Annotated in this window: 42 protein-coding genes and 3 tRNA genes; 22 read left to right on the forward strand and 23 right to left on the reverse strand. The window is 63.4% G+C overall.

The features are described from left to right. A partial coding sequence (locus ACX80B_RS17675) for a hypothetical protein (protein WP_459298607.1) occupies window positions 1-377 on the forward strand: 377 nt, incomplete at its 5' end. Between the two features lie 26 nt (window positions 378-403). On the opposite strand, the gene glgB is transcribed toward ACX80B_RS17675, so the two are convergent. From glgB to ACX80B_RS17695, 4 genes are read right to left on the reverse strand one after another with little or no spacing between them, the layout of a single operon-like run. Next, window positions 404-2,758, reverse strand: coding sequence for a 1,4-alpha-glucan branching protein GlgB (gene glgB / locus ACX80B_RS17680; protein WP_459298609.1), 2,355 nt, complete (start codon window positions 2,756-2,758; stop codon window positions 404-406). Next, a complete protein-coding gene (locus tag ACX80B_RS17685; protein ID WP_459298611.1) occupies window positions 2,755-4,326 on the reverse strand; it encodes a maltokinase N-terminal cap-like domain-containing protein in 1,572 nt (523 codons plus the stop codon). Before ACX80B_RS17685 ends, glgB begins: the two co-directional genes overlap by 4 nt. Further along, window positions 4,323-6,098 carry a maltose alpha-D-glucosyltransferase gene (treS, locus tag ACX80B_RS17690; RefSeq protein ID WP_459298613.1) on the reverse strand — a complete coding sequence of 592 codons (1,776 nt, stop codon included), beginning with the start codon at window positions 6,096-6,098 and terminating at the stop codon, window positions 4,323-4,325. The genes ACX80B_RS17685 and treS overlap by 4 nt, the downstream gene beginning before the upstream one ends. Further along, the gene (locus tag ACX80B_RS17695) at window positions 6,095-8,131 is read right to left on the reverse strand and encodes an alpha-1,4-glucan--maltose-1-phosphate maltosyltransferase (RefSeq protein ID WP_459298683.1); all 2,037 of its coding nucleotides are present in this window, start codon (window positions 8,129-8,131) and stop codon (window positions 6,095-6,097) included. Before ACX80B_RS17695 ends, treS begins: the two co-directional genes overlap by 4 nt. A gap of 148 nt (window positions 8,132-8,279) precedes the next feature. Between ACX80B_RS17695 and glgP the strand changes: the two genes are divergently transcribed. Continuing rightward, window positions 8,280-10,880, forward strand: coding sequence for an alpha-glucan family phosphorylase (gene glgP / locus ACX80B_RS17700; protein ID WP_459298615.1), 2,601 nt, complete (start codon window positions 8,280-8,282; stop codon window positions 10,878-10,880). Here the strand turns inward: glgP and ACX80B_RS17705 are convergent. The 8 genes from ACX80B_RS17705 to ACX80B_RS17740 form a co-directional block, all read right to left on the reverse strand. Then, a complete protein-coding gene (locus tag ACX80B_RS17705) occupies window positions 10,805-11,266 on the reverse strand; it encodes a hypothetical protein (RefSeq protein ID WP_459298617.1) in 462 nt (153 codons plus the stop codon). The two genes, glgP and ACX80B_RS17705, sit on opposite strands and share 76 nt — an antisense overlap. Before the next feature lie 12 nt (window positions 11,267-11,278). Continuing rightward, window positions 11,279-11,938, reverse strand: a complete 660-nt coding sequence (locus ACX80B_RS17710) for a hypothetical protein (RefSeq protein WP_459298619.1) — start codon at window positions 11,936-11,938, stop codon at window positions 11,279-11,281. Window positions 11,939-12,046: 108 nt separating this feature from the next. Then, window positions 12,047-14,161, reverse strand: a complete 2,115-nt coding sequence (glgX, locus tag ACX80B_RS17715; protein WP_459298621.1) for a glycogen debranching protein GlgX — start codon at window positions 14,159-14,161, stop codon at window positions 12,047-12,049. Between the two features lie 53 nt (window positions 14,162-14,214). Continuing rightward, window positions 14,215-15,219: a 23S rRNA (guanosine(2251)-2'-O)-methyltransferase RlmB gene (rlmB, locus tag ACX80B_RS17720; RefSeq protein WP_459298623.1), complete on the reverse strand. Its 1,005-nt coding sequence runs from the start codon at window positions 15,217-15,219 to the stop codon at window positions 14,215-14,217. Then, window positions 15,209-16,711 (reverse strand): cysteine--tRNA ligase, encoded by a 1,503-nt coding sequence (gene cysS, locus ACX80B_RS17725; RefSeq protein WP_459298625.1) that lies wholly within the window; start codon window positions 16,709-16,711, stop codon window positions 15,209-15,211. Before cysS ends, rlmB begins: the two co-directional genes overlap by 11 nt. Window positions 16,712-16,859: 148 nt before the next feature. Continuing rightward, window positions 16,860-17,369 carry a 2-C-methyl-D-erythritol 2,4-cyclodiphosphate synthase gene (gene ispF / locus ACX80B_RS17730; protein WP_459298627.1) on the reverse strand — a complete coding sequence of 170 codons (510 nt, stop codon included), beginning with the start codon at window positions 17,367-17,369 and terminating at the stop codon, window positions 16,860-16,862. A 79-nt stretch (window positions 17,370-17,448) separates the two neighbouring features. Next, on the reverse strand, window positions 17,449-18,201 hold the full coding sequence (gene ispD / locus ACX80B_RS17735) for a 2-C-methyl-D-erythritol 4-phosphate cytidylyltransferase (RefSeq protein ID WP_459298629.1): 753 nt from the start codon (window positions 18,199-18,201) through the stop codon (window positions 17,449-17,451). Continuing rightward, window positions 18,202-18,684, reverse strand: a complete 483-nt coding sequence (locus ACX80B_RS17740) for a CarD family transcriptional regulator (RefSeq protein WP_459298631.1) — start codon at window positions 18,682-18,684, stop codon at window positions 18,202-18,204. Between the two features lie 244 nt (window positions 18,685-18,928). On the opposite strand from ACX80B_RS17740, the gene ACX80B_RS17745 reads away from it, so the two are divergent. Both ACX80B_RS17745 and ACX80B_RS17750 read left to right on the forward strand, forming a co-directional pair. Then, window positions 18,929-19,414, forward strand: a complete 486-nt coding sequence (locus ACX80B_RS17745) for a hypothetical protein (protein WP_459298633.1) — start codon at window positions 18,929-18,931, stop codon at window positions 19,412-19,414. Between the two features lie 89 nt (window positions 19,415-19,503). Next, on the forward strand, window positions 19,504-20,358 hold the full coding sequence (locus ACX80B_RS17750; protein ID WP_459298635.1) for a DUF427 domain-containing protein: 855 nt from the start codon (window positions 19,504-19,506) through the stop codon (window positions 20,356-20,358). Between the two features lie 61 nt (window positions 20,359-20,419). Here ACX80B_RS17750 and ACX80B_RS17755 read toward each other — a convergent pair whose 3' ends face one another. Next, window positions 20,420-21,100 carry a response regulator transcription factor gene (locus ACX80B_RS17755; protein ID WP_026535480.1) on the reverse strand — a complete coding sequence of 227 codons (681 nt, stop codon included), beginning with the start codon at window positions 21,098-21,100 and terminating at the stop codon, window positions 20,420-20,422. After that, the gene (locus ACX80B_RS17760) at window positions 21,097-22,236 is read right to left on the reverse strand and encodes a sensor histidine kinase (RefSeq protein WP_459298685.1); all 1,140 of its coding nucleotides are present in this window, start codon (window positions 22,234-22,236) and stop codon (window positions 21,097-21,099) included. Before ACX80B_RS17760 ends, ACX80B_RS17755 begins: the two co-directional genes overlap by 4 nt. 237 nt (window positions 22,237-22,473) lie before the next feature. On the opposite strand from ACX80B_RS17760, the gene phoU reads away from it, so the two are divergent. The 7 genes from phoU to ACX80B_RS17795 all read left to right on the forward strand — a co-directional run bounded on the left by phoU (window position 22,474) and on the right by ACX80B_RS17795 (window position 27,480). Continuing rightward, window positions 22,474-23,136, forward strand: coding sequence for a phosphate signaling complex protein PhoU (gene phoU, locus ACX80B_RS17765; RefSeq protein ID WP_459298638.1), 663 nt, complete (start codon window positions 22,474-22,476; stop codon window positions 23,134-23,136). A 21-nt stretch (window positions 23,137-23,157) separates the two neighbouring features. Further along, on the forward strand, window positions 23,158-24,039 hold the full coding sequence (locus ACX80B_RS17770; RefSeq protein ID WP_459298640.1) for a DUF72 domain-containing protein: 882 nt from the start codon (window positions 23,158-23,160) through the stop codon (window positions 24,037-24,039). Window positions 24,040-24,120: 81 nt separating this feature from the next. Next, entirely contained in the window at window positions 24,121-24,762 is a 642-nt protein-coding gene (locus ACX80B_RS17775; protein ID WP_459298642.1) for a hypothetical protein, read from the forward strand. After that, window positions 24,759-25,076 carry a transcriptional regulator gene (locus ACX80B_RS17780; protein WP_459298644.1) on the forward strand — a complete coding sequence of 106 codons (318 nt, stop codon included), beginning with the start codon at window positions 24,759-24,761 and terminating at the stop codon, window positions 25,074-25,076. The genes ACX80B_RS17775 and ACX80B_RS17780 overlap by 4 nt, the downstream gene beginning before the upstream one ends. Next, the gene (locus ACX80B_RS17785) at window positions 25,073-26,038 is read left to right on the forward strand and encodes an ABC transporter ATP-binding protein (protein WP_459298646.1); all 966 of its coding nucleotides are present in this window, start codon (window positions 25,073-25,075) and stop codon (window positions 26,036-26,038) included. The genes ACX80B_RS17780 and ACX80B_RS17785 overlap by 4 nt, the downstream gene beginning before the upstream one ends. Beyond that, window positions 26,035-26,868, forward strand: coding sequence for an ABC transporter permease (locus ACX80B_RS17790; RefSeq protein WP_459298647.1), 834 nt, complete (start codon window positions 26,035-26,037; stop codon window positions 26,866-26,868). The genes ACX80B_RS17785 and ACX80B_RS17790 overlap by 4 nt, the downstream gene beginning before the upstream one ends. 48 nt (window positions 26,869-26,916) lie before the next feature. Continuing rightward, a complete protein-coding gene (locus ACX80B_RS17795; RefSeq protein ID WP_459298649.1) occupies window positions 26,917-27,480 on the forward strand; it encodes a hypothetical protein in 564 nt (187 codons plus the stop codon). A 33-nt stretch (window positions 27,481-27,513) separates the two neighbouring features. Here ACX80B_RS17795 and ACX80B_RS17800 read toward each other — a convergent pair whose 3' ends face one another. From ACX80B_RS17800 to ACX80B_RS17810, 3 genes are all read right to left on the reverse strand, one after another. Next, window positions 27,514-28,275: a phosphoglyceromutase gene (locus tag ACX80B_RS17800; protein WP_459298651.1), complete on the reverse strand. Its 762-nt coding sequence runs from the start codon at window positions 28,273-28,275 to the stop codon at window positions 27,514-27,516. A gap of 201 nt (window positions 28,276-28,476) precedes the next feature. Next, complete coding sequence (locus ACX80B_RS17805) at window positions 28,477-28,815, reverse strand: DUF2516 family protein (RefSeq protein WP_459298653.1); 339 nt, start codon at window positions 28,813-28,815, stop codon at window positions 28,477-28,479. A gap of 36 nt (window positions 28,816-28,851) precedes the next feature. Continuing rightward, window positions 28,852-30,030, reverse strand: coding sequence for a trans-sulfuration enzyme family protein (locus ACX80B_RS17810; protein WP_459298655.1), 1,179 nt, complete (start codon window positions 30,028-30,030; stop codon window positions 28,852-28,854). Between the two features lie 68 nt (window positions 30,031-30,098). Between ACX80B_RS17810 and tmk the strand changes: the two genes are divergently transcribed. The 4 genes from tmk to ACX80B_RS17830 all read left to right on the forward strand — a co-directional run bounded on the left by tmk (window position 30,099) and on the right by ACX80B_RS17830 (window position 33,662). Next, on the forward strand, window positions 30,099-30,791 hold the full coding sequence (gene tmk, locus ACX80B_RS17815) for a dTMP kinase (protein ID WP_459298657.1): 693 nt from the start codon (window positions 30,099-30,101) through the stop codon (window positions 30,789-30,791). Next, window positions 30,788-31,930 (forward strand): DNA polymerase III subunit delta', encoded by a 1,143-nt coding sequence (locus ACX80B_RS17820; RefSeq protein ID WP_459298659.1) that lies wholly within the window; start codon window positions 30,788-30,790, stop codon window positions 31,928-31,930. Before tmk ends, ACX80B_RS17820 begins: the two co-directional genes overlap by 4 nt. Window positions 31,931-31,952: 22 nt before the next feature. Continuing rightward, window positions 31,953-33,500, forward strand: coding sequence for an alpha/beta hydrolase (locus tag ACX80B_RS17825; protein WP_459298661.1), 1,548 nt, complete (start codon window positions 31,953-31,955; stop codon window positions 33,498-33,500). Between the two features lie 89 nt (window positions 33,501-33,589). Further along, window positions 33,590-33,662: transfer RNA gene (locus ACX80B_RS17830), tRNA-Thr, on the forward strand. A gap of 37 nt (window positions 33,663-33,699) precedes the next feature. On the opposite strand, the gene ACX80B_RS17835 is transcribed toward ACX80B_RS17830, so the two are convergent. Together ACX80B_RS17835 and ACX80B_RS17840 are read right to left on the reverse strand one after the other, a co-directional pair. Next, a complete protein-coding gene (locus ACX80B_RS17835) occupies window positions 33,700-34,083 on the reverse strand; it encodes a hypothetical protein (RefSeq protein ID WP_459298663.1) in 384 nt (127 codons plus the stop codon). A 66-nt stretch (window positions 34,084-34,149) separates the two neighbouring features. After that, complete coding sequence (locus ACX80B_RS17840; RefSeq protein ID WP_459298665.1) at window positions 34,150-35,160, reverse strand: sigma-70 family RNA polymerase sigma factor; 1,011 nt, start codon at window positions 35,158-35,160, stop codon at window positions 34,150-34,152. 144 nt (window positions 35,161-35,304) lie between these two features. Between ACX80B_RS17840 and ACX80B_RS17845 the strand changes: the two genes are divergently transcribed. Continuing rightward, on the forward strand, window positions 35,305-35,751 hold the full coding sequence (locus tag ACX80B_RS17845) for a VOC family protein (RefSeq protein ID WP_459298667.1): 447 nt from the start codon (window positions 35,305-35,307) through the stop codon (window positions 35,749-35,751). Here ACX80B_RS17845 and ACX80B_RS17850 read toward each other — a convergent pair. From ACX80B_RS17850 to ACX80B_RS17860, 3 genes are all read right to left on the reverse strand, one after another. Beyond that, entirely contained in the window at window positions 35,748-36,209 is a 462-nt protein-coding gene (locus ACX80B_RS17850; protein WP_459298669.1) for a hypothetical protein, read from the reverse strand. The two genes, ACX80B_RS17845 and ACX80B_RS17850, sit on opposite strands and share 4 nt — an antisense overlap. Before the next feature lie 39 nt (window positions 36,210-36,248). Beyond that, window positions 36,249-36,926, reverse strand: a complete 678-nt coding sequence (locus tag ACX80B_RS17855; protein ID WP_459298671.1) for a bacterial proteasome activator family protein — start codon at window positions 36,924-36,926, stop codon at window positions 36,249-36,251. A gap of 67 nt (window positions 36,927-36,993) precedes the next feature. Then, window positions 36,994-37,974, reverse strand: a complete 981-nt coding sequence (locus ACX80B_RS17860; protein ID WP_459298672.1) for an NAD(P)H-quinone oxidoreductase — start codon at window positions 37,972-37,974, stop codon at window positions 36,994-36,996. A gap of 124 nt (window positions 37,975-38,098) precedes the next feature. Between ACX80B_RS17860 and ACX80B_RS17865 the strand changes: the two genes are divergently transcribed. From ACX80B_RS17865 to ACX80B_RS17880, 4 genes are all read left to right on the forward strand, one after another. Further along, a tRNA-Ser gene (locus ACX80B_RS17865) sits at window positions 38,099-38,186 on the forward strand. A gap of 137 nt (window positions 38,187-38,323) precedes the next feature. Continuing rightward, entirely contained in the window at window positions 38,324-39,091 is a 768-nt protein-coding gene (locus ACX80B_RS17870) for a VOC family protein (protein ID WP_459298674.1), read from the forward strand. Window positions 39,092-39,103: 12 nt separating this feature from the next. Further along, window positions 39,104-39,922, forward strand: a complete 819-nt coding sequence (locus tag ACX80B_RS17875; RefSeq protein ID WP_459298676.1) for a maleylpyruvate isomerase N-terminal domain-containing protein — start codon at window positions 39,104-39,106, stop codon at window positions 39,920-39,922. Window positions 39,923-40,126: 204 nt separating this feature from the next. Further along, entirely contained in the window at window positions 40,127-44,782 is a 4,656-nt protein-coding gene (locus ACX80B_RS17880; protein WP_459298678.1) for an ExeM/NucH family extracellular endonuclease, read from the forward strand. A 70-nt stretch (window positions 44,783-44,852) separates the two neighbouring features. On the opposite strand, the gene ACX80B_RS17885 is transcribed toward ACX80B_RS17880, so the two are convergent. Continuing rightward, window positions 44,853-46,868 (reverse strand): FAD/NAD(P)-binding protein, encoded by a 2,016-nt coding sequence (locus ACX80B_RS17885; RefSeq protein ID WP_459298680.1) that lies wholly within the window; start codon window positions 46,866-46,868, stop codon window positions 44,853-44,855. A 77-nt stretch (window positions 46,869-46,945) separates the two neighbouring features. Here ACX80B_RS17885 and ACX80B_RS17890 point away from each other — a divergent pair, with 77 nt between their 5' ends. Both ACX80B_RS17890 and ACX80B_RS17895 read left to right on the forward strand, forming a co-directional pair. Next, window positions 46,946-49,084 (forward strand): prolyl oligopeptidase family serine peptidase, encoded by a 2,139-nt coding sequence (locus ACX80B_RS17890; RefSeq protein WP_459298681.1) that lies wholly within the window; start codon window positions 46,946-46,948, stop codon window positions 49,082-49,084. A gap of 64 nt (window positions 49,085-49,148) precedes the next feature. Then, window positions 49,149-49,233 (forward strand) — tRNA-Ser (locus tag ACX80B_RS17895). Window positions 49,234-49,348: the final 115 nt, after the last annotated feature.

Raw genomic sequence — 49,348 nt, forward strand, 5'->3', positions numbered from 1 at the left:
TAATATCGGTATCGACAAAACTTGGCACACTATTGAGTTCTCAAACAACAGACGCATCCAGCCAAAACAAGGAAAACAACTCCCCTGCTCCGCACCGAAGCAACTTTACTAACTTACTCGCCCTGATCTTCACTGTCAAACCGGCCGATTCTCAGCGTCTTTTTGGTCTAAAACCTGACTTCCGAGCCGAAGCTCAACCTGAGGCCGTCCGGCTGACTTCATCGATCAGCGCGGAAATAAACATTACCACCATGATTGAGCAGAAACAAAACCCGGTTTTCCGGGTGCCTCCAGAGACACCCTCAGCCTATAAACTTCCGCGGAAATCCGGGGTTTTTCGAGGGTTCAGGACGACCGTCCGGGCCGTCTCCGGCTGATTCACCATTGTCCTGCTCCGGGTGAGCTATCGCACACTCTCTTCGGGGGCCAAATACAGCACAGCCAATGGTGGAACGGTCAATACCGCGGAGGCCGGTTGGCCGCCAAAGGCACCTTCCTGCGCGACAACTTTTTCGCCGTTGCCAACACCGGAGCCGCCATACTCGTGAGCATCGGTATTAAGTACCTCCCGCCAGTTCCCTGCCCACGGAAGTGCGAGGCGGAAATCGTGATGCGGATTGCCAGCGAAGTTCGCCAGGCATACCAATGGATTCCCCTGCGTATCCCAGCGGGTGAAGGAAAGAATGTTGCGGCTGCCGTCGCTTGCATCGATCCATTCAAAACCGGCCGGATCATTATCGCGGGCATAGAGCGCCGGCGTGCGGCGATAGACGTCGTTGAGGGAGCGGACCAGCAACTGCACGCCACGGTGCTGAGGACTGTCAGTGAGCCACCAGTCGAGTCCGTGCTGCTCCGACCACTCTGCTTCCTGGCCGAACTCCGTGCCCATGAAAATCAGTTGTTTGCCCGGATGCGCCCACTGATAGGCCAGGTAGGCGCGGACATTGGCCAACTGCTGCCACCGGTCGCCCGGCATCTTGCGCAGCAACGATCCCTTCCCGTGCACGACCTCGTCATGGCTGATGGGCAGCAGGAAGTTTTCCGTGAACGCATAGACCAGCGAGAAGGTCACCTGGTTATGGTGATACTGCCGGTTCATCGGATCTTCAGCCATGTAATTCAGCGAGTCATGCATCCAGCCCATGTTCCACTTCAGGCCGAAACCAAGTCCGCCGGAGGAAGTGGGGCGGGTAACGCCGTCGAACGCTGTCGATTCTTCCGCGATCATGGCGATCCCGGGCGCACGCCGGTACGCAGTGGCGTTGACTTCCTGGAGGAAGGCGATGGCTTCCAGATTCTGGTTGCCGCCGTGCCGGTTTGGCCGCCACTGATCGCCTTCCCGCGAATAGTCGAGGTACAGCATGGAAGCGACCGCGTCCACGCGCAACCCGTCGATGTGGTACTCCTCGAGCCAGTAGAGCGCGTTCGCGACGAGGAAATTGCGGACCTCGGAACGGCCATAATCGAAGATCAGTGTGCCCCAGTCGGGATGCTCGCCGAGCAAAGGATCGGAGTGCTCGTAGAGCGGTTCGCCATCAAATTTCGCCAGCGCAAACTCGTCCTTGGGGAAGTGAGCGGGAACCCAGTCAAGGATGACGCCAATACCGGCCCGATGCAGTTCATCCACCAGGTGTCTGAACTCATCCGGATGACCAAAGCGTGATGTCGGCGCGAAGTAGGAGGTGACTTGGTACCCCCAGGAACCACCGAACGGATGCTCTGCGACCGGCATGAACTCAACGTGGGTGAAGCCTTGCCATTGAACGTATTCGACCAGTTGTTCAGCAAGCTCCCGGTAGCCAAGACCGAGCCGCCAGGATCCGAGGTGGACTTCGTAGGCGCTCATCGCTGAATTATGCGGGTCCCGCTGGGCGCGCTGCTCCATCCACTCCTGATCGGTGAACTCGTACGTGGATTCGATCACCTTCGACCCGGTCAGTGGAGGCACTTCGGTCCCATAGGCCATCGGATCGGCCTTCTCGCGCCAGTGACCGTCCTTGCCCAGAACCTCAAATTTGTAGCAGTCCCCCGCAGCGGCGCCCGGTATGAAGAGTTCCCAGATCCCGGAGGTTCCCAGCGAGCGCATCGCATGCGTCAGGCCGTCCCAGTTGTTGAAGTCGCCCTTGAGCCGGACGGCCTGGGCATTCGGTGCCCAGACCGAGAATCCGACGCCGTTGATTTCGCCCAACGCCGATGGATAGCGCAGGATTTGTGCGCCCAGGGCGGTCCATAGAGTTTCGTGGCGGCCTTCGTTAAAGAGATGGATATCCATCTCCCCCAAGGTCGGCAGGAAACGGTAGGGGTCGTCGACCGTGGCCGGGGCGCCGTCGTCGTAGGTTACTTCCAGCCGGTAGTCGGGGATATGGCCGGGCTCTTCCGGCTCCATGGCGCCGACCCAGATCCCGCCTATTTCATGGGTAAGCGGCAACCGGGTGGACGCCGTAACCACGGTGACCTCTCTGGCCAGCCGTCGGAGTGTGCGGAAGGTGACGGTCTCGCTGCCGGCAGAACCGGAGGCGGTGCCGGCAGCGGCAGAATCCGCGGCGGTGGAACCGGCGGCCGTGCCCAGGATGGCGGAATCCACGGCGGCAGAACCGGGGGCAACGTCTGCATCGGAGCCGGCGTCGGGAGTCTGGTGCAGGTGGGCGCCGAGGACTGTGTGCGGATCGTAGTACCGGCCCTCCGCGACCGCGGACAGCACCTCCGGCGGGACGGCAATCGGGGCAGTCTCCCGCGTGCTGGATTTCTTCTCAGTCACTGGTTCACCTCTTCAGTTCCATGGCCATCCGGTTTCCCGTGGTCTGCGGCGGCCATATTATCGACGACGGCGCCGCGGTCCCCGAGTGCCTCCCGCACCCCGGAAACCGGGACGCTGAGCCAGTCCGGTCTATTGCGTAATTCGTAGACGACTTCATAAAGCGCCTTGTCCAGCCACAACGCCACGAAAAGAGGCGAAGTCGTATCCAGCGGTTCGCCGGTTTCCTGTTGGTAGCCGGCGATAAAGGCGCGGCTGCAGTCGATCGACCACTGCCGGGCCCCGGCCGCCCGCTCCTGTCTGCCGTCGTCGCGTCCGTCGCCGGCTCCGCTGTCACCATGCATCACGACGCCCGCAACATATTCGAAGGAACGCAGCATGCCGACCACATCCCGAAGTGGCACATCCGCCAGCGAACGTTCTGCGGCCGTCCGGAGAGGTTCACCTTCAAAGTCGAGAATGACCCAGCCACGGCGTTCGGAATGCAGGACCTGGCCCAAATGGTAGTCACCGTGGATGCGTTGCAGCGGTGGAAGTGATTCCAAGGCGCGGAGTGCGCTGATCTGCCGGTTCAGTTGCTCGTCGTATGGTCCGACGGCGGAACCGGCTTCGCGCCAGGCCCAGCTGATCCGGCCGATAATTCCTTCGACGAATTGGCTGCGTTCGTCAGGACTGGCATTCCGGGTGCCAAAAGCTCTGGCCAGGCTGAGGTGCACTTGGGCGGTGGCCCGGCCCAGGCCTTCGGCCTGTCCGGTGTAGTCCTCGCCATTCAAGGCCGCGCGGCAGGCCAGCCGCCAAGCGTCCTGGCTGCCGCCGATGAACTCACGGAGCACACTCAGCTGCCCCTCAACGAGTGCCCCGGACGGTTCGCCATTGACAAACTCACCGACCGGATCATGCCACCGGCCGGTCACCCAGCCGTAGGTGGCCGGGACTTCCCCGCAACCGGCCGCGGTCAGTCCCGCACCGACTTCCACGTCTGGGTTGACTCCGGCGGAGAGTACACGGAAGAACTTGACGATGGACGGCATTGTGTCGTCCTGGATGATGGCGGAGGTGTTGGACTGCTCACCGGTCAGCACCTTTGACTTCGCCGGCCCGGTCCGCGGAGCGTGGTTCGTGAACTGCGGCACGCCGTCGCCACTGGCCCTGCCATCACCGGTGGTGGACCGGGTACGCATAAGTTCCAGCCAGGCGGCGATGAAGACCGGATCGTGGGCTCCGTCGTAGATCCAGCGCCTGCCGGATCCGCCGCCCGGCTCGGAAGCGGAGCCGTAGGAACCGCCGTCGCCGTCGTCCCCGCGGCTGTGCACGGCCTCTCCGACCAGTCCGTTCTCCGCGCCCTCGAGCGGCGCGGTGCGGTAGCTCAGGGGAACATTGATGACGTCCACACGTTCACCGCTGTCTACGGCAATCAGGTGAACCTCCAGCCCGACCTCGCCCGCCGGGTCCTGCAGCCGGACGCCTCCGACCCTGCGCAGACTCACCGGCACTCCTTTGGCCGGATACCAGCGCTGGCCGGGCAGCCAGGAACGCAGTAGTTCGGGAAGCGGCGGCTGGAGTTGGTTCACGAAGCGGTGCCTCCCGGTTGTTGGATGATCGGCATCGCCGTCGTCTCCGGAGTCGCGGGATTGGCATGGTCAGCCCTGATCCGGAGCCAGAAAAAGTCGTGACTGCCCATGGTGAACGTGATTCTGCCATCGTCACCGATTGGCGGAAAGGGAGTGCCGCCAAACAAGTCGCGCAGTCCCCGGCCGGCATAGCCGGAAAGGTCCAGAGTGGACGACACCGGATTCTGCGAAAGGTTGAACACGCACAGAATGGTCTCGGCCGGTTCGCTGGCGACGTTGTGGTCCGGCATATCGCGCAGGAACGCAAGCACCGATTCTGCGTCCGTTTCCACATTGTGGTAGGAGCCCAGCCCAAAGGCGGGATGCGCCTTACGGATACTGAGCATTTGGCGGACCCAGTGCAGCAGCGAGCCCGAGTGCGCGAGCTGGGCTTCGACGTTGCTGTGGTTGTAGTGATAAACCAGCGACTGCACGACCGGCAGGTACAGTTTGCCCGGATCTGCCTGGGAGAAACCCGCGTTGCGGTCGGGGTTCCACTGCATTGGGGTACGGACGGCGTCCCTGTCCTCGAGCCAGATATTGTCGCCCATGCCGATTTCGTCGCCGTAATACAGGAAGGGACTCCCGGGCATGGACAGCAACAGCGAATGGATCAGTTCCAATTCCGCACGCGAGTTATCCAGCAGCGGCGCGAGCCGGCGCCGGATTCCGATGTTGGCACGCATCCGCGAGTCGGGGGCGTACCAGCCGAGCATTGCCTCGCGCTCTTCGGTGGTGACCATTTCCAGGGTCAGCTCGTCGTGGTTGCGCAGGAAGGTTCCCCACTGGGCACCCTCCGGAATGGCGGGCGTATCCTTCATCGCCTGGACGATCGGGCCGGCCATCTGGTCGCGGAGCGCGTAGAAGATCCGCGGCATGATCGGGAAGTGGAAGCACATGTGGCATTCGGGACCATCTTCGTCCCCGAAATATTCGACCACCTCGTGCGGCATCTGGTTTGCCTCGGCGATGATTACCCTGCCGGGATAGTCCTGATCCACCATCGCGCGCAGTTTCTTCAGGAAGTCGTGCGTGGCGGGGAGGTTCTCGCAGTTCGTACCTTCCTCTTCGAAGAGGTACGGGATGGCGTCCGCACGGAAGCCGTCGATGCCTTGATCCAGCCAGAAGCGGGCGACGTCGAACACTGCCTTCTGCACGGCCGGGTTCTCGAAGTTCAGGTCCGGCTGGTGGCTGAAGAAACGGTGCCAGTAAAACTGCCGGCGGACCGGGTCGAAAGCCCAGTTGGATTCCTCGGTGTCGACGAAGATGATGCGCGCGTCCTCGTACCGCTCGTCAGTGTCGCTCCAAACATAGAAATCACCGAACGGTCCGTCCGGATCATGACGCGAGGCCTCGAACCATTCGTGCTTGTCGGAGGTGTGGTTGATCGGCAGGTCGGTGATGACCCGCAGTCCACGGGCGTGTGCCTCCGAGACCAGGCGTTTGAAATCGCTGATGGTGCCGAACTCATCCAGGACCGAGTAGTAGTCCGAGATGTCGTAGCCGCCGTCGCGGAGCGGCGACTCGTAGAACGGTGGAACCCACAAACAGTCGATACCGAGCCATTGCAGGTAGTCGAGCCGCTCGATCAGGCCGGAGAAGTCGCCGGATCCGTCACCATTGGCATCGGCGAAACCGCGGACCAGGACCTCATAGAAGACGGCTTTCCGGTACCAATGCGGGTCGTGCTGAAGCCCTGGGGCGTGCAGTTGGAATTGCGGAGCCAAGGTCATGCCTGCCTCCTCACGTGCAAAATGTGCGCGGGTTCAACATGGGCGTCAAGCCGGACGTAATTGTCCGCTCCCCACTGCCAGCTGTCGGCGGTGATCAAGTCATCCACCCGATAGGTGCCCTCGGGCGTAAGGTCCGATGGATCGAGCTCAAGTGCCTGTAGATCCAGACTCACCGTCGCTTCCCGGGTGCTGTGCGGATCAAGATTTACGACGACGATAATGGTGTCCTTCTCAGTGCCCTCCGGCGAGGACACGTTCTTGTGCTTGGAAAAAACCAGCGTCGCATCATCCGTACTGGTATGGATAGCAAGGTTTCCCAAATCGTGCAGGCTGGGATGCATCCGGCGGATGTCGTTGAGCCGCTTTAGGTAGGGCGCAAGCGAACGTCCGTGTTCTTCGGCTGCCGCATAATCACGCGGGCGGTACTCGAACTTCTCGTTGTCGATGTACTCCTCGGCGCCCGGACGTGCGACGTGCTCGTACAGCTCGTAGCCGGAATAAACGCCCCACAGCGGACTCGCCATTGCCGCCAGCACGGCCCGGATCTTGAAGGCCGGGGGCCCGCCGAACTGCAGGTATTCGGTCAGGATGTCCGGGGTGTTGACGAAGAAATTCGGCCGGAAGAACGCTGCGGTTTCACGGCTGACCTCGGTGAAGTACTCCGCCAGCTCGGTTTTGGTATTGCGCCAGGTGAAGTAGCTGTAGGACTGCTGGAAACCGGCACGGCCCAATGCGTGCATCATCGGCGGCCGGGTGAAGGCCTCGGCCAGGAACACCACATCCGGATCTTTGCGGTTCACCTCGGCGATCAACCATTCCCAGAACCAGACCGGCTTGGTGTGCGGATTATCCACCCGGAAGATTTTGACTCCGTGGCTGACCCACAAGCGGACAATCCGGAGCACTTCGGCGCATAATCCAGCGGGATCATTGTCGAAATTGATGGGATAGATGTCCTGGTACTTCTTGGGCGGGTTCTCCGCATAGGCGATGCTGCCGTCCACGCGGGTGGTGAACCACTCTGGATTCGACGACACCCAGGGGTGGTCAGGCGAAGCCTGCAGGGCCAGGTCGAGAGCGACTTCCAGTCCGTGTTCGCCGGCGCGGGCCACAAAGGCGTCGAAATCGTCGAACGTGCCGAGGTCCGGATGGATCGCGTCGTGCCCGCCTTCCCCGGAGCCGATGGCCCACGGCGAACCGGGGTCGTGCTCGGTGGCGACCAGAGTGTTGTTTGGGCCTTTCCGGTGCGTGCGGCCGATCGGATGGATCGGCGGCAGGTAGACGACGTCGAACCCCATGTCAGCTACCGCCTCAAGCCTGCTGGCCGCCGTCGTAAAATTCCCCGAGGTCCATTCCAGAGTGGCCGGGTCCTGCTCGGCGCCAATGGAGCGGGGGAAGAATTCGTACCAGGATCCGCGTCCGGCCGCCTCACGCTCCACCAGCAGGGGGTAGCGTTCGCTGCTGGTGACCAGATTGCGGATGGGCAGACGCTCGACGGCGCTGCGCACGGCCGCACTGGTGCCGGCCCCGAGCCGGTCCTCGACCATAGACTGTTTGTCCTTAAGGGCAGCAGAGGCGCTTCGGAAGAGGTCCCGGTCCGCCTTGGGCCGGTTCCGATCGCCGGCGGCGTTTTGCAGCAGCTCGGCACCTTCGGCAAGCATCAGTTCGACGTCGACGCCGGCCTCGATCTTGACCTCGGCGTTGTGCTGCCACGTCGCATACAGGTCGCCCCAGCCTTCGATGGCGAAGCTCCAGTTGCCGGTCGAATCCGGTGTCAGCCAGCCCGAATAACTGTCGGTGCCGCCAACATGCTCCACCAGCCGGGTCCGGGAGACCTCCTTGCCGCGGGGGTCGAAGAGGACGGCGGTGACACCGAGGCGATCGTGGCCTTCGCGGAACACGGTGGCCGAAACAGCAACGTTTTGGCCGGGTACCGCCTTGGCGCTGAATGCCCCGCATGAGACGACGGGTTGAACGTTGGTGATCGGGATGCGGCCAAAACGCAGGCCCGACGTCGGTGGTTCCGTTTGCATCGCCTTGGAAGTCGTCACAAAGTAGACGTTAGCGAGAATCCGGGCAGATTGCTAAGGGTACGTACGGTATGTGCATAATCGACGCCGCATTTGGCCTTTGTGAACACCTTCGCTCCGACAGTGCACTATCTGCGCTAACCTAGCGGCTGTGAAGGCAATCCGTAGATTCACCGTCCGAACCGTACTTCCCGACGCGCTCTCGCCCTTGGGCAGACTCGCCGCCAACCTCCGCTGGTCCTGGCACGGCCCGACCCTGCGGTTATTCGAAGAGCTTGACGCTGCCGTTTGGGAGCAATCCCGGCAGGATCCGGTGTCCTTCCTCGGCATGATCAGCCGTGAACGGCTGCACGAACTGGCCGACGACCCTGCCGTGGTGGCCCGCGTGCAGCGTCTTGGGGCCGAGCTCGACAGCTACCTCGACGAGCCGCAGTGGTACCAGAGCCTGGGCTCCAGCGCTCCGGCCTCCATCGCCTACTTCTCCCCCGAGTTCGGCATCGCCCCCACGCTGCCGCAGTACTCCGGCGGGCTGGGCATCCTGGCCGGCGACCATCTCAAGGCCGCGTCCGACCTCGGTGTGCCGCTGATCGGTGTCGGTTTGCTGTACCAGGCCGGTTATTTCAAACAATCACTGTCGCGCGATGCCTGGCAGCAGGAAACCTATCCAGTACTGGACCGCAACGAGGTTCCGCTGACCCTGCTGCGCGAACATGACGGCACGCCGGCGCAGGTCCGCCTGCCGTTGCCCAACGGACGCCAGCTGCTGGCAAATATCCTGCGTGCCGACGTCGGGCGTGTCCCGCTTTTGCTGCTTGATTCCAACGTTGCCGGCAACGACGACGCCGCCCGCCTGGTTACCGACCGGCTCTACGGCGGCGGTGGGGAGCACCGGCTCCAACAGGAATTGCTGCTCGGAATGGGTGGGGTGAAGGCGCTGCGGATTTTCGAGCGGCTGACCGGAGTGCCTGCCCCTGAGGTTTTCCATACCAACGAGGGACACGCCGGCTTCCTGGGCGTGGAACGCATACGCGAGCTGATGAACCCGGACTCGCCGGCGTCGCTCACGTGGAACGAGGCGCTCGCCGCGACGCGGGCGGCCACCGTCTTCACCACGCACACACCCGTTCCGGCCGGCATCGACCGGTTCGAGCGGGCGCAGATTGAGCACTTCTTCAACGCAGGCCTGGCCCCCGGGGTCCCTGTCGAATCGATCCTGGCGCTGGGTCAGGAGACCTACGAGGGCGGGGATCCGTCCGTGTTCAACATGGCGGTGATGGGCCTGCGTCTGGCCCAGCGCGCCAACGGCGTGGCAAAGCTGCACGGTGAAGTTTCCAGGGGCATGTTCGCCGGTCTCTGGCCGGGCTTCGACAAGTCCGAGGTGCCGATCGGTTCCATCACCAACGGTGTGCACGAGCCGACCTGGGTGGACCCGCAGATTTCGCAGCTGGCGCGGAACAAGTTCGGTGCCGAGTCGATCCTGGACCCGCAATGGTCCCGCGCGTACGACGTCGACGACGCCGAGGTCTGGCAGCTGCGCCGGAACCTGCGCGCGAACCTCATCGCCGATGTCCGGAAACGGTTGCGGACGTCGTGGAAGGACCGCGGCGCCTCGGATGCGAAGCTGGCCTGGACGGATACCGTGCTGGACCCGGACGTGCTGACCATCGGTTTCGCGCGGCGTGTACCGACGTACAAACGTCTCACGCTGATGCTGCGCGATCCGGACCGGCTCAGGGCGCTGCTGCTGCACCCGACGCATCCGATCCAGATCGTAATCGCGGGCAAGTCGCACCCGGCGGACGAGCAGGGCAAACGGATGATCCAGGACCTGGTCCGCTTCACCGACGACCCGCAGGTCCGGCACCGGATCGTCTTCCTGCCGAACTACGACATCGCCATGGCGCGCACCCTCTTCCCGGGCTGCGACGTCTGGCTCAACAATCCGCTCCGCCCGCTGGAGGCCTGTGGCACGTCCGGCATGAAGGCTGCGATCAACGGTGGTCTGAATCTTTCGGTGCTGGATGGCTGGTGGGATGAGATGTACGACGGCGAAAACGGCTGGGCGATCCCGACAGCCGACGTCTCTTCCGGAGCTGGCGGGGCGGAACTGACCGGCCATGCCGCCGAAGAACGGGACGACATCGAATCGGCCGCGCTGTACGAACTCCTCGAAAACACCGTTACCCCGCGGTTCTACGGTGGCGCCGGCGAGGCTGTACCCAGCCGGTGGGTGGCGATGATCAAGCACACCTTGGCGAAGCTCGGGCCTGCTGTTTCGGCCGAACGGATGGTGCAGGACTACGTGCAAAAGCTGTACCAGCCGGCCTGCGCTGCGGGTCGGTCGGCGCACGATGCCGATTACGCCCAAGCCAAGGAACTGGCTCAGTTTGGTCAGCGGATCCGCTCCAGCTGGAGTTCCGTGGCGGTGGAGCACGTGGAGTCTCCCGGTCTGGCGGATTCGCCGCAGATCGGCGACACCATGCGGGTGACGGCGTATGTGAATCTGGGTGGTCTCAAGCCTGAGGACGTCTACGTCGAGGTGGCGCATGGAGCCGTGTCCGAGGCCGACGAGCTCTCAGACGCTGTTCTCGATTCGCTGGCTGTTGAGGAGGATCTGGGCGGCGGTCGGTACACGTTCGCCTGCGACGTTGTGATCAACCAGCCGGGCGCGTTTGGCTACACGGTCCGGATCTTCCCCCAACATGAGGCGCTTGCCTCCAAGGCGGAACTCGGACTGGTCGCCAGCGCCTGACTCCGGGTATCGGCTGCGGCCTGCCCGGATTTGTAGTCGAGGATCCACACCCGGATGGTGGTTTCCCGCATGGCGCTGTAGTCCCGGACGGCGCTGTCGACGGCCAACTGGATCTTCTCCACGAAGGGCCACCGGTCCGGGACCATCTCGTATTGCACCCAAAGATCGAGGACTTCGCCCGGCTCGTGATAGACGGCCTTGACGCCCCTGACACCGGGCAGCTCCGAGACGACCCGCTGGGCCACCGTCCTCGCCTGGTTGTTGGACGGAATGGTGAGCGTCAGATCAGGCGGCACTGCGCCGTCGTCATCAGGTCCGGAACATCCGGCGGAGGCCAAGCTGAGGATGACCACAAGCACCATCAGCGCCGCCCGGATCCGCTTCATCGCTCAGCTCCGTCAGTTTGAAATCAGTTCCGCCAGTTTCCGGTCAAGCTCCTCGGAGCTGAAGCCGGGGCCGTCGGTATCCATCCGCTGCACGCCTGAACCGAGCGCTACCTTCCAGTGATCGCCCTCGCCGCGCACGGACAGCGTCTGCACGCTCTCGAACGTCGTCGAACCGAAATGAACCGCTCCCTGCGGATACGTTTCGAGGTGGGTATCGACCAGCGAGCGCAGCGTCGACACATCCGACGTGGCCCGGTCCTTGATCAGCACCTGCCACGCGCCGAGCGCCATGGGGTGCATGAATAGGGACGCTTCCGGCGCCTGCAGCAGCAGACCGCCGTCGACATTGGCCTCCCCCACAAATCCAAGCTCCACCCACCGCTCGGCCGCTGCCAGGACGTAATTGACGAGGCTGAGCAAGTCCGTCGGCTCCACTTCGTCGCCGTTGAGGTGCAGCATTCCCCGCGCGAGCAGGCTCGAGGCACCGACGGCAGTTACCAGCGGTGAGAGGTAGTCATCATTGAGGTGCAGCATTTCCACGGATTTGTACGCCGCGGGGCTGTCGAAGCGGGACAGCAGGTAGGCCAGCTCGGCAATGCCAAGACCGAGCGGAATTTCTTCAATCGGGGACTCGATGGGGGAACTGTCAGGCTCCTCGGATGTCGTGCTCACATGGTCCTCTCTGTTGCCTCACGGGCAGCGCACGCTGCCAGTGCTGCTTAGTGCTGTGGCCGGGATGGCCTTCGATGTCGACGTGGGCGTCTTCCACTTTAACTCCTGTCAGCGGGCCCGGTAGACGTGGATGGAGTTGGCGGGTACGACGTCGGGTTCCCCACCTGCCGCTGGTGTGCCGGCGGATTGCCCAGTGGCGGTGCTGAAGCGCAGCAGGTAATCCTGTTCCGAACTGGATGTCATCCCGGCTGCCTGCAGCGCCTTCGCCGATGGCAGGAAAATCTTGGTATCGGCCTCGCCGCCGTTGATCACCATCAGTCCGTCGAGCACACCATCCGGTGAACCCAGCAGCAGTTGGACGACGCGGTTGCCCGGATCCGTCCACTCATCCATGGCCATCGGCTCCCCCGCGGCGTTGAACCACAGCAGGTAGGAGCTGTCATCCCGGCTGGGATAGTCGTGCGGCTGATGGGCCAGAAAGTCCCGGCGCGCCTGCGTGAGTGCGCGCGTGATCTGCAGCATCCGCCGCTTGCGGTCGTCCATTCCCCAGTCCAGCCAGGCCAGCTCGTTGTCCTGGCAATATACGTTGTTGTTCCCCCACTGCGTGCGGCCAATCTCATCACCGGCGGTGATCATCGGCACGCCGAGCGAGAGCAGCAGCGTGGCCAGCACATTCCGGCTGGTGCGTTCGCGGCGGTCGAGCACGGCAGCGTCCAGGCTCTGGCCTTCGACGCCGTGGTTGTAGCTGCGGTTGTCGTCGGTACCGTCCCTGTTGTCCTCGCCGTTGGCCTCGTTGTGCTTCGAGTTATAGGCCACCAAGTCACCCAAGGTGAAGCCATCGTGGGCGGTGACATAGTTGATCGAGGCCAGCGAGGTCCGGCCGGAACCGGCAAACACATCCGCCGAACCGGCGAGGGCGGCGGCAAGCCTGCCCACCGGACCGCCCTGCCCGCCGCCGTCGATCGCGCCGCGGTCCGCAATCCAGAAGTCCCGCACGGCATCACGGAAGCGGTCGTTCCAGTCCGCCCACCCCGGCGGAAACTGCCCGGTCTGCCAGCCGTCCGGCCCGATGTCCCAGGGTTCGGCGACCAGCTTGATGCCATGCAGCGCCTGATCCGCCCCGGCCGCGATCAGAAAGGGATGTTTTGGCGTGAACCGGTGCTCTTCGTCCCGGCACATCGCCACCGCCAGGTCGAACCGGAAACCGTCAATGTGGAATTCCTCGACCCAGTAACGCAGTGAGTCCAGAGCGAGCTGGATAACCCGGGGTTCGTTGAAGTTGACGGTGTTGCCGCAACCTGTGGTGTCGAAGTAGTTGCCATCGTCGCCGTGCCGGTAATACTGCTCATCCCCCAGGCCCCGGAAGCTCAGCGCCGGCTCTTCCTTGCCGGCTTCGGCAGTGTGGTTATAGACGACGTCGAGAATCACCTCCAGTCCCGCGGCGTGCAGCAGTTTGACCATGCCTTTAAACTCGTCCTGCACAGCCTGCGCTCCGGCTTCCTGCGCCGCCCGCGTCGCGTAAGCGGTGTGCGGGGCGAAGTAGCCGATGGTGTTGTAGCCCCAGTAGTTGGTCAGTCCGAGGTTCTGCAGGTGCCGCTCGTCGAGGTGGTAATGGACCGGCAACAGCTGCACGGCGGTGATGCCGAGCGAGAGGAGATGCTCAACCATGACCGGATGGGCCAGACCGGCGTAGGTGCCGCGGAGCTCTTCGGGAATGTCAGGATGAAGCATCGTCTGACCCTTGACGTGGGCCTCATAGATGACGGTGTCCCGCCAGGGGGTATACAACCGGGTGTCCGGTCCCCAGTCGAAACCGTTGGCCAGCCGCACGGAGGTCAGCCGGCCGCCGTCGTCGTCAATAGCACGGCCGTACGGATCCAACAGCAACCGGTACTCATCTGAAATGGTGCCCCGGACGTCGGCATGGCCGGTATCCCGGAACCCGTACCGGCTGCCTGGAACCAGACCGTTAACGATGCCGTGATGCACGCCTTCGGTGTAGTCGTAGAGCCGCGCCCGCTGCCAGGCTTGGCCCGGCGGCTGGAAGTGGATTTCCAGTTCGTCCACTCCCGGCGCAAAGACGGCGACGTTGACGAGTTCGGCAACCTCCCCGCCGTCGTCCTTGTCGTGGGAATTGCCATTAATCCGCGCATCGCTGAGGCCCAGCGGGAAGGCACGCGATGGCGTTCCCGCTGTGGCTGGGCGGTCGGTGGGCACAGTCATAACTGCTACTTATATTAGGGCAGGCAGGGCCGGCCGTTGGCGCCGGTGCACCGTTATTTGCCAGTGGCCCGGCGGCGTGAGACCTCATAGAGGCTGATGCCGACGGCCATCGATGCGTTCAGGGATTCCATTGCCGAGTCGATCGGGATCGAGACAATCTGGTCGCAGTTCTCGCGTACCAGTCGGGACAGGCCCTTGCCCTCGGAGCCGACGACGATGCACACCGGCTCCTTCGCCAGCGCCAGATCAGGCAGCGAAATATCTCCGCCGCCATCCAGGCCAAGCACGAAGATGCCCTGCTTCTTGAAGGATTCGAGCGTGCGGTTGAGGTTCGCCGCGCGGGCGACCGGAACGCGTACGGCCGCTCCGGCGCTGGTCTTCCAGGCGGTTGCCGTCATCCCCACCGACCTGCGTTCGGGCACGAGCACACCGTGGCCGCTGAAAGCGGAGACCGAGCGGATGATGGCGCCCAGGTTGCGCGGATCGGTGATCCCGTCGAGGGCGACGAACAGCGGCGCGCTGCTGATGTAGCCCTTCTTCCACTTGCTCAGCGTTTCCTGGGCCAGATCGGTTGCGTCCGGGTAGTCGTAGGGCGGGATCTGCAGCGCCACGCCCTGATGGATGGCGTCGCCGGTGAGCCGATCGAGCTCCGGCTTGTGGACCTCGAGCAGCGGAATTCCTTGCTCGACAGCGAGTTTGAGGATATCCCGCACACGGTCGTCGGTCTCAATCCGGACGGCGACATAGAGCGTCTTGGCCGGAACACCGGCACGCAGCGCCTCGACCACCGAGTTGCGTCCGGTGACCATCTCCTCGGACGGCTTGTTCCGACCGCGGCCTCCAGCACCCCGCGGGGCCGGATCACCGCCACGGCCGGCGCTCTTTTCGGCTGAGCGGTCGGCCGCGGCCTTCTTCTTGTGGGCCTTGTGGTACGGCCGGTCCTCCGCCTTGGGCGTGGGGCCTTTGCCCTGCAGCGCCTTGCGGCCGAGACCACCTGTGCCGCTGGTGGGCCCCTTCTTGGCTTTGCGGATGGCGCCGGGGCGCGGCTTATTGGCCATGATGAGTTCCTTCTGAGGTGGTGGTTGGTGAGCCGGCCGGCGCATCCAGGCTCCAGCGAACGCCGCCCGCCGTGTCCTCGAGCCGGATGCCGGCGGCAGCGAGTGTGTCCCGGATGGCGTCGGCGCGGGCGTAGTCCTTGTTGCTGCGTGCGGCGCGCCGCTCTGCGAGCTGGGCGTCGATCAATGCATCGAGGGCTGCGTGTTCGGCCGGGTCGGCGCCGCCGGTGTTCCAGTGCGGATCCGTCGGGTTGATGAACAGCACGTCCGTCATCGCCAGGACCTCGGCCAAGGCGGTCTGCGCCGCATCCCTGTCCTGTGAGTCCAAGGCGCTGTTGCCGCGCCGGACCGTTTCATGGATGACGGCAAGCGCCTGCGGCACATTCAGGTCGTCGTCCATGGCGGCCACGAACGCCTCCGGCACCTGCTGCGCGCCGGAACCGCCGGCGTCGTCAACAAAAGCCAGTGCCCGCTGGACAAAGCCTTCAATACGTTCGACGGCGGCAGCCGCCTCCGCGAGCGAGCCCGGGTTGTAGTCCAAGGCGGAGCGGTACTGCGCCTGGCCGAGGTAGTAGCGGACCACCAGCGGCCGGGCGAGTTCCAGCATCTCGGCCGGCGTGACGATATTGCCCACCGATTTGGACATCTTCTCGCCCTCATAGGTGACCATGCCGTTGTGCATCCAGAAATTCGCAAAACCATGTCCGGCCGCCTGGGACTGCGCGAGTTCGTTTTCGTGGTGCGGGAAGCGCAGGTCGAGACCGCCGCCGTGGATGTCGAACTCCGGGCCGAGGTACTTGGTGACCATTGCCGAGCATTCCAGATGCCACCCCGGACGGCCGGCGCCCCAGGGGCTGGACCATGACGCCGTCGCCGGTTCGCCTTCCTTGGAGCCCTTCCACAACGCAAAGTCACGCGGATCCTTCTTGCCACGGGGACCGGCGTCGGGCGCGGCCTGCATATCGTCAATATTCTGCCGGGTAAGCGCGCCGTACTTGCTCCAGGAACGGACATCGAAGTAGACGTCCCCCGAATCGTCCAGGGCCGGATAGGCGTGGCCGCGGTCGATGAGCAACTGGATCAGCTGGTGCATCTCCGGGATGTGGCCGGTGGCGCGGGGTTCATAGGTTGGCCGCTGCACGCCGAGGAGCTCATAGGCCCGTTGGAATGCCAGTTCGTACCGGTATGCGAGCGCCCACCACGGTTCATTCGGCACCGTGAGCGGATCCTGTTGCGCTTCCGGCAGGTAGGAGTCCGCGGACTTGGCCAGGATCTTGTCGTCGATATCGGTGACATTGCGGATGACTGTGACGTCGTAGCCGCTGTAGCGCAGCCACCTGGTCAGCTGGTCGAAAGCGATGCCGGAACGGATGTGGCCGACGTGCGGATCCCCCTGAACCGTGGCGCCGCAATAGTACAGTCCGGCCTTGCCTTCCTGCAGTGGCACGAAGGGGCGGACTTCCGCGGATTTGGTGTCATAAAAACGGAGGCTCACCGCACTAGGTTACTGGACATGGCCCGCCAGAGCACGACTGAGGACGACAGAGCACGGCAGCGCACGGCACAGCCCCGAAACGGCGCTTGAACGGGCGGGGAGTACTTTAGAGCCAATCCGGCAGATTTGTGCCATGCACCCCCGACTTTTACTCCCCGCCCGAACGCTTGATCACCAGGGCGGTGGCGAACGCCGCGACTCCTTCGCCACGGCCGGTGAGGCCCAAGCCGTCTGTCGTGGTCGCTGAAACACTGACCGGCGCCCCGGCGGCCGCGCTCAGCGCCGCTTCGGATTCCGCCCGGCGGGGGCCGAACTTCGGCCGGTTGGCGATCAGCTGGATGGCGATATTGCCGACATCAAACCCGGCCTCATTGACAATCCGCACCGCTTCGGCCAGCAGCACCAGGCCGGAGGCGCCGGCGAATTCGGGACGGTCGGTGCCGAAATGCTGGCCAAGATCCCCTGTACCGGAGGCGGAAAACACGGCGTCGGCGGCCGCATGGGCAACGGGATCGGCGTCGGAATGTCCGGCCAGTCCCCGCTCGCCCTCAAACAAAAGTCCACCCAGATACAACGGGCGTGGTTCGCCGTCGGGCGCGTAGGCATGGACGTCGACGCCGATTCCGGTGCGCGGCAGATTGATGGCCGGTTCAGTCATGCCCCAATCCTGCCATGCAGTGAAAAGGGCAGGTCCTGCCATGCGGCGGAATGGTCAGCCGCTGCCATGCGGCGGAAAGTCAGCTGCCGTAGGCGTCGAGCAGCGCTTCGGCCAGCACGAGGTCGGTGGGGGTGGTGATCTTCAGCGACAGATCCGAGCCCGGCACGGCGTAGACGGGAATGCCCAGCGCTTCGATGAGCATCGCGTCGTCGGTCACGGCCGCGGATTGCTCGTCATCGAAAAGCTCGGCCGACGCATGCGCCCGCGCCAAGGCGTCGACGGTGAATCCTTGCGGTGTCTGGACGATGCGCAGTCTTGTCCGGTCCGGGGTCTGGGTCACGACTTCCTGCGCGATGGAGACCTGGTCTGCAGGTGCGTGTTCCACGACCTTGACGGTATCGACCATTGTCCTCACCGGAATTACCGCCTGCGCACCTTCGGCCAGGGCATGGGCTACGCGCTGGAAAACTTCCGGTGGCGCAAGAGCCCGGGCAGCATCATGGACCAGTACGACGTCGACATCCTCACCTAGCGCGGCCAAGCCCTGGCGCACGGAATCGGACCTGGTGGATCCGCCGTCGACCGCCACGATGGGCGGGCATTCGACGTCGCCAACCGGCGTTGTGATGGACGAATCCTGGCACAGCTCGCGCAGGAGCTTGTCGCTGCGTGGAACTGCAACGCAGATTTTGTCCGCGACACCCGAGGCGATCACGCCGCGCAGGGCGTACGCGAGGATCGGTTCCCCTGCCAGGGGAACCTCCGCCTTGGGGATCCCGTATCCGAGCCGCTCGCCGGAACCGGCGGCGACTATGATGATCCCGGTTTTCACCTAGCTGGCAAGAACCTCGTCGAGGACGCTGGCAGCCTTTTCCTCGTCGGTCTTTTCAGCCAGTGCCAGCTCCGAAATCAGGATCTGGCGTGCCTTCGCGAGCATCCGCTTTTCGCCCGCGGAGAGTCCGCGGTCGTGATCGCGGCGCCACAGATCGCGGACAACCTCGGCGACCTTGATGACATCGCCCGATGCCAGCTTCTCCAAGTTGGCCTTGTAGCGGCGCGACCAGTTGGTCGGCTCTTCAGTAAACTCGGCCCGCAGGACGTCAAAGACGTGCTCCAGGCCTTCCTTGCCGACGACATCGCGAACGCCGACAAGGTCAACGTTCTCCGCCGGTACTTCAATTGTCAGGTCGCCCTGGGCAACCTTGAGCTTGAGATACATCTTCTCTTCGCCTCGGATGGTGCGCATCTTGATCTCTTCAATTTTCGCAGCACCGTGGTGAGGGTATACAACCGTCTCGCCGACCTCAAAAACCATGTGGATAAACCCCTTTCCCGCAGACCATCTTACCATGGGCGAAGCCCTGCTTCCGCGCGTTTTCGCAGGTCAGAGCCAGCATGGAGCCCGAATTAGATACTGCTGTGCTATTGACGAATCGGGGATTAGATGCAAGTCACCTCCGCCCGGCGGCGTGCTGGGCGAACATTCCCAGCCGATTCCCGATAGGCTTGGGACGAGTTATGTTCAGTCTTCCTTCAAGCCATACCGAGGAGTTTGCGCCGTGAGATTCACCGCCAAAAGCCGGATGCGCCGCGCGGCGCTTGTCACTACCACCGTCGCGGCGCTGCTCACAGTCACCGGTTGCGGTTACATCAATCAGCAGGCGACGACGCTCGAATACGCCGCGGCCGACGGCGTCAATGGCAAAGTGGGCCCGCTCGAACTGCGGAACATGCTGGTCGTCGCCACGGCGGCTGACGAACCCGGGCGAATTACCGGTGCGGTCTACAACAGCTCCAATGAAGAAGTTGAGCTGACCATGGCCGGCCCCGACGGCGGCGAGGCGACCTTGACGGTCCCGGCAAATGGCGAATACTTCATCGACAACGACGCCGAACCGGAAATCATTGAACCGGCGGGCGCTCCCCCCGGAGCCCTCTCCCTGGTGACGTTCGAAACCAGCGGAGCTTCCGAGGACCTGACACTTCCCGTTCTCGACGGAACCTTCCCGCGCTACGCCACCATGGTGCCAACCGAAGGTTCCTAAACCGGGCGCCACCCCCGTTGGTGGCAAGTACCCGCTGGCGAAGACGACAGCCCATTGACCGGCCCTGACGGCGAATCTACGCTTCAGGTATGGCAAAGCGGATCTCAGCCGAACATTTCCGGATACTGCCGGCCCTTAGGTACCAGCCGACCGAGAAGCGCGTGCGTGCGAAGCTTGGTGCGGGGACCGTCGTTGACTCCAGAGCCGCAGTTCTGGTCTGGGAACCGGGACGTATCCTGCCGCACTATGCCGTACCCGCGGGCGACTTGAGGACTGAACTCCTACCCGCAGAGCCGAAGACTGATAACCCGCCGTACCAGAACGGCACGGGTGGCATCCGGATGATCGTGCCATCGGCTGAATTCCGCCTGCACACTGCCGACGGCGAACCGCTCACCATCCAATCAGGGCAGGACCGCCGTGAGTCGGCGGCGTTCCGCCTGGCCGACGCGGATCTGAAGGGCTATGTGCTCCTCGATTTCGCCGCCTTTGAGTGGTGGGAGGAGGACGAGAGAATCCACGGTCATCCCCGCGACCCATTCCACCGCGTCGATATCCGGCCCAGCAGCGGCCAACTGAGGGTCGAGCACGGCGGGCAGCAGCTCGCGGAGAGCAGCGGGTTCCTGCGGATCTTTGAAACGAACCTGCCGGCCGCGCCGTACGTCCCTTTCGCCGATGTCAATTGGGACCTCCTGACCAAAAGCACGAAGACCAGCATCTGCCCCTACAAGGGCCACGCATCCTACTGGTCACTGAAGCCGGTGGAATCCAGCGGAGCAGGGAACGACGGCGGAAGGTCGGCTGACAGGAACGACGGCGGGACATCGGCCGAAGGGGATGACGGCGCCGACATTGCCTGGGCGTACGAGAATCCGCTTCCGGATTCCGCCCAACTCACTGGACATCTGTCCTTCTATGCCGGCCGCGTTACTGTGACCGGCTGATGCACCTCATCAGCGTGCGCCGACCCGGACGAGGCCTGAGCGCAGCTTGGCCGGACTGCGCTCAGGCTTCGAACTTGTAGCCCAGTCCCCGGACCGTGACCAGGTACTTCGGGCTTGCCGGATCGGGCTCAATCCGCCCGCGCAGCCGCTTGACGTGGACATCGAGGGTCTTGGTATCGCCAACATAATCGGATCCCCAGACCCGGTCGATCAGCTGACCGCGGGTGAGCACCCGGCCGGAATTGCGCAGCAACATTTCGAGCAATTCGAACTCCTTCAGCGGCAACGCGACGTCCTCGCCGTCGACGCTGACCACGTGCCGCTCAACATCCATCCGCACCGGACCGGCCTGAACCGTCGTCGCCAGCAGGTCGTCGGGCTCGCCGTGGCGGCGCAGTACGGCCCGGACCCGCGCCACGAGTTCGCGCGACGAGTACGGCTTTGTAATGTAATCGTCAGCACCGATCTCGAGTCCGACGACCTTATCGATCTCAGCGTCCTTGGCGGTGAGCATGATGACCGGCACATTGGAGCGCTGCCGAATCTGCCGGCAGACTTCCGTTCCGGACTGACCGGGCAGCATCAGGTCCAGCAGCACAAGATCCGCTCCGGCACGGTCGAATTCCGTCACCGCATCGATGCCGTTATCGATCACGGCAACTTCGAATCCCTCCTTGCCGAGCAGATACGAGAGCGGGTCGCTCAGTGATTCTTCATCCTCAACAATCAGGATCCTGCTCAAGCGCGAACTCCTCTTTTGGTGGCGCCATCCGCGCCGGTTGTCATGGTCTGTTCCTCGTTGTGCGGTTCGTCGTCGGCCGCCTCCATCTCCGGCAGCCGCACGGTGAATGTCGAGCCCTGCCCGGGTCGTGACCAGACGGCCACCTCGCCGCCGTGGTTCGAAATAACGTGCTTGACGATGCTCAGGCCGAGGCCGGTGCCGCCGGTGGCACGCGAACGCGCCGAATCAATGCGGTAGAAGCGTTCGAAGATCCGGTCCTGGTCCTCGGGCGAGATACCGGAGCCCTGGTCGGTCACCGACACGTTCGCCAGTCCGTCCTTGGACTTCAACCCAATTCCCACCTTGGTGCCGACCGGCGAGTAGCGGATGGCGTTGTCGATCAGGTTGCGGAACGCCGTCGTCAAAAGTTCTGAATCTCCGTAGACATCGGTGCTCACCTTGCCCCCGATTACCATATCGATGTCCTTGGCTTCGGCGGGCAGTTTGTTGCGGTCCACGGCCTCGGCGATGATGGCGTTCAAGTCCACCGCCTCACCCTGCTGCACGACGTCGGCACCCTGCAGGCGGGACAGCTCGATGATGTCCTGGACCAGCGCCGAAAGCCGCGACGATTCCTTGTGCATCCGGCTGGCGAAGCGGCGGACCGCTTCCTCATCGGTGGCCGCATCGTCGAGCGCCTCCGCCAGCAGGGAAATCGCGCCGACCGGAGTCTTCAGTTCATGGGAAACGTTGGCGACGAAGTCATTTCGGATCTCTTCGGTACGCGTGATCTCGGTCCGGTCATCGGCCAGCAGCAGGATGTACTCCTGGCCCAGCGGAGCCACCCGCATCTGCAGCACGACCGAGCCCTGCCCCAGCGGGCCGCGGGCAAGTTCCAGCTTCCGCTCCTCGATCACACCGTCGCGGCGGACCCGTCCGGTCATCTCCAGCAGCTTGTGGTGCACCACAGTATGGCCGCGCACCAGGCCGAGGGCATAGGCGCCGGGACTGGCGCGGACGACGCCGTCGATCGAATCCACAATGAGGAACGCCCGGCCAACCACCGAGAGCACCTCAGCGGCGCCGTCGGGCAATGCCGGCTCATCGACGTCGGCGAGTTCCCGGCGCTGCTGCTCGCTGATCCGGAAGGCCAACATGCCGAAGACACCCAGGCAGAGGCCGACGAGTCCGGCTACCAGGCCAATGTAAACGTCACTCACGCTTCAAGCTTAGGCGCTTGTCCGCCGTATGAAGCGCCCAGCTGTGGCATCTGATGCCACGTTCAACTAACGTTCACCTAAAGGTGCGCAATAGTTCATGGAAGACTGGGACCGTGCTTAGTGGATCCGTGAGAGGGTCGCTGAAGGCCAGCATGTCGAGCGAAAGGACGTCCATTGCGTAAGGTTTTTCAAGCCGAGCTACACCAGGTCGGTGAGGAACTGATCGAGATTTCCCACCTGGTTTCGGAAGCCATGGAGAAGGCCTCGACGGCTTTCCATGGTGCCGACATCGAACTCGCCCAGGACGTGATTGCCGCCGATGCCCGGATCGACTTCCTGCAGAACAATCTGGATGAGCGCGCCATCGATATCCTGGCCCGCCAGGGACCGGTGGCCAGCGACCTGCGGATGATCGTCGGCGCCTTGCGCATGAGTGCTTCACTCGAGCGGATGGGCGACCTTGCCCGGCACGTTGCCCAGCTGGCGCGGTTGCGTTACCCGGCCAACGTCGTCCCGGAACCGCTGCGGACCACCTTTGAACAGTTCTCCGAGCTGGACCTGGCCATGTCGCAGAAGGTGTCCCAGCTGTTGGAGACCCGCGATCTCGAGCTCGTCACCCAGATCCAGTCACATAACACCAAGGTTAATGAGCTGCACGCCGGTGTCTTCAAAGCCATCGCGGCCGAGGATTGGGATGCTCCGGCGACGACGACGGTCGACGTCACCCTGGCCAGCCGGTACTTCGAACGCTTCGCCGACCACGGAATATCAGTTGCCCGCAAGGTGACCTACCTGGTGACCGGCGAGTGGCACCCGGATTCCTTCCCACCTGCGTAATCTGCCGGTAACCTCCGGAAGATGACGACGTCGACCGAGGCGACGGGGCCCACGGCGCCAACGGGGAGGGTCGGCATTTCCGGTTGGCGGTACAAACCATGGCGCGGCACGTTCTACCCGCCCGGCCTCGTTCAACGCCGCGAGCTGGAATATGCCGCCGGGCATCTGGACACGGTGGAGATCAACGGGTCCTTCTATTCGCTGCAGCGGCCCTCAAGCTACCTGCAGTGGCGGGAAGCGACACCGTCGGATTTCGTCTTCTCGGTCAAAGGCGGGCGGTTCATCACTCATATGCTCCGGCTCCGGAATGTAGAGGCGGCGCTCGCCAATTTCTTCGCGTCGGGAGTGCTGGCCCTGGACGCGAAGCTGGGACCCATACTCTGGCAGTTGCCGGAACGGGTTACCTTCGATGCCGCCGTCCTGGATCAGTTCCTCGCACTGCTGCCCCGGAGTACGACGGCGGCAGCCGGGTTGGCTGCCGGCCGCGACGACAAGCTGGGCGACGACCGTGTCTGGACCGACGTCGTCGTCGACAGGCCGCTGCGCCATGCGCTCGAGATCAGGCACCCCAGCTACGACACCCCGGAATTCTACGAATTGCTGCGGCGGCACAATGTCGCCCTGGTGGTGGCCGATTCCGCCGGACGGTGGCCGATGCTGCATGAAGTCACCGCCGATTTTGTGTACGTCCGCCTGCACGGCGGAGAAGAGCTCTATGTCAGTGGCTACTCCGATGACGAACTCGACCGCTGGGCTGACACGGTTGACGGATGGCTCACCGGGTCGGGTTGTCCGGACGGCCGGGGCCGCGACGTGCACGTTTACTTCGACAATGACGTGAAGGTGCACGCGCCGTTCAATGCGATGGGTCTCGCCCGCCGCCTGGGACGGCAGCCGGACTGACCGGACCTACCGGACTTCCCCATGCAAAAAACTCTTTGCCGGCTATAGACACAAATCGGTTTGCACTGCAAACTGGTTTGTATGAACCAGAACAATCCTTCGGCGGAGTTCGATCCGCGCGCGGCGATGGCGTTGGCGGACGAGACAGCCGCCAGGGCACGGCAGTCCCTTTATCCGCATACGCCCGTCCTTTACTTCATCTGGGGAACCGCCTGGTTGATCGGTTACGGAGCATTGCACGGAGCCCGGTATGACTGGTTGCCCCTGGCGGAAACCGCCGCCCTGCTGGTGCACTTGTCGGCCCTGGTGGCTGCCGCCGTCTTCTCCGCCATCCTCGGCATCCGATCGTCCGTCGGTCTCCGCGGGTCCACCGCCCGGCAAGGTGCCATCTATGGCTGGTCCTGGGCCCTCGGCTTCGCCGTCGTCGGCCTGTTGTCCGGGATTATCGCGACGGCGATTCAACAACCTGACGTGCGGGGGCTGATCATCAACTCCATGGCCATCATGCTGGTGGGCATCATGTATATGCTCGGCGGTGCGCTGTGGCATGACATGGCGATGGTCGCCATGGGCATCTGGTTCCTGGTGGTTAACGTCGCCGCAATGATCCTGGGGCCCGACTATTATCTGCTGGTCTTCCTGACCCTGGGTGTCCTCGGTTTCTACGGGGGCAGCATCGTTGAGCTGGTCCGCGTCCGACGCATCCGCAAGCGACTGGCATGACTTCCCTGGACCCGGTCATTCACGCCGAGGCGCGGCTGCGGGTGATCGCCACGCTGAACTCGATTGGGGAGAACAACCAGATCTCCTTTCCCAAGCTGCGCAAGCTGCTGGACATGACCGCCGGGAACCTTTCCACCCATCTGCGCAAGCTCGAGGAAGCCGGCTATGTGCGGCAGACGAAACTCATCGAAGGCCGTTCCCCTGCGACCTATGTGGAAATCACCGCCCGCGGCCGGCTGGCATTTCTTGACTACAGGGAAAGCCTTAAGGCCCTCCTCTCCGATTCCACCCATCCCGTGAAGGATCCGCAATGACATTGACCCTGAATGACTCATCCTCCCCACAACGCGCGCCGCGTCCGCACGGCCGGATTCCATTGGCCAGCGCCCGGGACGTGGTGAAAACCTTCGGTCCCGAAACAGCGCTCGACGGCGTCAATCTCGACATCCACGCCGGTGAAGCCGTCGGCCTGCTCGGCCCCAACGGCGCCGGCAAGTCGACCCTGATCGGACTGCTTACCGGACTGCGGCGGGCAGACTCGGGAACCGTTGAACTGTTCGGGAAGAATCCGCTCAGCCCTTCGGCCCGGCTCGCCCTTGGCGTCACGCCGCAGGCCACCGCCGTTCCGCAGACGCTGAAGGTACGGGAAGCCGTGGAACTTGTGGCCGCGCATTTCCCGGACCCAGTGCCCACCGCCGAGCTGCTGCAACAGTTCGGATTGGAGGAGATGGCCGGCAAGCAATGTGGTGGCCTTTCCGGCGGGCAACAGCGGCGCCTGCTGGTCGCGATCGCGCTGGTGGGACGACCCTCTCTGGTGATCCTCGATGAACCGACCACCGGTCTTGATGTGGAAGCCCGCGAGGTCCTCTGGGAACAGTTGCGGCGTTACCGCCGTGCCGGAGGAACGCTCCTGATCACCAGCCACTACCTTGCCGAGATCGAGGCCCTGGCCGACCGCGTCGTCGTCATCGACCAAGGCAAAATAGTCGCCGACGGAACCCTTGATGACATCCGCGGCCACATCTCAGTGCGCCGCGTGTCACTGCGAAGCAGCACCGGACTGGACACCTTTGCCGCCCTGCCGCACGTCGTGGATGCCAGCCGGAGCGGCGGCGTCACCCAGCTCGTCTCCCGTGACGCCGACGGGCTGGTCCGGCAGATTGTCCGCGACGACATCGACTTCCACGACCTGCAGGTGCATTCGGCCAGCCTCGAGGAAGCATTCATTGCCCTGACCGGTTCCACCATCCACCACACCAGCGAGGAATCCCGATGACCGCCGTCGACACTCCCCTGCCGCCGTCGTCGCCGAGTGCCCGGCCTGGCCTAGGACCAACACAGCTCAGATTGATCAAGGCGCACACCAAGGCCCAGATCCTCGAGCAGCTGCGCATTCCGGTGGCGGTCATTTCCAGCACCATCTTCCCGTCGCTCGTGCTGCTGTTCTTCATCGTCCCGCAGCAGGACGTCGCGTCCATGCCCGCTTTCGCGCTGCAGTCGATCGCCCAGCTGGCCATGTTCGGCGTCATGAGCGCGTTCCTGTTCGGTTATGGAATCGGCGTTGCGGAGGACCGGGCCAGCCCCTGGACCACCTACCTGCGCACCCTGCCTGTCGGGCCGTTGCCCGGCACCGTGGCCAGAGCCGTGACGGCGATGATGTTCTCCTTCTTCGCCCTGATTCCGCTACTGATCCTCGGCGCGGTGCTGACCTCGGCACCGGAACCCTTCGTCAGCGGCGACCTGTCCTGGTGGCGGATTCCGCTGACCATCGCCGTCGTCCTGCTTTGCGGGCTGCCGTTCCTGGCGATGGGACTGGCGATCGGCTACCTGTGCACCTCGAAGGTGGCCATCGCCGTCACCCAGGTACTGTTCTTCCCGATGGCGTTCGCGGGCGGCATGATGCTCCCGCCGATGATGTTCCCCGGCTGGCTCAACACCATTTCGTTGCTGTTGCCATCGCGTGCGGCCCGGGATCTGGCGGTCGAGTCGCTTAGCGGTTCGGGCATCAGTTCCTCCAGCGTCCTGGTAATCGTTGCCTGGATCGCCCTTCTGGGCGGGCTCGCGTTGTGGGCCAACCGTCGGGATCAGGGCCGGCGCTTCCGGTAATTCAAACATAACGACGACGGCGGCAGCCGGCCGCCAGGAGAGGAACCGATGGTGAGTATCACCGTGGATACTGCCGCACAGGAACAGAGCCGCATCATGCGCCGCCGCGGAGCCGTCATTCTTGCGATGTTCGCGGTCCTGTGGGCCGCCGTCGGCGCCTCCGGGCTCACGACGGGGCCGGCCGGAGTGGTGCGGATCGCCGCCATCGTTCCCAGCGCCGCCATCGTGCTGCTGGCACATCGCCCGGGCAGTGCGGAGATGCCCGAACGGAAGCGGTACCAGCCGCAGGGCTGGTACCGCCACGTCGGCATCGTGAACCTGGTTCAGGCTGCGGCCATTGCCGTGACCGTGCTGGGCTTCATCGCGGCCGACGTGCCGCAGCTGGTTCCGCCGGTGGTGTGCCTGATCGTCGGTCTGCATTTTCTTCCGCTGGCGCGTCTGTTCGACCAACCGCAGTACCGGTGGACCGGCGTCGGGTTGTTGGGTGCCTCAGTTGCCGGACTGCTCATCCTCGCGGGTGGCCCCGGCGCCGAGGCGTCCCGGATCGTCGTCGGCTTCGCCGCCGCTAGTACCTTGTGGGCGACGTCGTTCCGGCTCGCCATGCGCAGCTGAGTGGCGCGGGCTTCTTGCGTGAGTGGCGCGGGCCTACTTGCGGCCCTGGTTCGCCACGGCCTGGACTGCCTCGGCAGCGGCCTCGGGATCCAGGTATGTACCGCCAGCCTTGAGCGGCTTCATATCCTCATCCAGATCATAGACCAGCGGAATACCGGTGGGAATGTTCAGACCCGGAATGTCCTCGTCGCTGATGCCGTCCAGGTGCTTGACCAGGGCGCGCAGCGAGTTGCCATGCGCGGTGATCAGGACAGTCTTGCCGCTCTTGATGTCCGGAACGATCTCCTCTTTCCAGTACGGCAGGAACCGCTCCAGGACGTCCTTGAGGCATTCGGTGCGGGGCAGGTCATCGCCGAGATCGGCATACCGGGGGTCCCCGGCCTGGGAAAATTCGCTGTCGTCTTCCAGCGGCGGCGGCGGCGTATCGTAGGAGCGGCGCCATTCCATGAACTGCTCTTCGCCGTACTTCTCCAGGGTTTCAGCCTTGTCCTTACCCTGCAGAGCGCCGTAATGCCGCTCGTTCAGCCGCCAGTCCCGCTTCACATCGATCCAGGTCCGGTCCGCCGCTTCCAACGCGAGGTCGGCCGTGACCGTGGCACGCTTCTGCCTGGACGTATAGAGAATGTCAGGCAGTACGTCATGCTCGACGATGAGCTCGCCGCCGCGGATCGCCTCTTTGCGGCCCTTCTCCGTGAGGGGCACGTCGACCCAGCCGGTGAAGAGGTTCTTTTCATTCCAGGTGCTCTGACCGTGCCGGAGCAGAATGAGCTTGTAAGGTGCGGAAGAATTCGACATGATCCCAGTCTGCCGTATCCGCCGGACCGATAAAACTCCGGTCCCGTTACATTTCGCGGCCTATCGGTCCCAATACATTCCGCCGCCTGCCTAAGCCGCGCAAACGCCCAGAACGCGGCGGAGCGGCGAAAACGTAGGTGGCCAACACCGTTTCGCCGGTAAGAACCGCTTTCGGCGAACTACTGCACAGCTGGGAGCGGTTTACCAGGGACCGTACGGCCCGGAGTTCCGGTTTCCGCCCCTGCGCGCGTCCTTCAGGGCAGGCCGGACATCGGCAAGGTAGATAGCCGAGGCCGTGACGGCAATCAACTGTAGGAAAATCGGACCGCCCAAGCCAATCGGCGGCGGAATACAGATGAATCCGATGGCGGCCGAACCAGCCGTGATTCCCAGCCAGAACCCTTTGGTCTTCTTGAACGCCCGCTCAAACTCGACCGGCTTGGCCCGAACGCAGTCAATCAGCGCCCAGATCTGGATGCCGAAGGCGACCACGGCAAGGGCAAGAAACAGCCAGGTTTGCACAGTAGGAATGATGTTCACGCATCAAGCCTAACCGCTCCACCGCCCCAATATCCGTTACAAAGCCTCCAAAGCCTGCACCAGATCCGCCCACAAATCCTCCACGTGCTCGATACCGACGCTCATCCGGATCAGGCTCTCGGGTACGGACGCGGGCTCATTGGTGTGCCGCCGTCGTCGTTCAATCAGCGACTCAACCCCGCCCAGCGACGTCGCCGGCATCCATAACTGCAACCGCTCAACCAGCGCGTCTGCCGCAGCCGCTCCCCCAGCCATTTCAATCGCGACGATCGAACCGAAACCGTCCATCTGCGCCTTCGCCCGCGCGTGCCCGGGATCATTCGACAGCCCGGGATAACGGACAGCACTGACCTGTTGCTGCTCGAGCAACCGGTTCGCCAGCACGGCGGCGCTGGCCTGCGAGCGCTCGATCCGCAGCGCAAGAGTCCGCAGCCCGCGCAGCGCCAGCCACACCTCAAACGGCCCCGCAATGGAGCCGTGCTTGGACCGATGCGTCAACAACGTGGCCCGCAGGTCGGGATCGGAAGTGACCAACGCCCCCAGCACGACGTCGGAATGGCCGGCAAGGTACTTGGTCACCGAATGAAGTACGACGTCGGCCCCCAGGTTCAGAGGTTGCTGCACCAGCGGCGTCGAGAAAGTGTTGTCGGCGACCACCAGGGCACCAACTTCATGCGCGGCGTCCGTCACGGCCCGGAAGTCCGCGACCTCGAGCATCGGGTTCGTAGGGCTTTCCACCCAGAGCATGCTGGCGGAACCCGCCGCGCCATCGCCCCGCAACTGGGCAAGGACGGCATCCGTGTCGGCGATGTTCACCAGACGCAAGGTGAAGGCGCCGTGCTCCGCCATGTCTTCCGCCAGCGCAACAGTTCCGCCGTAGCTGTGGTCAGGCATGACGACGACGCCGCCGGCCGGCACCAACGACAGCGCCGACGCCGCGGCGCCCAGACCGGAGCTGTAGACGAGACCCGGTTCTGCCGCGCCTTCAAGTTCGGCGAGCGCTTCCTCGAAGGGCTCCCAGGAAGGATTGGAGTAGCGGGCGTAGCCGCGGTCGCCGGCCGTTACTGGCCCACGGCCGAAGTATGTGGAGGACAAGACGACCGGTGGATTAACCGGGGCTCCGTTCTCGCGCGGCGGACGACCGGCCGCCACTGCCACCGTCTCGGGACGCAGATCGGCGGGACGGGCGGACGCGGCGGACTCACTGGAATTCATGCAGTCAGCGTAGTACCGGAGCGGGTTCCGGAGGAAAACGTGTCGGCAATTATCGGTAGGCTGGGAACGTGAGTATAGAGAGCCGACACGAAGGCGCCGGCCCCGCGCAGCGGCGCGGCCTTTTTATTGCCCTCGAAGGCGGAGACGGGGCGGGAAAATCCACCCAGCAGGGGCTATTGGCCGAACGACTCCGCGCCTCGGGGCTGACGGTCATGACCACACGGGAGCCTGGTGGAACACCGATCGGCGAAAAACTGCGGAGCCTGGTGCTGGACCATGGCCATGGCGAAATCGACGCCCGCACCGAAGCCCTGATCTTCGCGGCCTCCCGCGCCGCCCACGCCGAGCAGGTCCTGCGGCCGGCCCTCACCCGCGGCGAAATCGTCATTACTGACCGTTATATTGACTCCTCTGTCGCCTATCAGGGCGGCGGACGGGCCCTGGGCACCGGCACCATCCGCGACCTGAATGCCTGGGCCACCGCGGAACTCTGGCCGGATCTGACCGTCGTGCTCGATATTGAACCAGCGGACGGGCGCGGCCGCCGTACGGCCGGAATCGCGGTGGAAGACCGGCTGGAATCCGAACCGGACGACTTCCACGGCACCATCCGTGATACCTTCCTGGAACTTGCCGCCGCGGCGCCGGAACGTTATCTGGTGCTGAACGCCGCACTGCCTGTCCGGGAACTGACGGACGCAATTGGAACCCGCGTCGAGGAACTGCTCGTCCGCCTGCCGGTGGGGAGCCGCGAACCATGAGCGTCTGGGACGACCTGCCCGGCCAGGAACCAGTCATAAAGCAACTGCGCGGCGCCGCCGAATCGCAATGGCCAACGCACGCCTGGTTGTTCACCGGCCCGCCTGGTTCGGGCCGCTCCAATGCGGCCCGGGCCTTCGCCGCCGCGCTGTTGTGCGAACAAGACCGGCTCCAGGACCGCGGCTGCGGCTCCTGCCACGCCTGCCACACCGTACTGGCGGGCACCCACGCCGACGTTACGAATGTCGCGACGGAAAAAGTCACCATCACGATCGCCGAAGTCCGCACCCTGATCACCAAGGCACAGGACCGGCCGTCCTCGGGGCGCTGGCGCGTGATCATCGTCGAGGATGCCGACCGAATGGCGGAGCGGACCACCAATGTGCTGCTCAAAGCCATTGAAGAGCCGCCGCCGCGCACCATCTGGATCCTTTGCGCGCCGAGCCCTGCCGACGTCATGGTCACGATCCGCTCGCGCTGCCGGCCGGTCAGCCTCCGCGTGCCTCCGCGTGAGGATGTCGCCGCCCTGCTGGTCCGCCGCGACGGGGCAACACCGGACCAGGCCGACTATGCCGCCCGGGTCGCGCAGAGCCATATCGGCGTCGCCCGGCGCCTGGCCCGCGACGAAGGCGCCCGCCAGCGACGGGCACAGATCGTCAGCCTGCCCTTGAACCTGAAATCGGTTTCCCAAGCGGTCATGGCCGCCGGCAAGCTCCATGAATTGGCCAATACGGAGGCCCAGTCTTCCTCGGAGCAGCGCAACGAGATGGAGAAGGCAGACCTGTTGCATGCCCTCGGCGCCCCGGAGTCCGGGACTTTGCCGCCGTCGATGCGCAGCCAGATGAAACAACTGGAGGAAGACCAGAAGCGCCGCGCCAAGCGCTCCGTCACGGACGCGCTCGACCGGGCGATGATCGATCTGACCACTTTCTTCCGCGATGTGCTGACAATCCAGCTCGGCACCGGCATGGAACTAATCAACGAACAGATTCGTGATGACTTGGAGCACTATGCCGACGGCACGACGCCGGAATCAACGTTGAGCCGGCTGGACGCCATCGCACAAACCCGCGAACGTCTGGGCACAACCAACGTCGCCCCGCTGCTGGCGCTCGAAGCCATGGCAGTAAGTCTGCTCTAATTAACACTATGCAGGAGAACAAATGGGGATAGCGCAACGCGGCCAGAGTGCGTGGAAAGCCACGGCGGCGCTGTGTTCACTGTTGTTGGTAACCGCATGCGTACCCTTTGGGCAGGATGACCCCGGCCCCAGGAAAACCGTCTCCGCTCCTGCGGAAGCCATCGCCGATGTCCCCCAGCCACTGATGGAGTTCTACTCGCAGACCATTGTTTGGGAACCATGCGAGGAAACCTTCAGCTGCGCCACCATTGAAGTGCCGATGAACTACGAAAATCCCGACGGCAAGACGCTTGAAATTGAAGCAATCCGGCTCGCGGCCTCCGGTTCGGACCCGATGGGTTCCCTGCTGATCAATCCGGGCGGACCCGGCGCGTCGGGCTACGACGCGGTACTGAATAATTCGAACGGGGTCAGCACTGAGCGGCTTCGCAGCTCCTACGACCTGGTCGGTTTCGACCCCCGCGGCGTGAAGCGCTCCAGCCCTGTCGAATGCCTCAGCGACGATGAGCGGGACAAGTTCCGCGCAGCGACGTTCGACCTCGAAACCGGGCAAGGCTTGGCCAAGGCCCGTTCCGCGGTCGCCGATTTCGCCTCACAGTGTGCCCAGCACACCGGCCAAAAGCTCGAGCACGTCGATACGGAGAGCTCGGCGCGCGATATGGATATCATCCGTGCCGTTGTCGGCGAAGACAAGCTCAATTATCTGGGCTTCTCCTACGGCTCTTCACTCGGCGCCACCTATGCGGACATTTTCCCCGCAAACGTAGGGCGGATGGTGCTCGACGGCGGCATCGACCAGACCCTGACCAGCAGTGAAATTGTGCTCGGCCAGGCAAAGGGCTTCGAGCGGACGTTGCATGCCTACGCCGAGAGCTGCCTGCAGCAGTCTTCGTGCCCGCTCAGCGGAACACCTGACGAGGCGGTCGAGCAGATCCGTTCACTGATCGAATCTGTGGAGCAGAGCCCGATGACGGCTGAAAACGGACGGACGGTCACTGCCAGCCTGTTTGTTTCGGGGTTGATCCTGCCCTTGTATAACGACCGGAACTGGCCATCACTGACCGCTGCGCTGGAAGCAGCGCTCAAGGGCAATCCCAGCCCCATGCTGCACCTTTCCGACATCAGCGCCACCCGGCAGGAAGACGGCTCTTACTCTTCCAATTCCGCCGCCGCGTTCACCTCGGTCAACTGCCTCGACTATCCGATGAATCTCGGCTTGGAAGAGATGCGCGCCAACGCCGAACAACTGGATGAGGCGTCGCCGACACTGGGACGCTTCCTCGCCTACGGCGCATTGACCTGCAATGCCTGGCCCTACGACGCGGAGGACGGCCCCTCTCCCGTGGACGCCAGCGGCGCCAACCCGATCGTCGTCGTCGGTACCACCGGAGATCCGGCTACACCTTACGACTGGTCCGTGGCCCTCGCCGAACAGCTGGAATCCGGAGTCCTGGTCTCCTGGGAAGGGCAGGGACACACCGCCTACGGCCGGTCCAACGACTGCATCGCCAATGCCGTTGACGACTACTTCATCGAAGGAACTGTCCCCGACGACGGAACCCGCTGCTGAGCCCTCGTCCGGCCAACTCGAAAGTAGCTCCCGTGCTCTGCTAGAGTTATTTCTTGCGTATTCGCCCGGAAAAACACCGGCGTCCGCATGCCTCCTTAGCTCAGTTGGTAGAGCGTCTCACTCGTAATGAGAAGGTCGCCGGTTCGATTCCGGCAGGAGGCCCTGATTCGAAATTTGTCACTGCCGTGGTTCATCGATCTTAAACCGCAAATGCCTTATGAAGTGCCTTTACCTGGCCCATCCAGAATTCGTCGCGGTCGTCCCCCGGCTTGAGCCAACCCTTGTCCTTCGCCAGTTTGTAGAAGCCTGTCGCGGGCGCACTGCCGCCCTTCTGCGTGACCAACGCTGACATCATTAGCCCGGGCCGCTCCTCCTGATCACGATCCACAATAATTCCCAACAGCCTGCCTATTTCCCCCCTCCCCCGCTCGGTATCAAAGTCGAACCCGGGCAAGCCTGTCTCCTCCCGCAGAAATTTATTCATAGCGGTATAGTCGCTCAGTGTTTGGCTGCGCGCCACGTCCTTGAGGAATTCATAACCGGCAGATACCAAGGGCTCCCAGTCCAAATCGTCGTTACGCATATTTCTCCTTTGCTAACCGCTACAGATGACCTTTGACGACCGCGATGGGCAGATGTACGTCCCGACTCACTGCTCCGCCGATGATCGTTCATCGATCCGTTCCGGCAAACCGTAGTGGGGAAAGGTCTCCGGGTAGAGGAAATTGTGGTGCCCAACTATTCCGTCGTCGCGGGCTTCGATGATCTGAAGAGCGAACGGCTCCCACACTCCAGGCGCCGCTTCATGATAGGCGCCGAAGCCAGCGGTACCATTGACCGCGACCGGGATGAGGCGGCTGTCCTTGCACACAATCCCCTGCCCAAGGAACCAGGCAACGAGGTCATCAGGGCCGCTGAGCCAGAGGTTGAACGGCGGCATTGAGAGGACGACGTCGTCGCGCAGCAGGGAGACGAGGCGGGTGATGTCATACGCCTCGAAGGCCTCAACGTAATCGGCCAGCAGTTTGGCGTGCTGTGGGTCGGCCGTCGGTGTCAGCCCTGCGCCGCGGCGGGCAGCGAGGGTGGTCCGGGCGCGCTGCAGGGCGCTGTTGACGGAGGCGACGGTCAGATCGAGCAAGGACGCGGCTTCACTCGCCTTCCACGCCAAAACCTCGCACAGAATCAGAACCGAACGCTGCAGCGGCGGCAAGTGCTGCAACGCGGCTACGAACGCCAGCCGGATTGATTCCCGCGCCGTCGCGACCATGGCTGGATCTGCGGTGAGGTCGATGACTGCTTCGTCGGCGATGGGTTGAACGAACACGCTCTCATGGGCCGGTGCGCCGAGAACGACGTCGGCAGTCGCCGTCGACGGTCCCATCTCCATGGGAAGGGCCCTGCGTTGGGGGCTGCGCACCATATCGATGCAGACATTGTGCGCGATCTTGAACAGCCACGTTCTGGTCGAGGAACGCCGTTCGAACTGGTCCTGGCTGTTCCAGGCTTTAACCATCGTCTCCTGGACTGCGTCCTCTGCCTCGAAAGCCGATCCCAGCATCCGATAGCAGTACCCCATCAGGTCTTTGCGCGAGCTTTCGAGAAGTTGCTCTAAATCGTCGGAGTTGGACTTGGTTTGCTCCGGATCGGTCAACGGCTGCATGGCATTGAGCCTAATCACGGCCGAGAGGGATTGGTAGGAAACGGCCGAAGATTTTTTCATCCTGGCCGATGATTTTTCGGACCCAGGATCGTCTACAGGAGGTAAGCGCGCCAAACCGGCCGCACAGCAAACCAGGAGAACATCATGCCAACGAATGTCTTCATCAACCTCCCCGTCAGCAACCTGGAGAAGTCGAAGGAGTTCTATACCAGCTTCGGTTGGAAGCTGAACCCGGCATTCAGCAACGACGACGCCGGCGCCATCTCCATCAGCGACACGATCCACATCATGATTCTCACTCATGAGCATTACGGGCAATTCATCGACAAGCCGATTGCCGACACCTCCACGACCTCGGCCGTCATTAACGCGGTCAGCGTCGATTCCACCGACGAAATCGACGTTCTGGTCGACAAGGCAGTAGCGGCCGGCGCCAAGGAGGGAGCGCCGCAGGACTATGGCTTCATGCGGTCACGCGCTTTTGCCGATCCGGATGGTCACCAGTGGGAAGTCATGTGGATGGATCCAATCGCGGAAACCGGGGACTGGGCAGCTGTGCAGGAGAAGTACCCGCAGACCGCAGAAGCTTAGACCCGTCCGAGGTGCCTCTCGGCGTCGTCGATACCGTCGAAAACCGCCTCCGCCCGGCGTTTTACGCTCGCCACAGCAGACGCAGCTGCAGCCGACGGGCTGTCGAGCCGCGCCATGGCGACCGCTTCCGCCGTCGTCGCCAATGCGTTTCCCGCCTTGGAGAGCGAGCGGTGTACGTCCGATAAGTAGGCGGCCTGGCTGGCAGGGACATCAAGTCCCTCACTTGGTGCGATCAGCTGCGCCTCCGCACAAACCGCCCGAACGCGTGGCAGCAGATCGGCGAGCGCATTGGCCACCGGGACGAGTTCCGCGTAGAGCTCTTCATCCTGCACGCCTTCCAGGATCTGGTGGTATCGGTCCAGGCCGCGGCGGAACCTGTCGTGGGCGCGCCGCCACACGCCCTTGCCGAGCTCGGCGTCGTCTTTGCGCCCTTGGCGGGCTGCGGCGAATAAGGCCATGGTGAAGTTGTGTTTCCGGGAGATCTGGGCGGGGTCGGGTTAGAGGTACTGCCCTGGACGGTGGTGGGTATCTTCCTCTTTCTTCTTCGAATCCGCTCGCGTCGGCTCACCGTTTTCCCCAATAACAACGCCGGGAGCAATCATGGTGCCGGGAGGCAGCTGGCGCATCTGCATGCGCTGTTCGACCTGCTGGTTCGCCATCTGCTGGGCCGCAATCGCGGTCTGGATGCCGTGGAAGAGACCTTCCAGCCAGCCGACGAGCTGCGCCTGGGCGATCCGGAGTTCCGCATCCGACGGAACTTCCTCGTCGGAGAAGGGAAGGTTGAGGCGGTGCAGTTCGCTGACCAGTTCCGGGGCGAGGCCATCTTCAAGTTCCTTGACCGACCGGCCGTGGATTTCGACCAGCCGTTCGCGCGCCTTTTCGTCCAATGGTGCGCTGCGGACTTCCTCCAGCAGCTGCCGGATCATCGTTCCGATCCGCATGACCTTGGCCGGCTCGTCCACTAGTTCGTTCAGCTTGGGAGCCCTGCCCCGGCGCTGCTCCGGTTCCCCGCCGTCGTCGCTTGTGCCCGCCTCTGCGTCCTGGGTCGTAAACTCCTCGACGGACCCTTCGGCGATCACTTCGGCAGCGTCGGCCAGCGGATCGCCGCCGGTGTTCTTCGCGGCGTCGTCCGGATTGGGCCGGGCAGTAGGACCAGAGGCGCGATCTTCAGTCATCTTGTCATGTTCTCATGTTCGCCCACGGTGCTGTCAGGGAGAACGTAATGAATTAACCGGACGCTGATTAGACCGTGAGTAGGACCTTGCCCGTGTGCGAACCCGAGTCGAAGTATTCGTGCGCGGCGGCGGCGTCGGCCAGGGGGAACGTCCTGTCCACCTGCGGCCGGACCTTCCCGGACCGGACCAGCGGCCAAACATGTTCACCAACCGCCCGCATAATCGTGGTCTTCTCTGCGATGGGACGGGCACGCAGGGTAGTACCCAGGACGGCGGCCCGCTTGCGCATCAAGGTTCCAAGGTTGAGCTCAGCTTTCGCCCCGCCTTGCAGGCCGATGACGACCAGCCGTCCGGAGACCGCGAGTGCCTCCACATTCTGTTCCAGATACTTGGCGCCGACGACGTCGAGAATCACATCCGCACCCCGGCCGTCAGTGGCGTTCTTGATCTCCTCCACAAAGTCCTGTTCGTGATAATTGATCAACACCTCGGCGCCGAGGATGGCGGCGACCTCGAGCTTCTCACGGGAACCGGCCGTCACGGCTGCCCGGGCGTCAAACGCCTTGACAAGCTGAACGGCCATGGTGCCGATTCCGCCGGCCCCGCCGTGGATCAACACGGTATCTCCGGCACGGACTCCGGCGGCCATAAAGAGATTCGAAAACACTGTGGCCGCCACCTCTGGCAAGGCCGCCGCCGTCGTCAGATCCATACCTTCCGGCACCGGCAGCACCTGCCCGGCGGGCGCCACCACCTGCTCCGCGTAGCCGCCTCCGGCCAGAAGAGCGACGACGGCGTCCCCCACGGACAACTCGCCCTCCACATCGGGCCCAAGTGCGGCCACCCTGCCGGAGACCTCCAGCCCGGGTACTTCAGAAATGCCATCCGGCGGCGGATACAAACCCTTGCGCTGCTGCACGTCGGCGCGGTTCAGACCGGCTGCGGTGACGTCGATGAGCACTTCGCCCGGCCCGGGTTCGGGGGCCTCGGCCTCCCGCACCTCCAGCACCTCCGGGCCTCCGGGTTCGCGGACGTAGATTGCCTTCATGAATGGCACCTCCTGGACGTCGCGAGCGGTGGTGCCGCGGCGTCGTCGTTCCTTGCAGCGTTTATTGGGTTCTTGGTTTATTGGGTTTTGTCTGTCACTGGCAGTTCATGCCAGACTACTATGGGGAAGGTTGTCCGAGCGGCCGATGGAGCTGGTCTTGAAAACCAGTGGGCGGTTACCCCGTCTCGTGGGTTCGAATCCCACACCTTCCGCGAAAACCCGGTCTGGTGATCTCCAGACCGGGTATTTTTTATGCCTGGAACCGCTCGCCGTACGCTGCCGGCACGTTGCCTCAGCCGGGCTGAACGCATAGTCTCGCATCATCTTCCGTCACCGCTAGGAGCCTGCAATGCCTGAACGTAATTCCACGCCGCCCGGCGCACCGTGCTGGATCGATCTGGCCAGTTCGGACCCGGGCAAGTCCAGGGATTTCTATTGCAGCCTCTTCGGTTGGAGCGCCAAGGAAAGTGGCCTGGTATACGGCGGGTACGAGATGTTCTTCGCCGGCGACCGGCCTATTGCGGGCATGGCCCCAAAGAGTCCGGGATCAGAGGATCCCGATGGCTGGTCCACGTATCTGGCCACAGATGATGCCAAGGCCACGGCCGCAGCCGCCGAGGCCAACGACGGCAAAGTGCTGTTGGCACCCTTGCAGATCGCAGACCAGGGCACGATGACGATCTTGTGTGACGCCGGAGGAGCCGCCATTGGCGCATGGCAGGCCGCCGCGCACGAAGGTTTTGGATTGGTTGGCGAAGCAGGCGCTCCCGTATGGCATGAGCTCTCCACCCGCGACTACGAAAAGTCGGTCAAGTTCTACGAGACGGTCTTCGGCTGGAACACCGATGTGATGAGCGATTCGGACGAGTTCCGCTACACGACGCTGGGCAGCGGAGACGACGCGAAGGCCGGAATATTCGACGCCGGCTCGGTCCTCCCCAAGGGCGTCCCGGCGAGCTGGCAACTGTATCTGGGCGTGGACGACGTCGATGCCGCCGTTGAAAAAGTCCAGAAGCTCGGCGGAACCATTCAACGTCCCGCTTGGGACAGCGACTACGGGCGGATGGCACAAGTGACCGATTCCACCGGAGCGGTGTTCGTCCTCTCCTCCGTATAACCCACCGAACCAATGTCGTTGTGGGACGTGGAGGTTCTGGACCTGCGATCGGAGATCAAGGCCGAACGCCGCCAATTGCTCGACTTGCTATGTGGACTCCCGCCCGGCGATTGGTACGCCCCGACGGCAGCGGCCGGCTGGAACGTCAAAGCGGTGGCGCTGCACCTTCTCGACGACGATTTGGGATGGTTGTCGCGCGGCCGTGACCGGGACCTGAGCGGGAACCTTGACATGGGCAAGTATCCGGCTTTCGTCGACGCCCTCGCGGCTAAGAACCAGCGTTGGATCGATGGTGCGGCCGGGCTGAGCCTCCGGGTGATCGTGGACTTGCTGGAATGGCCCGGCCATCAGATGGACGGTTACTATGCCGCCATCGACCTCAGTGCCCCGGGCGGTGTGGTCTGGGCCAGCGACGGCGATGTTCCGCAGTGGTTTGATATCGCGCAGGACTTCACCGAGCGGTGGGTACACCAAATGCAGATCCGGGAAGCCGTAAACCGGGTGGAGGGGTTTGCTGAACGGCACTATGCCGCCGTGCTGAACACTTTCATCTGGGCACTGCCGCATCAGTTCAAGCCGGCAGCTATCGAAGGCGCGTGCATCAATATTGACTATGGCCTGACCGACACGTGGCATCTAATCAGTGATGGCTCGGGCAATTGGACCCTCCATCCCGGCTTCAGCGAGGATCCCGTCACCGCATTGTCAACGGACCCCGACACGGCGTGGAGGATATTGACCGGGGCAGCCTACGATCGAGCCCGGGTTGACGTATCGGGGAACGCGCAACTCGCGGAAGGACTTTTCAACGTGCGCGGAATCATCGTCTAAGAAGTCCCTCGTTTCACCCTTCAATAGTTCTGCTGGTGCTTGCCGGACTGCAACCGCTCGTTTACTCAATTCTGGTTCTCTCGGTATGTGCTGACGTTTTTGTCGGACCCATCGCGTACGTTCTTAAGTGCGATGGACCACTACCCCCTGTGGTGCATATCACTCGCGGCTTCGTTATGGCCGCTCAAAGGAGAGTAATAACGGATGAGTAATTCGTCATGGAAGGCTGCGCTCGGAGCGGCGCTATCGGTGGGGCTCATTGCCTCGCCGGTGTCCGCGCTCCCGGCGCTGGCCGAAGAGCCGGTGATCCCGGCCGGTGCCGCTGAGGGAAGCGGCGTCATTATCAATGAGGCGTACACCAACGCCGGCAGCTCCAATGCTGTCTTCACCAACAAGTTCGTCGAGCTATACAACCCGACGGACGAACCCGTGTCGTTGGAGGGCTGGTCCATTCAGTACCGGTCGGCTGGCGGCACCGATGCACCTGGCCAGATTATCCCTCTGGACGGCAGCATCGCACCAGACAGCCACTACCTCGTCCAGGGCAGCGCCAACGGAGGAGAGAACGCAGAAGGCGCTCCGTTGCCGGCGGCCGACGTCGTCAACAATGCGTTGAACGTCAGCGGCACTCAGGGCACCATCATCCTCGCCAGGACGGACAGCGCGCTTGATCCGCTGGCCACAGGATCGGTTGGCGGAGATGTACGGGTTGCCGATCTGCTGGGCTATGGCGGAACCAATACGTTCGAAACAGCGGCCGCCCCATCGCCGTCGAGCAATTCAGACCCTAAGTCCATCAACCGCACGGATTTTGTGGACACCGACGACAACTCGGCGGACTTCACTCTCAAGGCAGCGGTGACTCCAACGAACGCCGCGGGTGAAACCGGTGTTCCGGCAGAAGAAGAACCTCCGGTTGAGCCGGAGCCAGCAGGTCAAAAGACCATTGCCGAAATCCAGGGCTCCGGTCCGGCCAGTCCCCTGAACGGCAAGACTGTCACCACGCAAGGAAAGGTGACCGCGGTCTACCCGACCGGTGGCTTCAACGGCTACTACATCCAGACTCCCGGAACCGGCGGAGCGATTGACCTGGGCACCCATACCACCTCCCACGGTGTGTTCGTCTTCTCCCCGGCCACGGTCGACGAGGTGCAAATCGGCGATTTCGTCGAAGTGAACGGTCTCGTGAAGGAATACTTCGACCTGACGGAAATTGACGTTTCCGCCGGAGGACTCACCCAGCTGGATGCCGCGGCCGAAGAGGTCAAGGCTGCAACGGTTGGGCTGCCGGCCGGCGATGCGAAGCGCGAATCCCTCGAGGGCATGCTGCTCGCTCCGCAAGGCGATTTCACCATCACGGATAACTACTCACTGAACCATTACGGTGAAATCGGGCTGGCTGCCGGGACATCTCCGTTGGTCCAGCCGACGGCAGTAGCACCCGTCGGCAGTGAGGAAATCGCGGACGTCGAGGCAAGCAATGCGGCGCGGTCAGTGACACTCGACGACGGCGCCAGCACCAACTTCTTCTCCCAGCAGGACCAGCCACTGCCCTACCTGACACTGGAGGAACCGGCGCGCGTCGGCTCCCCCGTGAACTTTGAGACGAATGTCGTTTTCGACTACCGGTTTGGTGCCTGGAAATTCCAGCCGTTGACTGGACTGACCCCAACAAATTCGGAAACGGTTCAGCCTGTCAGCTTCGAAAACACGCGGACCGCGGCCCCGGAACCGGTTGGCGGCGACATCACGCTCGCTTCCTTCAACGTCCTGAACTACTTCAGCACCACCGGGGATGAACTGACCGGTTGCGAGTACTACACGGACCGCAACGGGAACCCGATTGCTGTCCGCGGAGGCTGCGAAGCCCGCGGTGCGGCGAATGAGGAGAATCTGCAGCGGCAGCAGGATAAGATCGTCTCCGCGATCAATTCCCTCGATGCCGACGTCGTTTCGCTGGCGGAAATAGAAAACTCGGCCGTGTTCGGTAAAGACCGCGACGAGGCTCTGGCGAATCTGGTGGCGGCACTCAACTCCGCCGCCGGGGACGTGTGGGAGTATGTCGGGTCCCCCGCGGAGACGCCCATCAATGAGGACGTCATCCGTACGGCTTTCATATACAAGAAGGCTGCCGTCGAAACCGTTGGGGAATCGCAGATCCTGCTGGGCAGCGAGGCATTCTCGAACGCCCGCGAGCCTCTGGCGCAGGCATTCAAGACCGCCGGCGGACCTGCCGATTCAACATTTGTCGCCATTGCCAACCACTTCAAGTCCAAAGGCTCGGACCCGGATGATGGAGGGCCGAACGCCGACAAGGGCGACGGCGCAGGCGCCTGGAATGCCGCCCGCACCGCACAGGCCGAGGCACTGGTCGACTTTGCCAACAATGTGAAGGCCCAAATCGGTACTGAGCTGGTTTTCCTGATGGGTGACTTCAACTCGTACAGGATGGAAGACCCGATCGAGGTTCTGCGCGACGCCGGCTATGTGAACCAGGGCGCGAAGACGGGCGAGCACACATACGCCTACGGTGGCGCAGTGGGCTCCCTCGACTATATCTTCGCCTCCGGCGCAGCCGATGCCACGGTCACGGGCGCGGATATCTGGAATATTAACTCCGTGGAGTCGGTGGCGCTGGAGTACAGCCGCTACAACTACAACATCACGGACTACTACGCTTCCGATGCCTACCGCTCCAGCGATCACGACCCCATTTTGGTGGGGTTGGACCTGGCCGGCACCGGCGCGGAAGCAGGAACCACTGAGCTCAACATTCTCGGTATCAACGACTTCCACGGGCGGATTGACGAAAACACCGTCAATTTCGCCGGGACCGTCGAAGAACTCAAGGCCGCGGCACTGGAGGGTCAGACGGCCTTCATCTCCGCCGGAGACAATATCGGTGCTTCACTGTTTGCCTCCTCGGAGCAGGGCGACGTTCCCACCATTGAGGTTTTGAACGCTCTGGGCCTCAAGGCATCCACGGTTGGCAACCATGAGTTCGACAAAGGCTGGGCAGACCTCCGGGACCGCGTCAGTGAACTGGCGGACTTCCCTTACCTCGGCGCAAACGTCTACGCAGCCGGAACTCAGGATCCGGTGCTGGACGAGTACCAGATCATCGACCTCAACGGGGTTCAGGTTGCTGTGATCGGAGCGGTCACGCAGGAAACTCCTTCCCTGGTTTCGCCGAACGGCATTTCCATGCTGGAGTTCGGCGATCCGGTTGAGGCAGTGAACCGCGTGGCGCAGGAAATCGAGGCTGCAGGTTTGGCCGATGTCATCGTCGCTGCGTACCACGAAGGCGCCAGTGCCGGAACACTGGCCGGTTCAACGCTGGAGGAAGAAGTCGCCGCCGGCGGCGTTTTTGCCAGCATCGTCACTGAGACGAGTCCACTCGTCGACGCGATGTTCACCGGTCACACGCACAAGCAGTACGCCTGGGATGCTCCCGTTCCCGGAGAGCCTGGCGAAACCCGGCCCATCGTGCAGACCGGAAGCTACGGGGAGTTTATCGGCCAGATCGAGCTCACCGTCGATACAGCCACGGGCGAGGTAACGGCCTACGAAGCGAGGAACGTTGCCCAAACGGAAAGACCAGCCGAGGAACTGACCGCAACCTACCCGGCGGTTGCCGAGGTCGACAGGATCGTAGACGCTGCACTGGAACAGGCGGAAATCATCGGCTCCCGGCCGGTCGGCTCGGTGACGGCGGACATTACGACGGCGTTCTCCGGACCCGAGGGCGACCGTACCCGTGATGACCGGGGTTCCGAATCGGCGCTTGGCCACCTCGTAGCGGATGCGTTGCTCGAAACACTCAGTCCAGACCAGTTGGGAGGAGCCGAGATCGGCGTCACCAACCCCGGCGGCCTGCGGGCGGAGCTGTGCGACAGCGAAGCCGGTGTGCCATCCCCGGAGGGCGATCTCTGCGACGGCAATTCCGACGGTGTCATCACCTTCATGGAAGCCAATAATGTCCTGCCGTTCGTCAATAATCTGTGGACCACCACGCTCACCGGCGCACAGCTAAAGACGATGCTGGAACAGCAATGGCAGCCTGAAACTGCCTCACGGCCGTTCCTGGCACTTGGACTGTCCGAGAATGTGTCCTACACCTACGACCCAGACCGGGCGCAGGGAGACCGCATTCTGTCGGTCACCGTTAATGGTGAACCGCTGGATCCCCAGCGCGGCTACCGAATCGGAACGTTCAGCTTCCTGGCTCAGGGAGGGGACAACTTCACCGTGTTTACTGAAGGAACCGATACCACGGACTCGGGTCTGGTCGACAGGGAGGCGTGGATCGCCTACCTCGAGGCGAACAGCCCGGTCTCCCCGGACTTCTCCCGCCGCGGGGTAGTTGTCCAGAATGCGCCGGAGTCCATACAGGCGGGTCAGGAAGTGAGCTTCGATGTATCGAAGCTCGACCTGGCCTCGCTCGGGGCACCGGACCTCACGGAGCTCGTGATTGAACACGTTCCGGCATCAGGGGAGCCAAGCCTGGTGGGTACCTACCCTGTCGTTGATGGTGCCGCTACCGTCACCTTCACCGCAACAGCGGAGATGGCGGAAGGTTACTTTACGGCTTCCACGCCGGTCAGCGGGACCACGGTGCGGTTGCCGTTGACAGTCTCGGCGGCCGACGCCGCGGACTGCCGGGAACCCGGCAAACCGGAGCAGGAGGAGCCAGGCAAGCCCCTGCCGATCTGCAAACCGGTCCACCCCGGAAAGCCAGGGTCCTCAGTTGGTCCTTGGCCGGGCAACGGCAAGCCAGACCAGCCCGGCAAACCGGGCAAGGGCGGTCATGCCGGGCAGCCTTGGTCAGCCACCGGTATTGGACAACTGATCAACCAGTAATCCGTTCGTCACCGGTCTTTGATGGTGCCCGCTCTCCTTCCGGAGGGCGGGCACTACTTGGTTGTGCCGGCTACTGCCGGTCGGCCAGCACCCGTCCGCGAATGCCTGCATCAGGGCTGGGGTGTTCGGCATCCAGCATCCTGTGAACGATGTCCGACGCAATATCGTTTGCATCTTTTAGAGTCCTGGCCCCGGATTCCAGGTCCCCGCCTGCCTGCGCCGCGATGGCGGTGCCCCACTGTACCGAGGAGAGCTGCAGTCCCAGGGCGTAAACACCCTCATTGACGTGCCCGTTCTTCATCCGCAGCCGGTACGGAGGAGCGGTGACGTCAAGCCCGCTGCCCGGCACCGGTGCATCTTCCATGGAGACCATCATCTTCGGCCTTGCGAAACCGTCCTCAAGCATCTGCGACAACAGTGGCGAAACATTCCGCTGCACGTGATTCGCAGGCATCATCGCCTCCAGCATGTGGGCGGCAGTGACCCCGCCACCCTTCACCCACGGTGAGCCGGCGCTGAACAAGCCGGTCTTTTCATCGACCTGGAACTTGGGGTCCGGTCCAAGAAAATGCACGACGCCGGCCCGTGCCAGCGCGGCAAGCTGCTCAATGCGTACGGCCGGCGGGCCGCTGGCAAGACCCTCCACAAAGGACTCGAACCAGCCCCGCAGCTCGCTGAGCCAGGAAGCATCGGTGAGACCGCCGTCGGCGACGATCTTTTTGATCACAGACCGCCCTGCATTAAGCGCACCAATGGCCATCTTCAGTGGGTCGTCCTCGCCGGCTGCCGATCCCCTGGCATCGGCCTCCAGGTAATCAAGAACGGAATCGTCATACTCGCGGTGACTGGCAAACGTGCGGCGTGCGAAGGGATGCGCCAGTTTCCTGATCTGCAACTGGTGCTCCGGGGAAACATGTTCGGCCGTGAGCCGGTCGACCCGGTGGTCCCATGGCTCGGCACCGTGCAGGATGTGCTCTGTAAGAACTGCATTCAGGTGCTCCAGAAACTCTTCGCTCCCTTGCTGGAAGGCCGACGGCGTCACCCGGGCCAGGGTTTTGTAATACGCCCAAAGTGCATCCCGGTGCAGCAGCGGCCAGAGGTCGTGGTCGAATGCCGGCTGGACTCCCGCCGCAGCGAACCGGCCCGCGCGTTCGGCCGTGCAGAAGCGCAGCTCCACGCTGGCGGGAATATAGGTCTGAAGCTCCGCTTTCGCCCGGTAGGGAGTACCCCTTCGGGAGGCTGCGTAGAGGATGGGTTCGGAGCCGGAGGGCTTGTATTCCAGTGCCTTGCCCGGTCCATCGCCGCTCGGAATGAATTGTCCGCCGCGGCCGACGGTCACCTGCATCATGACGTCGAAGAAATTCAGTCCGAGTCCGCGGACGAGCACAGGTTCGTCTGCAGGGAGTCTGGACCAATCGACGTCGGCGGGCACGGCCGGCGGCCAGTATCTCAGACCATGCTTCACCGCCGCCGTCAGCAATGCCTGCTGATCCGGGCGCAGCTCTGCCGGCAGATGTCCCATCGCCAGCACCACGCTGTCGGCCGACAGGTCCAGTCCATCGTTGAGCTCGACCTCGAACCCGCCAAGCCCGTCCGGAGCGAAGCGCACAGCCTCCGCATCGTGGATGGAGAGCGTTACGTCGTCCGTCTGATATGCCGTGAGCTGGCCGAACATCCAGCGCAGGTACCGCCCGTACAACGCCCGGCTGGGGAACCCTGTCGACTCCAACCCCGCCAGCTCAGTCCGGTCCTGTTCGCTGAGTTCGACGCCGGTCAAGGAGCCGGACTTCAACCGCTCCCGCCACTGGTCGAAGGTCAGCCCCGTAACCGGCGCAGGTTCCAGCAGATCGCCCGGAGACACCGTAGGGAAGAGGGCAGGCGTGTTCATCAGGAAGAGCCGCGACTGGTTCGGACGCCACACGTGCCCGGCTCCGGGCGGGTAAGGATCGATCAAATCGATATGCAGCCTCACCGGCGTTCCCGCGTCCCGGAGGTGGCCGGCATGGGCGAGCAAACGTTCCAGAACGGAGGTGCCACGGGGCCCGGCGCCGACAATCGCCACCGTGTGTACCCGTTCTTTAGCCATTCCTATAGGGTATCCGGCGAGAATCACTGCCGGGCTCAGCCACCCACAGACCCCAAGGTACAACTTAGGATGGCTCTATGGTCTCTCATCACAACACCGGAACACCCACCGGAAGCACCCTCGGAACAGCACCTCCCGCCGTCGAACATAATCCAGCCGATGAATTTCAGTGGCTGGAGGACATTTACGGCGAGGACCAGCTCAGCTGGGTCAAGGAGCAGAACGCCCGCACCGACGACATGTTGCTCTCGGCCGAATACGAAGCGCTCGAAGGCAGCGTCCTGGAAGTGCTGGACTCGACCGACCGCATCCCCATGGTCACCAAGCGCGGCGACTTCTACTACAACTTCTGGCGGGACGAGGAGCATCCGCGCGGTCTTTGGCGTCGCACCACGTGGGAAAGCTACCAGAGCGATGCCCCAGCCTGGGATGTGCTGCTCGACGTCGACCAGTTATCCCGCGACGAGGACGTCGAATGGGTCTTCGCCGGCGCCTCGTTGCTCCGCCCCGAATTCAGCCGCGCCCTGATCTCCCTCTCCCCCGACGGCGGCGACGCCAAGGCTGTGCGCGAGTTCGACGTCGACTCCCGCAGCTTTGTGGACGGCGGGTTCAATCTTCCCAGCGCCAAGACAAACGTCAGCTGGGTGGACCAGGAAACCATCTACGTCGGCACCGATTTCGGCCCCGGCTCCATGACAACCTCCTCCTACCCACGCACCAACCGCCGGCTGCGCCGCGGACAGAGCCTGGACGAGGCGGAACTTGTCTTCGAGGTGGACGAGGACCACATGATGGCCATCCTCGTCCGTGACCTCACCCCCGGATTTGAACGCGACATCGCGATCGACATCATCGACTTTTACAACCGCCGCAGCTACCTGATGGTCGACGGCGGTTGGCAGCAGATCGACGTGCCCGAAGATGTGGACGTCGACCTGCACCGCAATTGGATCCTGTTCCGTCCGCAGACCGAATGGACCGTCGGGGACACAACCTACGTGCCAGGATCGCTGCTCGCGGCGGATCTTGAGGAGTTTCGCACCGGCGACCGGAAGCTGACCGCCCTCTTCACCCCGGACGAAAACACCGCCCTGCAGTCCTGGAGCTGGACCAAGGACCACCTGCTGCTGAACCTGCTGCGTGACGTCTCCTCCACCATCCGCGTTCTGACGCCGGGAGTGGATGGCTGGAACGAGACTGAGCTCGACGACGCCCCCACCCTGCACTCGGTGGATGCTTTCGCCGTCGACGATGAGGACGAGGCCGATGGCAATGACTACTGGCTGGTCATCACCGGCTTCCTGACTCCCACCACCCTGCACCGCGGCACCATTGGCGCAGCGGCCTCGGAAATCAAGGCCTCGCCGTCGTACTTCAACAGCGACGACTACACCGTGGAGCAGCACTTCGCCACGTCCAAGGATGGCACTCAGGTGCCGTACTTCCAGGTCAGCTCCAAAGACTTGAAGCTCGACGGCGGCAATCCCACCCTGCTCTCGGGTTACGGCGGATTCCAGATCGCCCGCACCCCGGCCTACAGCGGAGCCACCGGACGCACCTGGCTGGAACGGCGCGCTGTCCCGGACCAGGACGGTGACAGCCGCGGCGGCGTCTACGTCGTCGCCAATATCCGCGGTGGCGGCGAATACGGACCCAGCTGGCACCGGGCCGCGCTGCAGGAAAACCGGCACCGCGCCTATGAGGACTTCGCCGCCGTAGCCGAAGACCTGATTGAACGCGACGTGACGAGCCGGGCACATCTTGGCTGCGAGGGGCGCAGCAATGGCGGACTGCTGGTGGGCAACATGCTCACGCACTACCCGCACCTATTCGGCGCCGTGTCCTGCGGGGTGCCGCTGCTGGATATGCGCCGCTACACCAAACTCTCGGCCGGTTACTCGTGGATTGCCGAATACGGGGACCCCGACGACGAAGATCAGTGGGAGTTTATCCGGACCTTCTCGCCGTACCACAACCTGCGGGACGGTGTTGATTACCCCTCAACCTTCATCTTCACCGCCACCAGCGATGACCGCGTGGGCCCGGTCCAGGCGCGCAAAATGGCGGCAAGGATGGCGTCGATGGGCATTCCGCAGGTCTGGTTCTATGAGTCGCTGGAGGGCGGCCATGCCGGTGCAACGGACAACCGGCAGGCGGCCCGGCTGCACAGTGCATCGCATGAATTCCTCTGGAAGGCGACCACCGGCGGGCTCTGATTCGGCGGCGTTTTGCTCTGTGCCCCTCCGTCTGGGTAATCTTGGGGGGCTGGTTACCAGCGCTGGAGACGTGCCAGAGCGGCCGAATGGGCTTCACTGCTAATGAAGTGTGGGTCCGCCCACCGGGGGTTCAAATCCCCCCGTCTCCGCGAATGTAATGTCTCGGGACATCGGTAGAACGATGTCCCGAGACATTAGTCTTTAACGAGTCACCTGTTCAGGCGGGAAATTGCTTTTTGGTAGTTCTTCGATGGGTCGATTTTG

The organism is Arthrobacter monumenti, assembly GCF_054511255.1.

What these genes read in the sequence shown, in the direction of transcription:
- ACX80B_RS17795 (WP_459298649.1), top strand. Translation starts at nt 26,917, where the DNA reads ATGGTGAGTATCACCGTGGATACTGCCGCACAGGAACAGAGCCGCATC.
- treS (WP_459298613.1), bottom strand. Translation starts at nt 6,098, where the DNA reads ATGACCTTGGCTCCGCAATTCCAACTGCACGCCCCAGGGCTTCAGCAC.
- ACX80B_RS17705 (WP_459298617.1), bottom strand. Translation starts at nt 11,266, where the DNA reads ATGAAGCGGATCCGGGCGGCGCTGATGGTGCTTGTGGTCATCCTCAGC.
- ACX80B_RS17785 (WP_459298646.1), top strand. Translation starts at nt 25,073, where the DNA reads ATGACATTGACCCTGAATGACTCATCCTCCCCACAACGCGCGCCGCGT.
- ACX80B_RS17870 (WP_459298674.1), top strand. Translation starts at nt 38,324, where the DNA reads ATGCCTGAACGTAATTCCACGCCGCCCGGCGCACCGTGCTGGATCGAT.
- rlmB (WP_459298623.1), bottom strand. Translation starts at nt 15,219, where the DNA reads ATGGCCAATAAGCCGCGCCCCGGCGCCATCCGCAAAGCCAAGAAGGGG.
- ACX80B_RS17880 (WP_459298678.1), top strand. Translation starts at nt 40,127, where the DNA reads ATGAGTAATTCGTCATGGAAGGCTGCGCTCGGAGCGGCGCTATCGGTG.
- ACX80B_RS17780 (WP_459298644.1), top strand. Translation starts at nt 24,759, where the DNA reads ATGACTTCCCTGGACCCGGTCATTCACGCCGAGGCGCGGCTGCGGGTG.
- ispF (WP_459298627.1), bottom strand. Translation starts at nt 17,369, where the DNA reads ATGACTGAACCGGCCATCAATCTGCCGCGCACCGGAATCGGCGTCGAC.
- ACX80B_RS17810 (WP_459298655.1), bottom strand. Translation starts at nt 30,030, where the DNA reads ATGAATTCCAGTGAGTCCGCCGCGTCCGCCCGTCCCGCCGATCTGCGT.
- ACX80B_RS17850 (WP_459298669.1), bottom strand. Translation starts at nt 36,209, where the DNA reads ATGGCCTTATTCGCCGCAGCCCGCCAAGGGCGCAAAGACGACGCCGAG.
- ACX80B_RS17825 (WP_459298661.1), top strand. Translation starts at nt 31,953, where the DNA reads ATGGGGATAGCGCAACGCGGCCAGAGTGCGTGGAAAGCCACGGCGGCG.
- ACX80B_RS17845 (WP_459298667.1), top strand. Translation starts at nt 35,305, where the DNA reads ATGCCAACGAATGTCTTCATCAACCTCCCCGTCAGCAACCTGGAGAAG.
- ACX80B_RS17860 (WP_459298672.1), bottom strand. Translation starts at nt 37,974, where the DNA reads ATGAAGGCAATCTACGTCCGCGAACCCGGAGGCCCGGAGGTGCTGGAG.
- ACX80B_RS17890 (WP_459298681.1), top strand. Translation starts at nt 46,946, where the DNA reads ATGGTCTCTCATCACAACACCGGAACACCCACCGGAAGCACCCTCGGA.
- ACX80B_RS17885 (WP_459298680.1), bottom strand. Translation starts at nt 46,868, where the DNA reads ATGGCTAAAGAACGGGTACACACGGTGGCGATTGTCGGCGCCGGGCCC.
- ACX80B_RS17875 (WP_459298676.1), top strand. Translation starts at nt 39,104, where the DNA reads ATGTCGTTGTGGGACGTGGAGGTTCTGGACCTGCGATCGGAGATCAAG.
- ACX80B_RS17740 (WP_459298631.1), bottom strand. Translation starts at nt 18,684, where the DNA reads ATGGTTTTTGAGGTCGGCGAGACGGTTGTATACCCTCACCACGGTGCT.
- ACX80B_RS17800 (WP_459298651.1), bottom strand. Translation starts at nt 28,275, where the DNA reads ATGTCGAATTCTTCCGCACCTTACAAGCTCATTCTGCTCCGGCACGGT.
- ACX80B_RS17855 (WP_459298671.1), bottom strand. Translation starts at nt 36,926, where the DNA reads ATGACTGAAGATCGCGCCTCTGGTCCTACTGCCCGGCCCAATCCGGAC.
- ACX80B_RS17835 (WP_459298663.1), bottom strand. Translation starts at nt 34,083, where the DNA reads ATGCGTAACGACGATTTGGACTGGGAGCCCTTGGTATCTGCCGGTTAT.
- ACX80B_RS17750 (WP_459298635.1), top strand. Translation starts at nt 19,504, where the DNA reads ATGGCAAAGCGGATCTCAGCCGAACATTTCCGGATACTGCCGGCCCTT.
- ACX80B_RS17775 (WP_459298642.1), top strand. Translation starts at nt 24,121, where the DNA reads ATGAACCAGAACAATCCTTCGGCGGAGTTCGATCCGCGCGCGGCGATG.
- ACX80B_RS17790 (WP_459298647.1), top strand. Translation starts at nt 26,035, where the DNA reads ATGACCGCCGTCGACACTCCCCTGCCGCCGTCGTCGCCGAGTGCCCGG.
- ACX80B_RS17820 (WP_459298659.1), top strand. Translation starts at nt 30,788, where the DNA reads ATGAGCGTCTGGGACGACCTGCCCGGCCAGGAACCAGTCATAAAGCAA.
- ACX80B_RS17695 (WP_459298683.1), bottom strand. Translation starts at nt 8,131, where the DNA reads ATGCAAACGGAACCACCGACGTCGGGCCTGCGTTTTGGCCGCATCCCG.
- ACX80B_RS17760 (WP_459298685.1), bottom strand. Translation starts at nt 22,236, where the DNA reads ATGTTGGCCTTCCGGATCAGCGAGCAGCAGCGCCGGGAACTCGCCGAC.
- glgX (WP_459298621.1), bottom strand. Translation starts at nt 14,161, where the DNA reads ATGACTGTGCCCACCGACCGCCCAGCCACAGCGGGAACGCCATCGCGT.
- ACX80B_RS17770 (WP_459298640.1), top strand. Translation starts at nt 23,158, where the DNA reads ATGACGACGTCGACCGAGGCGACGGGGCCCACGGCGCCAACGGGGAGG.
- ACX80B_RS17840 (WP_459298665.1), bottom strand. Translation starts at nt 35,160, where the DNA reads ATGCAGCCGTTGACCGATCCGGAGCAAACCAAGTCCAACTCCGACGAT.